The sequence below is a fragment of the uncultured Stenotrophomonas sp. genome (assembly GCF_963519925.1).
In the GTDB taxonomy this organism is placed as follows: Bacteria; Pseudomonadota; Gammaproteobacteria; order Xanthomonadales; family Xanthomonadaceae; genus Stenotrophomonas; species Stenotrophomonas maltophilia_AE.
In genome coordinates this window covers 1-47,049 of record NZ_CAUQPH010000020.1, presented here as the reverse complement: position 1 = coordinate 47,049, position 47,049 = coordinate 1, and the positions used below count along the sequence as shown (strand labels likewise).

The window sequence follows — 47,049 nt, the reverse complement described above, 5'->3', positions numbered from 1 at the left end:
CGATGGCGCTTACCGTGGCTGCGCTGCCCTGCGCGCGCAGGCGCGCCTGCAGTTCGACTACCACCCGGTCGGCCACGGTCGCGCCAGCTAGTGCGTCGGCGGCTGCGGGCGCAGGTGCAAGGGCGAACATCAGCAGCAAGGCGTGCATGTCAGCGGCGCAGGTTGTTGATGGTTTCAAGCACCTGGTCCGCCGCCTGCAGCACGCGCGCGTTGAGCTGGTACGCCCGCTGCGCCATGACCAGGCTGGACATCTCTTCGATCATCTGCACGTTGGCCATTTCCACCTGGCCCTGTTGCAGCTTGCCGCTGCCGGCCTCACCGGGCACCACATAGCTGGGGGTGCCCGCGGCCTGGGTGGCGACGTACCGGTTGTCGCCCACCGACTGCAGCGCGTCGGCGGCGCCGAACACGGCCAGTTCCACCGCGCCCAGTACGGTGCGCTCGGTGTCGCCCGGCATCAGCACCGATATTTCACCGGCGCTGGTCACGCGCACATCGGTGGCCTCCAGCGGAATCTGCGGCGCGTTGGCCAGGCGTGCCCCCTGCATCGTGCGCAGGGTGCCCTCGCCATCCAGGCGGAACTGCCCGTCGCGGGTGTAAGCCACGGTGCCGTTGTCCAGTTCCAGTTCAAACAGGCCGGCACCATCGATGGCCAGGTCGAGCGGATTGCCGGTCGGCTTGAGTTCGCCGGTATCGAAGTCAGCCACGGTGGCACTGATCCGCGTACCGCCGGGCATCGGCTCGGACGTGCGCGCCGGCGCGTCGACAGCGACCGCGGAGGGCACGGCGGTGCCGGCCACGTCGGCGAAGTTGACCCGGGTGCGCTTGAACCCCGGGGTCTGCATGTTGGCGACGTTGTTGGAAATCACGTCGATCTGCTTCTGCTCGCTGCGCAGGCCGCTCGCGGAAATGTAGAGGGCATCGATCATGGGTAGCGCTCCGTGCTCAGTTGTTGCCGAGGTTGTTGATGCCGCGGTCCAGCATCTGGTCGTAGGTGCTGATCGCACGCCGGACCGAATCGATGTGGCGGGTGGTTTCCATCAGGCGCAGCATTTCGTCGGCGGCGTCGACATTCGCGCGCTCCAGCGCGCCCTGCACCACCGAGCCCTGCCACGGCTGCAGTTCGCCGCTGTAGGTATAGGTGCCCGCCCCCATCGGCGTCACGCCGTCGGGCTGGGTCGCGCTGACCAGGCGCAGCTGGTCCACCTCGCGGTCGTCGGCCCAGATCCGGCCGTCGGCGTCCACACGCACCTTGGCCGCGCTGCCGTTGGGGATGACGATCGGGCCGCCCATGCCGAGCACGGCTTCGCCCTGCGCCGTGACAAGCACCCCGTCCGCGTCCACTCGCAGCGCGCCGGAACGGGCCAGCAGCGCCTGGCCGTCGCGATCCACCAGCAGGAAACCCTGCCCACGCAGCGCGATATCCAGCGGCCTGCCGGTCTGGGTCAGGCCGCCGTCGCGCTGGTCGGCCACGGTGCGCAGGCCAGCGGCGTCGGCGAAATCCGGACCGGTGCGCAGGGCGCGGTAGCCCGGCGTATGCGCATTGGCCACGTTCTGGCTGATGGTGCCCAGAGTCCGGACTTCGTTGGCCAGGCTGCGGCTGATCGCTTCCAGGGTGTCGGTCATGCGTGCCTCATTGGGAATGGATCGCGGCAAAGGAGCGCACCGGCAGCGTGGCCGGCACTTCGTTCAGGCCCAGCACCGCCAGGTACGGCATCGAACGGCCCAGCAGGGCGCGCAGCGAGCGCCGCGCCGGCGATGGGCACAGCAGCACCGGCACCAGGCTGCGGCCCATCATCGATTCGGCCTGCGCCGCGAGGTTCTTCATGAAGCCGTCCAGCTGCGCCATGTCGCCGAACAGCGAGCCGCTGCGACCGTCGGCCGGGCGCAGGTTGGCCAGCAACGTGCGCTCCAGTTCCGGCGCCAGGGTCATCACGTGCAGGTCGCCCTGCGCATCGCGCAGGCCCTGGCAGATCGCCGCGCCCAGGCGCTCGCGCACTTTCTCGGCCAGTTCCTCGGGCTGCCTGGTGGTGCGGCCGGCGTCCACCAGCACTTCCAGGATCGCTTCCAGGTGGCGGATGCTGACCTGTTCACGCAGCAGGTGCTGCAGCACCTTCTGGATCTCCGACCAGGTCAGCACGCCCGGCACCAGTTCCTCCACCAGCGAGCCGTGCTGCTCGCGCAGCCGGTTGACCATGCGCTCGGCCTCGGCGCGGGTCAACAGCTCGGCGCCATGGCGCTTGATCAGCTCGCTGAGGTGGGTGATCACTACCGTGTCGGCGTCGACCAGGGTGTAACCGGCGCCGCGTGCGTGCTGGCGGTGCTCCTTGTTGATCCATTGCGCCGGCAGGCCGTAGGCCGGGTCCTTGGTTTCAGGCCCCTCCAGGCGCGGGCGGCTGCCGCCCGGATTGATCGCCAGCACGCGGTCGATGCTGAGTTCGCCCTGCCCGGCACGCGTGCCCTGGAACAGGATCTCGTAGGCATTGCCACGCAGGTCGGCGCGGTGTGCGGTGTGCACCGGCGGCACCAGGAAACCCATGTCCTGCGCGAACTGCCGGCGCACGTGGGAGATGCGGTCCTTCAGGTCGCCCTCGGCACCCAGGAAGGCGTCGGCCAGCTCGGCACCCAGCCGGATCTCCAGCGGCTCGATCCGCATCCAGTCCTGCGGTTCATCGTTGCGCGTTGCCGCAGCGGTGGCAGCCTCCTGCGCGAGTTCTTCAACCTGTTCCACACCCTTGCGCATCGCCGCCCAGGCCAGGCCACCCAGCACCAGCAGCACCGCGAACACCGGCAGCTTCGGGAAGCCCGGCAGCAACAGCACCAGCAGCAGTACGGCGGCTACGATGGCCAGCGCCTTCGGGTTGGCCATTACCTGGCGCGGAATCTCGGTACCCAGCTGCGCGTCCGCGGCGGCCCGGGTGATGATGATGCCGGTGGCCACCGCGATCACCAGCGACGGGATCTGGGTGACGATTCCGTCGCCAATGGTCATCAGCGTGAAGTGCTGTACCGCCTCGCCCCACGGCAGGCCGAGCTGGGCAATGCCGATGGCCAGGCCGCCGACGATGTTGGTGAGGATGATGATGATGCCGGCGATGGCATCGCCCTTGACGAACTTGGTGGCACCGTCCATTGCGCCGTAGAAGTTGGCTTCCTTTTCGATCTGGGCGCGGCGGTGGCGCGCCTCCTTCTCATCGATCAGCCCCATGTTCATGTCGGCGTCGATGCTCATCTGCTTGCCGGGCATGGAGTCCAGGGTGAACCGCGCCGCCACTTCGGCCACGCGCTGCGCACCGGAGGTCACCACCACGTACTGCACCACCACCAGGATCAGGAACACCACGATGCCGACGATGTAGTTGCCGCCAATGACGAACTCACCAATGGCGTTGATCACCCGGCCGGCGTCGCCGCCCTCCAGGATAAGCCGCGTGGCCGAAACGTTCAGCGACAGGCGGAACAGCGTGGACAGCAGCAGGATGGTCGGGAAGGTGGAGAACTTCAGCGGGGTGTCGGTGAAGAAGGTCACCAGCAGGATCAGCATCGCCATGCTGATGTTCACCACCAGCAGGAAGTCCAGCAGCATCGGCGGGATCGGTACGAACAGCACCACCAGCACGCCGATCACCAGCGCCACCAGGGCCAGGTCGCGACGACCGCCCCACATCTGGCTCAACAGCATCTTCATGCCGCCGCCCCCTTGCGCTTCCACAGGGTGCGGTACACCGGCGCCAGCTCGCCATAGAGTGCCTCGGGCACGGTGTGGTCAATATCGCAGTCGCGGTACAGCGCCCGCGCCAGGCTGGGAATGCGCATCACCGGCACGTTGTGGCGCCCGGCCAGCCGCCGGATCATCGCGGCCAGCGTCCCCGCGCCCTTGGCGATCACCACCGGGCCGACCATCTTGCCGGGACGGTAACGCAGGGCCACCGCGTAATGGGTGGGATTGGTCAGCACGACATCGGCTTCGTGCACGCGCGCCAGCGACCGGGTCTTGCGCAGCAACTCGCGAGACTGCTGGCGCCGCTTGGACTTGATGGTCGGGTCGCCATCGCGCCGGCGCACTTCATCGCGCACCTCGCGCCGGCTCATGCGCATCTTCTTCCCGTATTCGCGACGGGTGAACAGCAGGTCCACCACCGCGGCCAGGCCAAGCACCAGCAGCACATACAGCGAAGTCTGCACGAACATGTCACGGAACAGCCCGGCCACGCGATGCGGCAGCACATGCACCACCGATTCGGCCAGCCCGCGCGCCTTCCATGCGAACACCGCGCAGACCGCGCCAAGCAGCACGAATTTGCCGCCCATCTTGCCCAGCTCCCACAGGGTACGCAGCGAGAAGATCCGCCGGAACGCATTCGCCGGATTCATCCGCTCGAAATCCGGCTTCAGCGGCTGGGTGGTGAACATCGGCCCGGTCTGCAACACATTGCCGAGCACGCCGGCGACGACCAGCGCCAGCATCAGGGGCAACAGCGCCTGGCCCAGGGGTGCGTACACCGTGGTAGTCCAGTGCGCGAAGGCACCGTTCAATGCAGGCGTGGAGCCGGCCAGAAGGATCATGCGCCGGGTCGCGTCGGCCAACGCCAGCGCAATGCCGCCAGCGGTCATTGCCAACGCCACCGCGAAGACCACCAGCACCAGGCTGCCGGACACGTCGGCGCTCTTGGCCACTTCGCCGCGTTCGCGCGCCTGCTCCAGGTGATGCTGCGTGGGCTGCTCGGTCTTGTCCTGGTCCTGCTGGCTCATGCGCCCCCCAGCAGCGAGGGGATGCGCTGGAACGCATCGCGGTACATGCGCTCGAACAGCGCCGGCACGAACGGCAACGTGGCCATCATCATCAGCAGCGCCACGATCATCTTCAGCGGCAAGGCCAGGAAGTACACGTTGGCCTGCGGCATCGAGCGCGTCGCGTAGGCGGCGCCGATATCCACCGCCAGCAGCGCCAGCACCACCGGCGCCACTACCACCAGTCCCAGCAGGAAACTGCTGCCCAGCATGCCGAACAGGCCATCCGGATGCAGGCGACCGCCCTGTCCCAGCGGCAGCAGGTGCGCGCTGGCAACCAGCATGCGGTACAGGTCCAGGTGCAGGTCCAGGGTGAAGAACAGCACGGTGCCCACCAGCATCAGCAGCGTGCCCAGCAGCGACTGGGTTTCGCCCTGCGCGGCAGGATTGAACAGCACCGCCGCGCTGGCGCCGGCCTGGATGTCGATCAACCAGCCGCTCATGTTCAGCGCTGCCTGCGGCAGCATGACCGCCAGCCCGAAGGCAAGGCCCAGCATCAGTTCCCCGGCGAGGGCGCTGATCCAGCCGATGGCGCCACCCTGCGGCACCGTGATCTGCGCCGGCTGCGCCTGCACCGTCAGCCAGGCCAACGCCATCGCCAGCACGATCCGCACCATCGGCGGCGCCCAGCGTAGCGGCGTGAGCGAGGTGAGCGCAGTGGCCGGCAGGTAGCGGACCATGGCCAGCAGGAAGCTGCCCGCGAAGGAATGCAATGCGTCCATCGGCTACATCCCCGCCGCCGCGGCGAACATGCGCTTGGCAAGTTCAACCGCAACCGAGAGCATCCAGCCACCCATGGCGACGCATACCACGCCGACCACGATGATCTTGGGCACGAAGGTCAGGGTCATTTCCTGCACCTGGGTGACGACCTGCACGATCGAGATCAGCAGGCCGACCACCAGGGTCGACAGCAGCACCGGTGCCGACATTTTCAGTGCGGCAATCAGGGTGTCGATCAGCAGGCGCATGGCGAAATCAGAATCCATCTGAACGCTCGCCTTGGCTATGGGGGTGAGAGAGTGTGTTGCAGCCGCTGCGCAAACTCGGCCACCGGCACGCCCGGCATGCCGCCGGCCTCCAGCAGTTCCGAGAGCAGCGCTTCGGAGCCAGCCGTGTCGCCCTGCTTCTGCAGCAGCAGGCTGCGGGCATAACGACCGGTGATGCTGTTTCGGTCCAGGCGCAGCGCACGTTCGATGGAGGCTTCCGCTTCCGCGTGCTGGTCGCGCAACACGGCGATCAGGCCGAGTCCGCCATGGGTGTCGGCGAAGTTTCGATCCAGCGCGTAGGCCTGCTGGTAGCTCACGTAGGCAGCATCGCTGTCGCCCTGCAGCAGTTGGGTCCAGGCCAGTGCGTGCCAGGTTCCGATGTGCTCGGGCATGGCCTGTACCGCCTGCTCCAGCACCGCCTGCGCCTGCAGCAGTTCATTGCGCAGCATCAGGCACTGGCCCAGCCCGGACAGGACCCGGCCGGAATTGGGGAAGCGCACCAGTGCGCATTCAAACAGCGCCTGCGCTTCTAGCCACTCGCGGTTCCACAGCGCCAGGGTGCCGGCCACCAGCAGCGCTTCATGCTGCTCACCGTCAAGCTGCAAAGCGGCTACCGACGCCTGCAGCGCGGGTTCCGGTCGGTTGCTGTCGAACAGCGCAAGCGCGGTGACGCCGTGCGCCTGGGCATCAGTTGCATCCAGCGCGAGCGCAGCGCGCAGTTGCGCCAGCGCAGCGTCGTAGTGCTGCTCCTGCAGGTCGATGCGTGCGGCCAGGACATGCAGTGCGGTCGATCCGCCATGTCGTGCAACCGCGTCGTTTACCGTATTGCGGGCGCGCTCCGACTGGCGCAGGCACAGCTGTGCGAACGCTAGGTCGTGAGCCACCGCCGGGGCGTCAACGCCTTGTTGGACAAGGCTTGAAAGCTGCTGCGAAGCATCCGCGTAGCGGCCCGTGGACAACGCCAGACGGGCGCGCCGGAAGCCAACGGCCGCCGTGTTCTGAAGGGTATCGGGCAACCCGGCGAGGACATCCTCCGCCGCTGCAGGCGCGCCTTCGGCGGCAAGCAGATCGGCCAGTTCGCACGCCAGGTCCACGTTGTCTGAATCCGCCGCGAGGTAATCCCGCAGCCGTGCCGCACGCACAGCGTAGCCATCCATCTCTGGAGCTTTCCTTGCCATGACACGTAATGTCCCGGAACACGAACGTGCACCGGCCCCCTGTACGACTTCCCTGCTGTGTTCCGTCGGTCAAACCCCTGACCGTCGGTGCAGAGTGAAATTACGGGGGCGATTGGGTAGTGTCAAGAGCGCGTCAAGGCAAGTTTGCAATATCGTTATTGCGTCACAGATTCACATGAACGGGTGCGCGGGCCGTACTGTGCCCCATCAGCTTTGGTTTGTGACTCGAACGCCTGAGTACCTTCTAGAGGCCAGAGGCACGCTCATCAAGAAAAGCCGAATCCGCAATCGTCCCGAACGCCCAGCTTCTCCCAATGACCTTGATCCGGTCGCCCACCATCCATCCGTCGGACGCTGATTTTGTTGCCCTTAAATTTAGCGTAAGAGCTCGACCTTCTTGATCTGCAAGGCTGAGCCGGTACATCCGCGCACCGCGAGACCCACCCCACCGTTCAACATCGACCACCTGGTATGAGCTTTCATATGGCGTTGACGCAATCAACTTGGTGGCTAGAGCAGGAACAGCGTAGCTGAAGTATGCGAATGCCAAGCAGAAAAAGGGAGCTGCAACGTTCAGGAGCACGATTTGAATTGCCCCCTTGGGACCACCACCCACCGAATGGTAGTAATACCGAATCGCAGATTTATTAGCCTCTGGCACGGGCTTGCAATAGTAGAAGTACAGAAGTGCCGCGTAAAAGCACACAAAGAGAACGCCCGTCCGCAGCATGGCACTCGAGTCAAGTTCGAGATAAGGAAGCTTGCGTCCGAGCGACACCAGCAACAGCCAACAGGCAACCAAACCAAGCGAGAACCACGCTCTTGCACTCAGCCGCCTATGTACTGCACCGCGGGATCCAACGCGATTGCTTGCACTATTTCTGCTCAATTCCCGTAATCCCTTCCTTAACAAAATCCTTCACCTTGCTATCGTATATCCAGTGGCCGAGAGCCCCCCCTGCTGCGGCACCCAGTGGAATGCTCAACCCAAACGTAAACGGCGCCAGCGGTGCGAAGATTGCGCCACCGACCCACGCCCCGCCAGCCGTAGCAATCGCGTCTCCAGACATCGTGCCAAGTGATGCACCTATAGCGTAACCCAACTTTTCCGGGTGCTTCTCATGAACATCAGCCAAATACGCCAGTTCGCCCACTCCAGTCGCCACGTTGCCAATCAGAGGAATCGCTTTTAGCGGCGTAGCATAGCGGCCAGCTGACGCGACGAGCGCTGTTGCAGCTTTTCCGTTAGGACTCTTGAATACCGCAATTGCCTTGTCCATATTCGTCGCACGCTGAACTGCGTTTAACCTGAATTGCTGGAGCGTCCCCGCTCGCGACAATATCTCACGTGCATCTGACTTAGCCACAGTTAGCATTACTGCGTTTGCATAGTAGGTCGCTTGGCCCACGACATCTGCTCCGTCCCCAATCGCGTCATAGTCAAGCCTATAGGTCGGCAGGTCCGTTGATGCGGTGCGCGCAAAGTCCTTGAACGGCATTTCGCGAGCGGGCGCATCCGACGCACCTGTCATCCGCCAGCTGTTGGTGCCAGGACTGCCACCCAAATCGCCCCACGCAGGTGCCTCCATCCAGTCGCGAATAGATTCCGCGTCACTCGCGCTCACCCCACTGTCACTCGGCTCCCTGAACTCAAACTCATCCCGCAATCTATTGGTCTCAGCTTGTACGTATGAAACGTCAAGCCCCTGCGCTTTCATCGCATCGATATCTCTCTGGATGAGCAGGAACTCTTCATCCCGAATCCCTCTCGCCCCCTTCCTCACATTGGCTAGCGGCGCATCGGTGGAGCGAACTTCGGGATCTACGTCACCAAGCTGGCCCCGGGTGTCGCCCAGGTCTGCGGTAGCAAAGGCAAACTTTCCTTCCGGCCTTCCTGCCCATTCGACCGACGTGACGTAGTCACCGTACAGCCAGTCAGCTTGATAGTCACTGCTGAAGGATCGGGTAAATCGCGACGTTTTGAACTCATTTCCAACGGGCTTCTGTCTCCTTGCAAGCGCGTTATCGATCTTGGATGCGAACTCGCTTCCTAACGCATTACCAAATGCATCCGCTGCTATTGCACCATAGTTGATGTCGTCGCCGAGCCCGAATGTGCGTCGCGCGTGTAGGCTCACAACCCCCCCAACCATTGCGCCGAACGTGTCTCTCACGATTCCGCCAGAGACCAACGACTGATTGCCGATACGAAGAGATTGGTTGATCTTGCCACCGATCGCAGAGCTAACGGCTCCGGCGGCGATGGCACGCCAGCTGAAGTGGGTGTCCGGCACTCCCGCGATCTTGGCTCCCGCGTAAGCGCCAGCTGCACTTGCCGCTCCAGCCGCTGCGATCTCGCTGATGCTGCCAGCGTTGCCCACGCCCGCGGTAACCATAGCGCTGATACCCCCCGCAACTGCTTTTCGCAGGCTGAAGCTATCCACTACCCCCATTGCCTTGCCCACCGCTTGACTGGCAATACTTCCCGCCATACCACCGGCGAATGCTGCACCGGCAACCGCTGCACCGGCAGCCAAGGCTCCCATTGCCGCGCCGCTGACCGCTATGCCGCCAGTAAGCACCGCCGCGCCGGTTGCCATGATCCCGCCGGCTGAAGCGAGCGCGGGAGCAATCAGAGTCAGCGCCGCACCGGCGGTAAACACCGCCGCCACAACCGCCACCACCACCATCAACACCATCGCAATGCCGTTGCAATGCTCCTTCGGCGGCGGCTCGATGTAGGGCAGCGACGGCGAGGTGTTGCCGATCGCTTCCTGCGGACTGAACGGCTTGAACGTGCTCGCGTCGTTGGCGGTGACCTTCACTTCCGGCACCACCAGGGTGGTTCCGGCGGTCAGCCCGCTGTCGTCGGCAATCGCGTTGGCTTCGGCCAGCACGTACCAGAGGTTGGCATTGCCGTAGACGCGCTGGGCAATGCCACGCAGCGTTTCCCCTGCCAGCACCGTGGTGCGGCTGCTGCCGGCGGCGTTGTTGCTCTGGTACGCGGTGAGGCGGCCTACCACGTCCACTTCGCCGTTGCGCTTGCCCGAGCCCACCAGCTGGCCATTGACGTAGGCATACAGCTGGTTCTGCGTGGCCTGCAACGCGTCCTGGCTGAATGCACCATTCTTCAATGTGCCTTCGCGACGCTGCAGGATGTTGCCGGTGCCGTCGTAGCTGAAGTAGCGGATACGGTCGTCCAGCGTGCCCAGGTTGCTGGCCAGCGGGGTGTTCTCGCGCACCGCCACGCGGCGTCCCCAGGCGTCGTAGCTGCTATAGGTAGTGGACGCGCGGAAGTTCTGGTTGCTGCTGGTGCCCTGCACCCGCGCTTCAAGGTAGCTGTCGCGGGCCTCGTAGGAGTAGAAGTATGTGTGCCGGTATCCCTTCGGATCACTGGCGCTGGCGCCCACTCCATCCTCGTGCTGCAGGTGCTGATAGCCGTAGCCGAGCAGGCGGCCGGCGGCGTCGTAACCGGTGTAGTTGATCGTGGACAGGTACTGCAGGCTGCGCAGGTCGGTGGTCTGGAACGCGCCACCATCCGATTGTTGGCCAGCCGCCCAGTCCAGCTGTCGACCCTGCACTATCTGCTGCCTGATCCGCCCATCGGCGTCGTAGCTGAAGGTCTCGGCGTGCATCAACCAGCCGGAGATGTTCACCCCGTTGCGGGTGCTGCCATTGTCGAAGTAGGTGCGCTGCTCGATCACCCGTCCAACGGCATCGTAGGTGTAGGCATCCTTCAGCGACATGGGTGCGGTGTCGCCCAATCCCGCCGCCTGGAACACGCGCAGGCGCTGGCCACGCTCGTCGTACTGCGTGGTCTCGGCCACCTCCACAAGGCCGCTCATGAAGCGCCTGCGGGTGGCACGCCCGGCTTCGTCGTAATCCAGCGCGTAGCTGATGTCGCTGCTGCCCAGCACGATCTCGCCGTTTGCCAGCCTGCCGTTGGCCACCGTCACCCGATTGTTGGCGTCGTATTCGTACCAGTACGCCTTCTTGCCGGGCATATTGAACGGCTGGCTCGGATCCGGATCGAAGTAGCCTTCGGTTGAATCCAGCTCGCCTTCGCGCTCGAAATTCCAGCTGAAGTCATCCATCCACAGCGCGTTGCCCCCGGTGCGGCCTGCCACGCCCCCGACCGACATGCTGACGGCACCCTCCGGAACGCGCGCGTTCACATACGCCGAATGCCATTCGCCACCTGACCCGCTGTCGACCGGAACGCCCTGCACATCGGCGATGACGTTGCCCTGCGCGTCGTAGAAGCGAAGGAACACAGCGCCCCAGGCCGTCCCGGCACTGGATGCACCCTGCTGCACGTTGGCCCGTGCGTTGACCATGCTTCCCGGGCGGACGTTCACACTGTTGTAATTGAGCGCGCGTGTCTCGCTGTCCTGGTTGAACTTCAGGGAGCCGTTGTAGTCGCCTGACCAGGTGACCCCCGGCTCAAAGTCCCAGCCAGAGTAGCCGTCGCTGAGATCACCATTGGGAAGCTCGGTACCCCAGCTGAAGTTGTCGATGAACAAGGGGTCGCCGCCCCCCGTGCGGTATGCCCGTACGCCGATCGACATGAAGGCGGCGCCGTAGGGGACCCACTCGGTCAGGCGGGAATCGTAGATGTTCCCGTTGGACGCCGATTCCACCATGTTGCCTTCGGAGATCGACAGCGGGTTGCCTGCCTGGTCGTACCACTGGATGTACACCGCGGCGCCGGCTTCACGCTCGCTGGAGGCACCCTGGTCCACCCGCACGGACGCAGAGATCTTCTCGCCTTGACGCACCCCGACGCGCTGCTTGTTGAGGATGGTGGACTCACCGGTGAAGCTGTACTGGCCACGCAGGGTGCTGTTACCCTCGCCGCCGCTGACGACCGACCATCCCTGCCCCATCACCCAACCCACGTCACCGGCTTCGAAGTCCGGATTGGTGATGCCGGTGATGTCGATGCCGGGGGCCGTGGCGTCGTACGCCGAGGCCGCCAGCACGCGCCGACGGTTGCCGGCGGCGTCATAGTCGTAGCTGAGTTCCAGCAGGTTCCGGCCATCGACCTGGTCACGCTGGGTCACACGGCTGATACGGCCATGCGCGTCATAGGTGACCCGTGTGAGTACATGCAGCAGCTTCCCGTCTGCGTCGTAAGTGAAGGCTTCCTCCAGCGTTCGGTTGCCATTGGCGTCGTACTCGTATTGGAACCAGTTCCTGCCTTCCTTGAGCTCCCTGAGCGCCCCCGAGCGGTAGTAGCTGTACTCCCGCTTCGGATCGTTGAGCACCTCCGGTTCGGGCAGTTCGTACTCGACCAGGTCCGAATCCATTCCATACTGCTTCCAGTCGCGGTCGTACCAGTAGTCCGCCACCGGCGTGGAATAGGATCTGCCCTCCTCGGTCCACTTGCTGTTCTCGCCGCGCAGCTGGCCGGTAATCGGGTCGTAGGTATAGTCGTAGTCGGCACCGCTGAGGTCGTTATGGTCCTGCAGACGGCCGAAGAAGTCGTAGTTCCAGGTCATCTCATCCAGGAACAGGACCTCGCCTTCGCTGTCGGTCACCGTACTGCGGCCGCTCGGCCGGCGCGAGTCCAGCAGCAGGGTCTGCGAGGTTTCGCGGCCGTTGGCGCCCTTCGCCTTGATGATGACTTCCCGTGTCCCGACGCTGGCCAGGCTGCCGGACAGGGTGCCGGTTGCCGGGTCGAAGGCCAGCCCGGAATCGTCCTCGGCCGATCCAACCGCGACCTGGATGCGATCGGTGAAGGTCCGCCGCAGTTCCGGGTCGTAGGTGCTGACCGTCTTGACCACGTATGCCTGGAGGCTGATGCCTTGTCCCGAGGCGGCAATGAACGCGTTGGCCGGAACCTGGTAACTGAACGCCTGTCCGGGCGACACCCGCTGGGTGAACAGACCCAGGTTCGGCCGGGGGGCGTCGCTGTAGAAGTTGTTGTAGGCGGTCTGTCCTACCGAAGACACGTGCGCCGACGTTGTCGAGGTCTTCCCACTGCTGCTGGTCGCGGTGAACACGATCTCGTAGCTGCCGGTCTGGGCGATGACGCCGGTGAGCGTGCCGGTCTGTGCGTCGTAGCTGAATCCGGTGGCCTCCACTGCCGGTTCGTTGCTGGTCGAGTAGAGCACACGGACCGAGATCGCAGGCTGTTCGCCGTCGGAGGTGGTGAAGGCACCCGCCGGAATCGTCACGCTGATCGACTGGCCCACCAACCTGATCTGGTACCCCACGACGCCGCCGTTGAAGACCGGCACGCCGTCGGCGGCCAGGCTGGCGTCTGAGAGCGCGTTGGTCTCACGGATCTTGTTGCCCTGGGCATCGTAGCCATAGGACATCGCCACCCCTGCAGCGGTGAGGCTGCGGATGACCAGCCCACGGCTGTCGTAGTCGTAGGTGTTGACGTAACCGAGGGCGTCGGTAACGCGCAGGCGGTTGCCGTTCTGGTCCAGCGCATAACGCTCGCGCGTAGCCTTGCTGCGGCTCTGGCCATCGGCCTCGGTAAGGAAGTCGCCCTGGGCTACAACGCGCCCGGCCGTGTCGTACTCCAGGAAGGTCACGTAGCCCAGCGGGTCCTGGGTGTACCGCTTCTGGCCGAACACGTCGTAGGCGGTGACGGTGCGGTGGCCCAGCGCATCTTCGCTGTACACCTGGCGGCCACTGGCGTCGAAGCCGTTGCGCTTCCAGTTCCCGTTCGCGTCGCGGGTACCGGTCAGGCGACCCAGCGCGTCGTACTCCCACTGCAGTTCAGGGGCCAGCTCAGCCACGCTGCCGTTGGCGTTCAACACCCGCACGGTGGGCCGGAGCTCACGGGTGACCTGGTTCTGCTGGTTGTACTCGTAGTACGTCATGTTGCCGAGTGCATCGGTCTGCGTGAGCACGTTGCCCCACGCGTCGTAGCTCCATTCGGTCATTGCATAGTCGTTTTCCAGGTCGTTGTTGCCGGCCGCATACTGCCGCAACAGCTTGCCCCGATGGTCGAGCTCCATGCGGGTCTCGACCTCGACCTCGGTACCCGCGCCGTTGCGGACCACGTGCCGCTCGGCGATGACATTCCCGGCCAGGTCATGGCTGTAATAGCGCCAGACGCCGCCCTCGGCGTTGCTGGCGGTCATGCGGCCGTTGTCGTCATAGACGTACTGGGCAGCGAAATCGCTGGTGGAAAGGCCGGCGTCCAGGCGGCTGTCCTTGGCGATGATCTCGCCGAAGGCGTTGTAGCGCACCTGCGAGGTGGCGTCTGTTTCCACCCCGACCACGGCCCCGCCCTGCCCCTGGTGCAGCTGGCGGTAGACGCGACTGGTCAGCTGCCGACCGGTGCGGTCATAGCTGGCTTCATTGGTCACCACCGCCCAGCGCCCGGAGCTTCCGTCCAGCCGGTTGCGGGTGGTCAGCAGTCGGTCGGCAGCGTCATAAGTGCGGTTGAACACCGTGCCGGCACCATCGCGCTCCAGCACGTTGCGGCCCTGCCAGTCATACAGGGTGGTGTGGACCTGGTCGCGGATGGACGCCACCGCGGTCTGCCCCGCCTCCAGGCCATCGGCGTAGCGGCGCACCTGCACCACGTTGCCGAACGCATCGTAGGCCATGGTGCTGTACGGCGAGGCCCGGCGATACAGGGCGGCACTGCCCAGGCCCACGCTGGTGGCGGCCAGCTGCTGGTCGGCATTTCCGTTGACCACGTCGCGCTCGCTTTCCAGTACGGCGGTGACCTGGCCCAGCGCGTTGTAGAAGGTCTCGGTGCGCTGGCCCTGTACGGTGGCGGAAATGGCGCGGCCGCCGGCGTCGTACTCGGTCAGCGTCTCGACGAACTGGCCATCGGCCGGATTGCCGCGGCTCTTCCGCTCACTGACGCGGCGACCGAGTGCATCGTAGCTCCACTCGGTGACCCGGTCCTCTCCGCGGCTGGTGGGCTCCTTCCAGGACTGCGGCGTGCCATCGGTGTCCCAATGCCACACCGCCCAGGCCAGCTGCTCTTCCCTGATGACCTCACCCTTGGCGTTGTAATCCCAGAGGGTGACATACCCCTCGCCATCGATGTGCTTGATTCTGCGTCCAGCGTCATCATAGAAATAGGCGTTCTTGTCCCATCGAACGTAGGAGTTGTAGGTCGTCGGGCTCTGGTACTCGCCGGGGCGGAACACATAGTCGTTCGGATCTTCGAGCAACGTCGCCTCGTAGACCAGATCGCCGTAGATGTTGTACTCAAACTGCTTCGTGGCGCCGTAGTAGTACTCCCAGGTCTCGTCCCAGCGGCCCTGGCGGTAATTGACCTCGACAACCTGGAGCTTCTTGCCCGCGAAGTCATAGAAGGTCGCCAGAATGCGATCACCGCCTACCACGGGCGTCAGCCGACCGTCGATATCCGCCGATTGCAACACGACGCCCGGCGTGGTGGGGATGGCGTTGACGTACCGCCGGAGCTCAATTTCTTCGCCCGCCGCATTGTAGGCATAGCCGGTGACCTGGCCTTCGGCGTCGACTTCAAATTGAAGCTGACCGGCATTGTTGTAGCTCTTGTAGCTGTAATTTCCCAGCACATCCTTCTGCATGACCGCACGGCCGAGCACGTCGTAGGTGACTTCGACCGTGGGGCGAACGCCAGTGGCCACCAGCTGGCCCTGTGCATTCAAAGTGCCGGCATCTGGGAACCGGGTGAGCACCTGGTTGCCACGGCTGTCGTATTCATAGTCGGTGACACGCGCGCCTGGCGTACCGGCATCCTCGATTCGGCGGGTAACCTGGCCGAAGGTGTCGAACTCGCTGCGGGTCACCACCGAGCGAACGGTGGTGGTGATGCTGCCATCGCTGCTGACGCTGGAGATGGCCACCTGCGGACTGGTCTCGGTAATCCGGCGGCCGCTGGCGTCGTACGCGTAGGACCATACCGCGAGGTTCTGGTCGGTGTACTGCAGCAGTTGCCCTGCCGCGTCGTACGCATAGCGCTGCACCCCGCCCAGGGCGTCTACGCTGGCGACCACGCGGCCAGCCGCGTCGAACTCCGTGGTGGTGGTGCGTACGTCCGAGTTGCCCGCCACCTGCGCGGCGAGCTCGGTTTCGGTCCATACCCGGTTCTCAATCGTGTCGCCATAGCTGAGCGTCGCCACCCGCTGGCCCATCGCGTCGTAGCGAAACTCCTGGACGCTTCCGGCGACACCGATCTGGAACCGCTCGCGACCGGCGCTGTCGTAGACGTATCGGGTGACCCGCTGTGGCACTTCATCGATCGGGCGATACTCGCGATCATTCGCGACGATCGCGTCCAGCAGGTCTGTCAGGGTGGCCCAGTACTGCTGGTTTTCGTTTTGCCGTGCGGCGGACGCCATGCGGGTTGGAACATAGCGCTGAGGAGCGACCCCATAGTCGATCGTAGCAATCTTTCGCCCCGCGCCGTCGTACTGGTAGCGCTGCACCCTGGCGCCGTTGACGGCGTCATGTGCCCAGTATTCGCCATCGACCGACTGCGTCCAGGTCAGGGTGGCCACCAGCTGACCGGAAGCGTCGTACAGACGGTCCACGCGGTTGGTGAAATGACGCTCGTACCCCAGGTAGTCGTCGATGTTGCCGAGGGTGATGTCGCCGGCAGCAATGGCTTGGTGCGGTAGCTCCGTAGCTCGCTGCACCAGCACCGCCGTGCCAAGCAAACGGCCCGCCGCGTCGTACCACGTACTATCGACCGCACCAGCGCTGTCGATGTGGAAAACCTCGCGACCGGCACCGTCGTACACGTAGGAATCGATGCGGTCCCGCGCATCGTCGGCACTGATCGCGGCCAGGATGCCGGTGGCGTCCAGTGAGCCGGACGCCAGTTCCGACCGCTGCGCAGGATCCATCGCGAGTCCCTGCACATAGGTGCGCGTCTGCAGGACCTTGCCCTGGGCGTCATACACGAAACGGGTCACCGCGCCAGCTGCGTCAACGCTGACCACGCGCCGACCGTCCGCATCATAGCGATAATGTGCAACGTGGTCGCGCGCGTCGTCGGCCGTGAGACGGCTTCGAATCTCCTGCTCGCCCGTCAACAGGTCCAGTCCCTGCAGATTGACTGCGGTTGCGTAGACCCGGCTGGACAACAGCTGCCCGCCCATGTCGTAGCGGTGTTCAACCGCGCCGCCCGTGGGATCCAGCTCCAGTAGCAGTCGGCCTGCCTCGTCGTAGGCATAGCGCGTCACGCTGCCAGCCGCGTCGGTGCGCGCCACCACGTTGTCGTTGCCATCGTAGGCGTAGCGGGTGACCAGATCGAGGGTTCCGCTTGCGCGGGTTTCGCTGATGCGCCGGCCGAGGCCGTCGTAGGCATAGGTGGTAGTGCGCGCAGCGGCAGTGCCAGCACCTTCGGTGACACTGAGCTGATTGCCCAGACCGTCCCACGCGTACACGGACTTCAACGCCAGTCCCTCGGGATCGACCACACTTTCCAGCAGCCGACCTTCTCGGTCATGGATCATGACCGTGCGCACGCCGGTACCATCGGTCACGCTGGTCTGGCGGCCCAGCGCGTCATACCGGTACTCCCAGCTGGCGGCCACGTCGTGGATGCTGTCGCCGGAATTGTCCTGCTGCAGGCCGTCGTCAACACGGGTCAGCTGACGGCCGCGCGCGTCGTAAGTGTAGTGAGTCGCCGCTCCAGTCAGATCCTGCGTTTGCAGAAGATTGCCGCGCGTGTCGTAGTAGTGCGTCGTTCGCATCTCATACAGACCATCCGCCACCAGGCCATCGCTGAGCAGGCGCCCTTCCCTGTCATATAGGAACTCGCGGACATAACCATCCGGCCGGCGCACCTCCACCTGCTCGCCATGTGCGTTGTAGCGGGTGACCAGCTGCAGCCCCAACGGGGTGGTCAGGGTCATGCTGCGTTCGCTGTCGTCGTAGGCGTACGTGGTCACATGCCCCAGCGCGTCCACCGAGCTGACCGTGCGCCCATAGGCGTCATACAAGGTCTGCTCCGCTTCCAGGCGACCGCCCACGCTGCGCGACACGCCCACCTGGCGTCCGACCCGGTCGTATTGGGCGAAGGTCACCGTGCCTCGGCCGTCCTGGGTAGCAATGACCCTGCCGAAAGCGTCGTACTGCGCGGTCGTCTGCCGCTCCAGCCCACCCACGTCTTCGGTGGTAATGGTGGACAGGCCGCGCTGGTCGTAGCCCTGGGTGGTGACGTTCCAGGACGAGGCCGAGACCTGTTCCTCGCGCCGGGTCACCTGGCCAAAGGCGTTGTAGCCCAGTCGCGTGCGGAAACCTTCACCGTCCACCTGCTCGATCAGGCGGCCCAGGCGGTCGTAGAGGAACTGCCTGCGGTTGTCCACGGCGGCCACGAACTGCAGCACCTGCACGGCTGCTTCGGCCTGCGCACGGCCGAACGGCGGCTGCAGGGCGATTCGCCCGGCGTAGGTGAGCGTCTCCGTCGCCTGCCCAAAGGCCGAGTAGCGGGTTTCCTCGACTTCACCCTCGGCGTTGAGGATGCCGTTGGCATCGGCCATGCCATGGATGGTCTGGATGAGGCGCCCGGCACTGTCGTGGAAGTACCAGGTGCGGTTGCCTTCCGGATCGATGCTTTCGATGCGCAGGCCGATCGCGTTGTATTCGTGCCGCGTTCCGAACTGCGCAAACAGCGCATCCAGCTGGGCGGCATCCATGGCCGGGTCGTACAGCGCGGCCCCTTCGCCGTTCAGCTCGCCGGTGAGGTTGCCGAACGCGTCGTAGCGGCGCACGCCATCGCGCACGTCGGTGCCGGTGGCATCCGAGCGCGTATGCAACAGGCGTCCCTGCGCGTCGTAGCTGAGGCGGGTCACCGCGCCTTCCGGGGACACCTCCACGATGAGCTGGCCCAGCGCGTCGTAATTGCGCAGCGTGGTACGTGCGCTGCCGGTCTTGGAAGCGGCGAGCACGGCGGAGAAGCTGCCGTCGAGCACGCTGCCCTCCAGCTTCGCCGCGTACGCCACCACGGCGCGCTGGTTGCGCGCGTGGTCGTAGACGTACTCGGTGAGATAGCCTTCGGCGTCCAGCTGCCCGACCAGGGTGTTGCGCCCATCGTAGAAGCTGCGGGTGGTGGCGTCAGCAGTGCCGGCCTGCGGTCGCAGGGTAGCCAGATCCCCGGCGGCCCGATCCTGTTCGCGGGTGGCAGTGGCATAGCGGATGACCGACACCTGCCTGCCGCCGGCATCGTACTGGTACTCGGTGAGATAGCCTGCGGCATCCAGCACGCCCACCTCGCGACCGTTGGCATCGTACAGATGCCGCACGCTGCGCACCGACCCGGCGCTGCCGGCCGCGTCCGTGCTGCGCACCTGCAGCAAACGTCCTGCCCCGTCGTAGCTCCAGGTGGTGGTGCCGCCTTCGGCATCCACCTCCTGCAGCTTGCGGCCCAGCGCGTCGAAGCTTGCCGTAGCGATGCGATCCTGGGCACTGGCGGCCGGGCGTATGTCGGCCAGCAGGGTCGGCACCACCGCGTCGTTGCTCAGCCAGGCGGCGGTGCCGACCCGGTCGGCGTAGGCCACGGTGCTGACGATGCGGCCCAGACCGTCACGGATGAATTCCACCACCGCACCGGTGGCGTCCACCTGCGCACTCAGCTGCCCGGCCGTGTCGTAGAAGAAGTACGTGCGGGCGCCGTTGGCGTCCTCGCTGGCACGCAGCTGCCCGGTTGCGTCGTAGTAGTGACGGGTCTGGCGGCTGCTGCCGCTGCCGTCCATCACCGATTCGGTCACCGCCAGCAGTTGCCCTGCGGCATTGCGGATCTCGGTGTGGACCAGGTCGTTGCTGCTGCCATCTCCGGCAATGCCGGCCTCGATGGCGGTGCGCACCGTGCTGCCCGAATCCTGATACAGCCAGGTGGTGGTGCGCAGCTGCTGCGCCTCCTGCGCCTGGCCGTTCAGGGTGACGCGTTCCTGCACCAGTTCGGACAACAGCCGGCCCATGCCGTCGTAGGCGTAGACAGTCGACTGGCGGACGCTGTATCCGGCATCCTCGCGCCCGTCCGGGTATCGGGTGACTGCCTTCTCGCGCAGCAGGCCCTGCGCATCGTAGACATAGTCCGTCGCTTCCGGGTCCGGGCTCACGCCATCGAAGCTGCGCGCTTGGCTCAACCGCCCGCGCAGGTCATAGCTGTACTCCACCCAGCCACTGCTCGCCTGCTGGCTGCCATCGGCCCAGCCCTGCAGCGCCGTCGTCGAGCGCGCGCCAGTGTAGGTGGCGCCCAGGTAACGGCGCTCGCTGGCCAGCTGGCCAATGCCCGTTCCGGCCGCATGGTAGGTGCGCTCGGTGACCTCGCCGGCGGCGTTGATGACGAACCGCACGCGGTCCTGCGCGTCATACAGGAAGGTGGTAGTGGCCCCTCCCTGCGCGCTGGCCGCGGTGCCGGCGCCGTCGGCGTCCAGCCCGCTGTATACGGTTTCAGATGCCAACTGGTTGCTGCCGGTGTAGGTGCGCTGCACAGCACTGGCCAGCGCGGAGCTGCCCGGCTCCAGCGCGGTCCACTGCCAGGTGAGGTTGCCGTTGCCGTCGTACTGGTTGTCTACCTGGGTAAGCAGCTGGCTGCCGCGTCGGGTCTGCACGCCGGTGAGATTGCCGGCCGCGTCGTAGCTGTAGCTGCTGACCGTCCGCTGCCCGTCCACCGCGGGCGACTGGATTTCGGTGAGCTGGCCGGCCGCGTCGTGGAAGTAGGACCAGGTGCGGCCGCCATCGTCGGTGACGTCCGTCTGGCCGCTGGCCACGTTGTAGCTGTAGCTCAGGGTGGCGTGCGCGCCTTGCGGGTCGCCGGTGGTGACGGTAGCAACGCGACCGCTGGCGTCGTAGGTGTAGCTGACCGTGCTGCCGTCGCCCTGCCGCACCTGGCTGATCTTCAGGCTGGTGGCATCGGCATAGGTGTAGACCGTCCGGTACAGGTACCCGTCGTTGGCGGCGGCAGTGCCGTCGTTCCAGCTATCGGTGTCACCGAGGGCATCTGCCGGGGCCAGGTCCACCAGCACGCTGGTCAGACGCCCAACTCCATCGTAGCCATAGCTGACCTGGCCGATCACCGCCCCGTTCTCGCGCGTGGACAGGCTGGCGAGCCGGCCAGCCGCGTCGTAGGTGAACACCAGCGCGTCCGGCGTGGCGCCGGCGCTGGTGTCCTTGCTGCGGATCTGGGTGATGCGGCCGGCGCTGTCATACAGCACGTCCCAACTGGTGGGCGATGCCGCATCACCGATCAGGTCGCGGATGCGGGTCAGGCGCCCCTTGAGGGTGGCGTTTGCGTGATCCGCATAGGTTTCCTCGCGCCGCGAGCTGCCTTCGACATAGGTCCAGGTCTTGCTGCCAGCGGTATAGGTCAGGCTGTCGTGCGCGCCATCGCCGCTGGTGGACTGGTAGCTGTTGCCGCCGGTATGGGTGAAATCCTGGTAGGCCCCATCGCCGGTGTGCAGGCGCATTACACTGCCGACGGCACCGACGGTACCGGAGAGCAGCTCGACGCGGCGCTCGAATCCGGTGATCCAGCCGTCACTGCCCACCTGGCTGGACAGCCCCTGGCTGTTGTAGGTGCGGAACTGGCCCAGGGTCATGCCGCGGAACAGCAGCTGCTCGTCCTGGCTGTGCAGCACCAGGTTGCCGTTGGCGACGTTGACGTACTGCCGGTCGGCGCCCTGCGTACCCAGGCGGGCGTCGCCGCCAAGGCCGAGGCCGTTCTGCAGCGACGTGTTGAACAGCCCCAAGCCGTTACCGGAAATCACAGCAGCCATGCCCTGCCCCTCGAGTGGTGAACGACCGCCACACATGTGCGGTGCCTTCATCCACAATCCCCGGGGGCGGGAACTAGTTTAGGGGCCCTTTACGGGCGGCTTCCGATGGCGATCCGGTCTACAAGGGCGACCACCTGAGCCAAGGCCATCTCCTCCATTCGTGCCGAATGTACGCACTGGCTGCGTTGCCAGAAGGGAGCGTACTCCGAGGGATGCGCGACGCTGTAGAGCCCGACTACTGGAATTCCCAAGGCATCAGCCATATGCAGGCAACCAGTGTCCACGCTGACCACGAGCGAGGCGCGGGTAAGCAGCGCTGGCCACGTGGTGGCGCTATCGCGGCCCCTGAGATCGACTACGCCGGCGGGCCACTCAACCACTTCCAATCCCTTGGATGGCGGTGGGCCGATCAGTGCCACCTCATAGCCTCGTTCCTGCAACGCCCCTGCCAGTGCAGCCCAATGGCGCATCGACCAGCGCTTCCCGGCGTAGTCGGCCCATGGGCTGAGCAGTGCCCAGTTGCCTGCTGGCAGCATCGCCTCAGCCTGCCTCAAGCCGTGCACCGGGATAGGTATCCGCACCGGCTGCACACCCTCGCCCACGGCCTGCAGCCATGCCAAGGTCCGATGCATGCCCGGCTGGAAGCACGGGCGCAGCGTATGCGCTGGCCGTTCGCACGTCTGCCGGAACGCCACTGGCAGGGCGCGCAACGCGGTGAAATGTCGGGGCGGCAGGCCGGAAACTACGACCCTCGCCTGCCGTGCTACCGCACCGATGGCCGGCAGCGCCATCAGCAGGTCGCCGAGGTGGGCGCCGCCCAGGTCGAATTCGATGGGGATCCGATCGACGCTTGGCTTGCCCGGAGTACCGGTTGCACCGTGCTGCTCAATGGCGGCGTCGTCGATTCGCAAGGCTACGCCGTTACGGACTTGATCAGGGCGCTGAACGAGTCGCGATGGATCTCGTTGGCTTCAAGGCTCTCAACCAGGCTGTCCAGCATGGGCTGCCATTGGCTGTACTCGCGCAGCTCCTGACCCAACTCGGCCAGAAGCACGGCACGGATGACGCGCCGCCGAGCAGAGCGCATGGCGACGGGATCATCTACATCCACTCCGCGGAGCATCCCGGCTATTTCGGTCCGCAAGGCGCTGGCTGGGCGCGATGCGGATTGGGCGGCGGGCTTGCTCCCACCGCTCACCTGAGTGCGCGTGCCGCGCTGCGCGAGTTCAGCCCGCGCAGCGGCGATCAGCGGCGATGCGAGCTGCGTGCGATCAATTGTCACGAATCATCATCAACAACTAGTTGGTCCGGCCATAGCCGGTAAGGAACATGGGTGCGGGCGCATCCACGGCCACCACCGGAGCCGGGTTAGCCATAGGGGCCATTGCAGCCAGATTCCTGCGCAGATTCCTCATGTCAGTCGCCAGAGCAGCAATCGACTGCGGAAGAGAGATGCCATGATCGAGCTCGCGAATGGCTTCGTCGATCTTGCCTGCGCTGCTGGCTTGTAGCGCTCGAGCGTACGAGCCAATCTCGTCGGAGCGGTCGAGCAGAGGGCCGATCACCGTCGCAGCTTCGTCAAGGCGCTCTTGGCCCGTCAGAAGCTGCACGTACTGCAGCCTCGCGATAGCCAGGCCAGGCGAAGCCTCAAGGACTTGCCGGAACGCGGCATCTGCACGATCTACCAATCCGAGCTGAGCGTGCTGCGCAGCCAGGAGGTAGGTGGCATTCGTGTTGCCCGGATCCCGCTCAAGAATGGCCTTCAGCAGAACCATCGCTTCCGCATGCCTGTCGGAGCCGCCTGCAGAGATGGCCAATGCGAAGAGCTCTTCCATGTCAAGGGATTCATACTTCATATAAGCCAGTCTCCGTTGGACCGCAAAAGAGAAACAGATCTCGTGGAAATTGCAAACTACCCACGTAGTCTTCAACCATCAGCGTACACGACGAACGTACACTCGTTGACTGGCTCTAATAACGGAAGACAGGATGTCGGCCTTAACGAAATCCCTGGCAGCCACCTTAGAGTCGAAATCTTTGATATGCCAGCCCTCGTTCCAAAGAGCGTCTCTCCAAGAGAAGTCCAAGTCAGAGAAGCTCTCGGAAAGTTGAGTCAATATTCGCTCGCCATAGGATGGAGTGGCCCTCATTGTCTCTTCGAAAAACGCAACGCAACTGGGGCCTTCGGCCATCTCGATCGAGTAGAAGGACTCGACTTCCGACAGAGCAACATCATACTTCCTCATTACAGGGACTCAGGGTAGAGAGTAATCACGTCGAACTTCCGGGCCGGCAGCATTGCAGACGCAAATGCATGCCGTCAGCGGCTATTGAGCCCAAACCTCATAAACCTCGAAGTGTGTCGTTGTAGGCACCACAAGTACAACGCACGACCATTGCGGACGAGCCCACCGAAGAAATCTCGATTACCTCGCCACACGCCTCACATCGGACAGTGGAGACCCCGCCATCCTTCATATACTCACCAATTGCACTCTCTAGAGTATCGAATGAAGAAATCTTTCTATGAGTCATTGTTCACGCCAATTCATTTTAGCAATGACATATCTCAGAGAACGGCCCTCCAACCGGAGACGCTCGACCGCATCCCTCATCGGCAATATCGCTCTACTCGGCTGAACCGAGGCAACCGTCACGCCGTCAGACAGGCTCACGATATCCATAAACACGGCGAGCCGATTTATGTCAGTTTGATCAAGCTAGGGCTTGGGAGCTACGACTATGTAGCTTGCAATTGAACCTGCCTCAGGTCGAAGCACGTACACAAAATCCCCTTCTTCAATCTCACCGACAAGCGCTCTAACACCCTCCGGGCTCATGCCATCATCAAAGGCAAAGGCATGCGGCCCGATCTCCACAGCGCCTGCATCGGCTAGCAAGAGAGCCAACGATTCAGCTCGAACAGAATCGCCCGATGAAATGAATGCGAAAACATTCCTACGCATACCGATCTTATAAAGTTCTGCCGTCATTTCAATCACCAATCCACCTAATTTCGCCATCCATCTGATAGTCGCGCCCAAAACGTATGCTGTAAGTGCCGTCAAAGTTTACGATCACAGAAGATCGCTGACCCAGCGAAGAAAGTGCAGCACGATCGGCACCACTCGGCTGCACTGAAAGTGGCCTAGATCCAGGCTGAGTATGGAGGATCAAACGTGAGTTCTCTGGAATTTCTCCCATCTGAGGTCCCAGCTCACGCAAGTATAATTGGCCTGAAGCTCGATCCCTGAAGTATGCAATCTCATTCCCTCCGTCTGTGGATGCTGCAGCAACTTCTTTCGCAGTCACTTGGCCCCTCTTGACTGAGAGCGTACCACCTGACTCTCGAATTTGGGCGAGAAGCGGATTCGTTGCACCCTTGCCAATCGCAGGCGCCCCTTCAGTCGCATCCTTACGCTGCCTGATGCACGCTTAAATGAGACGACATCTGCGAGGCTAGTTATACCTCTCGGCAATGACACGATCGCCGCCCCGCCCTTTGCCAACCTTTGTTCATCCGTTAGGGAAGCCCAATGCTCCCAGGCGAGTGCCCCTGTAGTCAAAGGATTGGTCGTAACGAGCGTCCCCATCCCGCCGATTAATCTCCTTCGCTCCTCTCCATTGGTAAAGGGTCGCAATGAATCAACGGCTCCGGATACGATCTCATCAGTCACGCTGTTGACGGCATAGACTCCAGAAGCCACCACGGCTTCAGGTGCCGAGCTTGCATTCATCACCGCTTGCCGCGAGCTCTCCCGGATGCTGTTCATACCATTCTTTATGGCAAGCAGTGCGAAATCCTGCGCCGCCATGTTTAGCTCAATCACCGAGCGGATTGGTAAGGTATAACCATCGATAGCCTCGCGGAGGACGTCCCCGACCCCTCGATTCACCGGAGCGGAGAGGGTGTTCGTGTAGACAGGGCGTTGAGGCTCCTGGTAGCGCGGTGCGGGAGCGATGTCTGACGCGCCATCATTGAACGCGCTCACATCAATTTCATTTCCGCGCGCACGATCCTGCGCCGCCACCGCATGACTGGCAAGCGCCCATCGCAGCTGGGCGATCTGGTCCATGGTCAGACCCTCCGCCATCCACTCCGCGTCAGACACGCCCACTTGAACGGCGGGTAGATTGGTGACGTGATCGGTCGACCGAATCTCCGCGCTGCCATCCCCAAGGACTGAACGGTGTTCACCCAACTCAGCGGTCGCGAAGGGATAGCGTTCGGAGAAGCTACGCCCGTCAGCCATGGAGGCGTTGCGTGCTCGCTGCGGCACTGGAATGTACTTGTCGAGTTTCGACGCCAGGGCCGAGCCCAATGCATTGCCAAACGCATCTGCCGCTATCGCGCCATAGTTGATGTCGTCATTGATTCCGAACGTCCGACGCGTATGCAAGCTCACGACGCCGCCCACCATACCGCCGAGCGTGTCGCTGACGATGCCGTCAGATACAAACGGCTGGCTGCTGATGCCAAGGGAATGGTTGATCTTGCCGCCGACCACGGAGCTCACCGCCCCAGCCGCAATCGCGCGCCAGCTGAAGTGCGTATCAGCCACGCCGGCAATCTTACCACCCCCATAACCTGCGGCCGCCGTCGCGGCCCCCATCGCGGCCACTTTCGCGTACCCCATACCACCGGCTTCGATCAGCTGGGCTACCGACTTACCACCGCCGATGGCGCCTGCTATGCCGGCACCTGCCATGGATGTCAGGCCACTTCCAACCGCGCTACGCAGACTGAAGCTGTCCACCACGCCCATGGCCTTGCCCACCGCCTGGCTGGCGATGCTTCCCGCCATGCCGCCCGCGAAAGCCGCACCTGCGACAGCGGCACCAGCCGCAACTGCGCCGATTGCTGCGGTACTCACGGCGATGCCGCCAGTGAGCACTGCCGCGCCCGTTGCCATAACGCCCCCAACCATCAACGAGGGCGCAATGAGTGCGAGCGCAGCACCGGCCGTAAACACCGCCGCCACTACGGCCACTACCACCATCAACACCATGGCAATACCGTTGCAATGCTCCTTCGGCGGCGGCTCGATGTACGGGAGCGAAGGCGAAGTATTTCCAATTGCCTCCTGCGGGCTGAACGGCTTGAACGTAGTCGCGTCGTTGGCGGTGACTTTCACCTCCGGCACCACCAGGGTGGTGCCGGCAGTCAACCCGCTGTCATCGTTGATGGCATTGGCTTCAGCCAGCACGTACCAGAGGTTGGCATTGCCGTACACGCGCTGGGCGATGCCGCGCAGGGTCTCGCCTGCCAGCACCGTGGTGCGGCTGCTGCCGGCGGCGTTGTTGCTCTGGTAGGCGGTGAGGCGTCCGACGACGTCCACTTCACCGGTGCGCTTGCCTGAAGCCACCAGCTGACCACCCACATACGCGTACAGCTGGGTCTGGGTTTTCTGGGCAGCATCCTGGGTGAACAGCCCGTTCTCGAGCGTACCCTCGCGGCGACGCAGGATGTTGCCGGTGGCGTCGTAGCTGAAATAGCGGATACGGTCTTCCAGCGTTCCCAGGTTGCTGGCCAGCGGGGTGTTTTCGCGCACCGCCACGCGCCGACCCCAGGCGTCGTAGGTGCTGAAGGTGCTGGACGCGCGGAAGTTCTGGTTGCTGCTGGCGCCGGTCACGCGGGCTTCCAGGTAGCTGTCGCGCGCTTCGTAGGTGTAGTTGTAGCGGTGGGTGTAGCCCTTCGGGTCGTCCGCCGCCGCGCCGCTGCCTTCCTCGTGCTGGGCATACTGGTAGGTGTAGCCGCGAAGCCTCCCAGCGACGTCGTACCCCATGCCGTAGTTGACGCTTGCCAGGTTCTGCAAGGCGCCCAGATTGGTAACCTGGAACGCTCCACCATCGGTAGGCGCACCGGCGGTCCAGCCGAGCTGGCGACCCAGGATCAACTGCTGCTGGATCCGGCCATCAGCGTCGTAGCTGAAGGTCTCGGCATGTTTCAGCCACCCCGATACGTTCACCCCGTTGCGCACCGAGCCATTGTCGAAATAGGTGCGCTGCTCGATCACCCGGCCGACCGCGTCATAGCGGTAGCTGTCCTTCAGAACCAGCCCGGAGGTGCCGTCCAGCGGTACCGACTGGAAGACGTTCAAGCGCTGGCCGCGCTCGTCGTACTGGGTGGTTTCGGCTACCTGGACATGGCCGCTCAGGTAGCGGCGGCGCACCGCATTGCCAGCTTCGTCGTAATCCAGCGCGTAGCTCACATCGGCGTTGCCGAGCACGATCTGCCCGTCCTTCATCTTGCCGTTGGCGACCGTTACGCGGTTCTGTGCGTCGTACTGATACCAGTAGTCCTTGAACGGCTCGGCCATGTTGTACGGGTGGGACGGATCCGGATCCACGTAGTCACCGACATCCCCCAGCTCGCCGCCGCGCTCGTAGTTCCAGCTGAAGTCGTCCATCCAGACGGCCTTTCCGCCACTGCGGCCGGACACGCCACCAACCGACATGCTGACTGCCCCCTCGGGCACCTGTGCATTGATGTAAGAGGAGTGCCAGGCGCCACCGGAGCCGCTGTCGACGCGATTGCCAACCACGTCCGTGATGACGTTCCCATCGGCATCGTAGAAGCGCAGGAATACCGCGCCCCACGCCGTCCCCGCGCTGGATGCGCCCTGCTGAACATTGCCGCGGGCGTTGACCACGCTGCCCGCGCGGACAGCGATGCGCTCGTTGTTGATGGCCTTGCTTTCTGCGTCGCGCTGGAAGCGGATCGATCCGCCCGACTCGGACGTCCACGACGTGCCCGTGCCGAAGGTCCACCCTGACGAGTTGGCCAGGTTGCCATTGGCCGGCGCCGAGCCCCAGGTGAAGTTGTCGACGTACAGCGCGTCACCGCCGCCGGTTCGGAACGCATGCACCCCGATGGACATGAACACGGCGCCCGGCGGCACCTGCATCGATACCCTTGAATCGTAGATGTTGCCGTTGGACGCAGAGTCCACCATGTTGCCCAACGACAGCTTGATCGCATTACCGGCATAGTCGTACCACTGGATGGCGACAGCGGCGCCGGCCTCGCCCTCGCTGGAGGCGCCTTGGTCGACCCGCACCGAAGCGGTGATGGTCTCGCCCGGTTTCACCTCCACCCGCTGCTTGTTCAGGAGCGTGGAGCTGCCGGTGAAGTCGAACTGGGCCCGCTGGGTGCTGCCCTGCTCGCCACCGCTGACTACGCTCCAGCCCTCGGTCATGGTCCAACCGATATCGCCCCGCTCGAAGTCCGGGTTGGTGATGCCGCTGATGTCCAGGCCGGGCGCGTTGGCGTCGAAGGAGGTCCGTGCCAGCACGCGACGACGGTTGCCCACCGCGTCGTAGTCGTAGTTGAGCTCCAGCTGGGTGTGGTTGGCGACCATGTCCTTCTGGGTCACCTTGGTGATGCGGCCATGGGCGTCGTAGCTGACGCGCGTCAGCACGTGCAGCAGCTGCCCGTCCGCGTCGTAGGTGTACGCCTCCTCGGAGGTACGGTTGCCGGCCGCGTCATAGGTGTACCGGAACCAGTTGTTGCCCTCGCGCAGCTCCTTCAACGCACCGGAGCGGAAGTAGCTGTAGCTGCGCTCGGGGTCGTTGAGCAGCAGCGGCTCGGGCAGGTCCAGGTTGGTCTGGTCGGCGTCCAGGCCGTACTGGGACCAGTCACGGTCGTACCAGTAATCATCGATCGGCGTGGAGTACTGCCGAGCCTGCTCGGTCCACTGGCTGTTCTCGCGCAACAACTGCCCGGTTTCGCTGTCGTACTCGTAGTCGTAGTCGGCGCCGCTCAGGTCGTTATGGTCGATCAGGCGACCGAAGTAGTCGTATACCCAGGTGAGCTCGTCGAGGTTCATGACCTCGCCTTCGTCGTCGCGCTCGTAATCGATGACGGTACGCCGTCCACTTTCGGTCCGGCCCTGGACCTCCATGTTCAGGGAACTGGAACGCCCGTTGGCGCCGGTCGCGGTGATCTGGACTTCATAGCGCTGCACACCCGACAGCGTGCCCGACAGGGTGCCGGTCGCAGGGTCGAAGCTCAGGCCCGAGGTGTCTCCCGGCGAGCCGATGGTTACCCACTCGTCGTAGGTTATCTCCTGCCGCCGTTCGTAGTCGTACTCGCTGATTTTCACCAAGACGGACGCACTGTACGAGATGCCCTGGCCCTGGGTATCGACGAAGGTGCCCGCCGCCATCTGGTAGCTGAAGGGCTGGCCGGCGGTGACCCTCTGGTTGAACAGGCCCATCGCCGGAGCCGGGGCGCCTGCGTAATAGTTGGCGTACGCGGTCGCATTGACCACATGCAGGACGGAGCTGGCCGTGGCAGTCCTGCCACTGGCGCTGGTGGCGGTGTAGGTGATGCGATACTCGCCGTTCTGGGTTCCGGTCCCGCTCAAGGTCCGGGTCTGCGGGTCGTAGCTGAAGCCATCGGCCGTACGGAACGCCCGCGCCGCCGAATCCCAGTATTCCACTCGCACCGAGACCGCGGGTATTTCACCTTCGGCGGTGGTGAACGCCGCAGCTGGCACGCTGAAACTCACCGTCTGCCCAATCGCCGCAAACTGCGTATCGACCACTCCTCCGTTGAACACGGGCACGCCGTCGGCCGCCAGGCTCGGGTCGGACAGCGCATTGGTCTCGCGGATCTTGTTGCCCTGCAGGTCGTAGCCGTACGACATGGCCACGCCCGCCGCCGTCAGGCTTCGGATCACAAGGCCACGGCTGTCGTAGTCATAGGTGTTGACGTAGCCCAGCGCGTCGGTGACGCGCAGGCGGTTGCCGTTCTGGTCGAGCGCATAGCGCTCACGTACGGCCTTGGCGCGGGTCTGTCCATCGCTATCGCGCAGGAAGTCGCCCTGCGCGACGACGCGGCCGGCCGGGTCATACTCGAGGAAGGTCAGGTAACCCAGCGGGTTCTGGGTGTAGCGCTTCTGCCCGAAGGCATCATAGGCGAAGTGGGTCCGGTCGCCGGTGGCGGTTTCGGTGTAGCTCTGGCGGCCACTGGCGTCATACGCCGAGCGCTGCCAGTTGCCATTTGCGTCGCGGGTACCCACCAGGCGGCCGAGGGCGTCATAGTCCCACAGGGTCTCGGGAGCAATGTTGCTCACCGAGCCATCGCTGTTGAGGACACGTACGGTGGGCTTGACCTCGCGCACCACCTGGTTCTGCTGGTTGTACTCATAGAACGTAGTACCGCCACGCTGATCGAGCATCGAAAGCACGTTGCCCCAGGCATCGTAGGTACGCTCGACGGTGCTGACATCACCGGGCTGGTCGGTGTTGCCGGGAAGTATCTGCTTGACCAGATTCCCCCGCAGGTCGTATTCCATGGTCGTTTCGACGGTGACCAGGTTGCCGTTCGAGTCGCGGACGACGTGCGACTCCCTGATCGCCCGGCCAGCGCGGTCGTATTCGTAGTTCCGCTTCACGCCACCTTCGGCGTTGCTGGAGATCACGTTCCCCATCTGGTCATAGTCGTACTGGACCGCAAAATTCCCCGTGTCCAGGTCGAGGATTACGTTGCTGTCCTTGGCGATGATCTCGCCAAAAGCGTTGTAGCGGACCTGCGAGGCGGTATCGACCACGACCTGTAGTACGGCACCGCCCTCGCCCTGGTGCAGCTCGCGGGACACCTTGTTGATGATCTGGCGCCCGACCTTGTCGTAGACCGCTTCATTGACCGCCAGCGACCAACGCCCGGAGTTGCCGTCCAGCCGGGAGCGGGTAGCCAGCAGGTGGTCGGCCGCGTCATACGTGCGGGCATGCAGCGTGCCTGCTGCGTCGCGCTCCAGCACGCCGCGGCCCTGCCAGTCGTACAGGGTGCTGATGACCTGATCGCGGGCGGACGCCACAGCGCCCTGCCCGGCCTCGGCGCCGTCGGCGTAGCGACGCACCTGCACCACGTTGCCGAAGGCGTCGTAGGCCATGGTGCTGTACGGCGAGGCGCGACGGTACAGCGACTGCGACTGCAGGTTCACGCCGGTAGAGCTCAACTGGATGTCGGCGTTCCCGTTAACAACGTCGCGCTCGCTTTCGCGCACCGCGGTGACCCGGCCCAGGGCATCGTAATAGGTCCGGGTCTGCTCGCCCTGCACGGTCGAAGCTGTCGCCCGGCCCGACGCATCGTACTCGGTAAGGCTTTCGACATACGCGCCGTCATCGGGGTTGCCAAGGCTCCTGCGTTCGGCAACCTTGCGCCCCAAGGCGTCGTAGTCCCACTCGGTGACACGATTGTGTCCAACGAACAGCGGATCGAATTCACTCGCCGCCCTCGACTCCGGCCACTCCTCGCCCTCCTCCTCTTCCGGCGGTGCACCGTCGCCTGGGCGCGCGTATTGGGTTTCCCGGATCAGCTCGCCATTTGCGTTGTACTCCCACGCCGTGACGTAGCCGTCGGCGTCGATCCGGTGGGTCCGTCGGCCAGCATCGTCGTAGAAGTAGCGGGTTTCGACCTCGGTATTCCAGAGGTCGACCCCCTCATTCTCGTCAACCCAGATCTGACTGAGCTCCGCGCCTCCCGAGACCTGCTCGGAGACGAGTTCACCATATATGTTGTAGACGTAGTCTGTGACGCGGCCGTAGCCCGGAACGATCTGCCCGTCCCACCTGCTGACGAACGTTACTACCTCAACCACCTGCCATTTGCGGCCCGCCACGTCATAAGCAATGCGCAGCTGGCGATCCCGTTCAGGGGAAGGCGTGATCAGAGCTGCAATGTCCTGCGACCCCGGTGGCGATGTGCCTTCCAGCTCGATAGGCTCTGCGTAGCGGGTGAGCCGACTCTGCTGCCCCAATGCATTGTATCCGTACTCGGTTACCTGCCCTTCCGCATCGATGTCGTACTGAACTCGTCCGGCAGCGTCGTACGTTTTAAAGCTGTAATAGCCGAGCACGTCCTTCTGGGCGACGGCGCGCCCGAGGGCATCGTAGGTCACTTCAACGGTCGGTCGGATGCCGGTGGCATGGATCTGGCCGTCAGGTCCCATGACCCCGGCATCGGGGAAACGGGTGAGGACCTGCAGACCACGACTATCGTAGACATACTCGGTTGCTCGAGCCGTGGGCGAGCCGGCGTCTTCGATGCGCCGCGTCACGTTGCCGAATGCGTCGTACTCGATCAGGGTCGTGACCGAGCGTGTGGACGTGCTCAGATTGCCTGCCGGATCAGCGACCGAAACTGCGACCTGGGGACTCGTCTCCACGGTCCGGTTGCCGGCGGCGTCGTACTGATAGGTCCAGGTAGCCTGATTCTTGTCGGTGAAGCTGGTGAGCTGACCAATGCCGTCGTAGGTGAATCGCTCCACGGCCTGCAGCGCGTCGTAGCGCGCCACCACGTTACCTGCTGCGTCGTAATCCTGTCGGGTAACCCGTACGTTCTCCACTCCGGACAGGTGGGCGGCCAGTTCGGTTTCGTCCCAGTCACGCACTTCGACCCGATTCCCGAAGGTCCGGGTCTCGATCAGCTGACCGAGGGCGTCGTACAGATACTCCTGCGCCAATCCATCCGGCCCAACACTGAAGTGCTGGCGCCCTGCCGAATCCATCAGATAGCGGGTCCTGCGCTGCGGAACCTCGTCGATCGGCATCCCCGCCGCGTCTTCCAGCCACCCGATCACCCCTTGGACGGCGGCACTCTGCTGGTCGGACGTGCTTGCCAGCGCCATCCGGGAGGGGAAGTAGATCTGCGGCGACACGCCGTAGGCAATCTCGCCGGATATACGGCCAGCCGCATCGTAGACGATGCGCGTGATCTGTACCGAGTTCGCACCCTGGGTGCTCCACTCGTATGCGGTGCTCTGAACGTAAAGCAGCTTGAAGGCGAGCCGGCCTCCGTCGTCATAGACATATTCGGTGAGCGGGTCGCGCCGCTCAACCTCGCTGAAATAATACTCGGGCGGCATGGCGCCGCTGACCATGCCGGCCGCGATGTCGGCGTGAACGGTGACATCGATGGCGGTGCCGCCGAGCTGTTCCGAGACAACCCGGCCCGACTCGTCATACTGGGTTTGCGTGTAGTAGCCCTTACCGTCAACATGGCCTACGACACGCCCTATCGAATCGTACAGGTACGAGTCGATCCGATCCCGTGAATCATCGGTGTTGAACAGGGTTCGCAGCTGCGAGTCCGACACCTGGCCGTCAGTCAGCTGCTGCCTGAGAGAGCCATCCAGCGTAATCGAGGTCGCGAGCGTACGCACCTGGATGGCGTTGCCCCCGCATCCAGGGTCCGGAGCGTGATCACGCCGACGCCGTCGATGGCGAGCGTCTGCCTGCCGTCCTTGTCATGGATCAGGTAGCTCTGGCGGTCCCGGGTATCGTCCGCCACCAACTGTGCCCGGACCTGCACCTCTGAAACCTGGACAGGTAGTGCGGGCAGTGAAACCGGGTTTGCATACATTCGCGACGAGGTGCGCTGTCCTGCAGCGTCGTACCTATACTCGGTGACGCTGCCACGGGCGTCGACACTCAGCGTGAGTCGGTTGGCCTGGTCATAGACGAAACGGGTGGCCTGCTGCAACGCGTCGACGGTAGCCACTACATTGTCGTTGGCGTCGTAGAGATACCGGGTCGTCAGGTCAAGCGTGCCGACTGCTGCCACTTCGCTGGTGCGGCGGCCCAGTCCGTCGTAGGCGTACGCGGTGATCGTTGCCTGCGCCGTTCCCGCCCCTTTGGTGACGGTAAGCTGCTGGCCGAGGCCATCCCAGCTGTAAACGGTGCGCAGTGCCACCCCCTCAGGGTCGGTTATCGACTCCAGCATCCGCCCATCAAGGTCGTAACGCAGGGCGGTCTGGACGCCGGTGGCGTCGGTAATCAGCAGTTGGCGCCCGAGGCCGTCGTACTGGTACGTGGTCCCGGGGTGGACGTTGCGCACGTAGGTCCTTGTATCTTCAAAGCCGTCACCATCGGTGTCGACCCAGGATTCGACCCAGCCAGCCTCGGACCTCGACAGAACGCGACCACGCGCGTCATACGTGTAGACGGTTTCGTATCCGCCCACTCCCTCGGCCAGCAGCAGGCCACGACGGTCGTACTCAAAGGTCTCCCTGTAGTCGACGCGACTTTCCCACTCGCTTTCGGTGCTGCTCGTCTCGGCGACCAGTCGCCCCTCCGCGTCATACTCGAATGCGCGTGTACTGCCATCCTGCCGCCGTATCTCCACCTGCTGACCATGCAGGTTGTACTGGGTCACCACCACCAACCCTTCCGGGGTGGTCATGGTCATGGTGCGGTTTTCGTTGTCGTGCACGAAGGTGGTCGCGCGACCCAGTGCATCCACCTGGCTGACCACGCGGCCCCAGGCGTCGTACGCGAGCTCGGTGCGTTCCTGGCGCCCGGAAACGCTCTGCTGCACCGCCACCTGGCGGCCCATCCGGTCGAAGCTGTAGAAGGTGGCCGTACCGCGTCCGTCGCTGGTCTGGACGGTGCGCCCGAACGCGTCGTACTGGGCGGTGGTGATCCGCGCCAGCCCCTGCGCGTCTTCGGTCAGCGACAGACGCTGGCCGCGCTGGTCGTAGCTGCTTTCGGTCACGCGCCAGCTGGTGGCGGTGATCTGGTCGTCCTGACGGACCAGTTCGCCGAACGCGTTGTAGCCCATCAAAGAGCGGTAGCCCTCGGCGCTGGTGCGTTCGGTGAGCAGGCCGCGGCGGTCGTACTTGAACTGCTGGCGGCTGTCGTAGGTGGCAATGTACTGCAGCACCTGGATCGCAGCGGCCGCTTCGTCGCGGCCGAACGGCGGGCTCAACAGCACCCGGCCGGTGTAGCGGATCGTGTCGCGTGCCTGGCCGAACGCGTCGTAACGGATCTCCTCCACCTCGGCTTCGGCGTTGCTCATTCCCTCCGCATCGGAGTACATGCCGTACACCGTGTGGGTGAGGCGACCCACCGCGTCGTGGAAGTACCAGGTCCGATTGCCTTCCGCATCGATGCTCTCGATACGACGGCCCAGCGCGTCATAGCTGTGCCGAGTGCCATACTCGGCGAACAGGAGCTCCAGGCTGGCGGCACTCATGCTTTCGTCGTACAGCGCCGAGCCGGCGCCGTTCAGCTCGCCGATCAGATTGCCGAACGCGTCGTAGCGCACCATCGCATGGCGGGTTTCACTGGATTCCGCCCCGGATTCAGTGTGGATCAGGCGCCCCTGGCTGTCGTAGCTGAAACGGGTGACCAGGCTTTCCGGGGACACCTCCACGCTCAACTGACCGAGCGCGTTGTAACTGCGCAGCGTGGTGCGCACCTGGCCGTCGGCGCTGGCCTGCTGGCGCAGCGAGGAGAAGCTGGCCGCCGGGTCGGCGTCGGCGAGTTGGAGTCCATACGAGAGCACGCCACGCTGGTTGCGGGCCTGGTCGTACACGTATTCGGTGAAGTAGCCCTCGGCATCCAACTGGCCGATCAGGTTGCCGCGCCCGTCATGGAAGCTGCGGGTGACCGCATCGGTTGCGCTGGCCTGGGGCCGGAGATCGTCCAGCGTGCCGGCGGCCCGCTCGGCCGGGGCCGTGGCGGTGGCATAGGCCACGCTGCGCACCAGGCGCCCGCCGGCGTCGTACTGGAATTCGGTCAGATAGCCGGCCGCATCCAGGCGGGCGACCTCGCGACCATTGAGGTCATGGAAGTAGCGCAGCACGCGGGCACTGTCCGCGCTGCCAGCGGCGTCGGTGGCGCGCGCTTCGAGCAGGCGGCCGGCGCCGTCGTACCGGTAGGTGGTGATGCCACCCTCGCCGTCGATCTCGCTCAGGGTGCGGCCGAGGGCGTCGTACTGCAGCCGTGAGGTCCGGTCCTGCGCGGTGGCCTGCGGCAGCAGGCTGGATAGCGCCGTCGGCACCACCCTGCCATCGGCCAGCCAGCCCGCGGTGGGCACCTGGGTGGCGTAGGTGGTGGTATTGATTACGCGCCCGAGCGCATCGCGCAGGTACGCGGTGACCGTACCGGTGGCGTCAACCTGCCCCGCCAACTGGCCTTCTCCGTCATAGAAGAAGTACGTGCGCCCGCCATTGGCGTCCTCGCTGGCACGCAGCTGGCCCGTGCTGTCGTAGAAGTGCCGGGTGGTGCGGGTTGGCGTGCTGCCGTCCAGCACCGATTCGGTCACCGCAATCAGCTGGCCAGCGGCGTTGCGGACCTCGGTGCGCAGCAGGTCGTTGTCGGTGCCATCGCCGGCCAAGCCGCCTTCGATGCTGGCGCGCAGGGTGCTGCCGGAATCCTGGTAGGTCCAGGTGCTGGTGCGCAGGGTCGATGCCTGCTCAAGCACGCCGCCGACCTGGCGACGCTGCTGGACGGTCTCGGCCAGCAGTCGTCCGAGTCCATCATAGGCATAGCTGACCACTTCCGCGACCGTGTCGCCGGTCGCTTCGCGCCCGGACGGGTAACGCACCACGATCTTCTCACGCAGCAGGCCCTGGGCGTCGTAGACGAATTCCACGATGTCGGTGCTGTCGTTCAGCACTCCAGCCCCGCTGGCATCGACCTGGTCGAAGCTGCGGGTCTGGTTGAGGCGGCCACGCAGGTCGTAGCCATACTCGACAAGGCCGCTGGCGGCGCGGCGCTCGACGCCTGCCCAGGCTTCAAGGTCGCTGGTGGTGAAGGCGCCGCTGTAGGTGTCGACCAGGTAGCGGCGTACCGACGCGATCTGGCCGATGCCGGTGCCGGCGGTGGCGTAGGTGGTCTCGGTCACCTCGCCGCTGGCGCTCACTGTGAACCGGAGCCGGCCCTGCGCATCGCGCAGGAAGTGGCCGGTGGCGCCGCCCTGTGGCGTGGCGGCGCTGCCGGCGCCGTCGGTATCCAGGCCGCTGTAGATCGTTTCGGAGGCAAGCTGGTGGTTGGCGTCGTAGCTGCGCTGGATGGCGGTGGCACTGGCGCCGCTGGATGGATCCACCGTGTTCCACTGCCACAACAGGTTTCCGCTGCCGTCGTACTGATAGTCGCTCTGGCCCAGCACCACGCCTCCACGCAGGGTGCGCGCCTGGAGCAGATTGCCGTCGGCGTCGTAGCTGTACTGGCTGGTGTCGCGCTGGCCGTCCACGACCGGTGCCTGTACCTCGGTCAGGCGGCCGGCGGTATCGTAGCCGTACGACCAGGTGCGCCCGCTGGAATCGCTGACGTCGGTGCGGCGGTTGGCAGCGTCGTAGCTGTAGGTCAGGGTCTGGCCGATACCGTCGGCATCGTTGACGTTGTCGTCGCCCTGGGTCACCGAAATGATGCGGCCTTCGGTGTCGTAGCCATAGCTCACCAGGCTGCCGTCGCCTTGCCGTACCTGGCTGATGCGCAGGCTGGTGGCGTCGGCGTAGGTGTACACCGTGCGGTACAGGTAGCCGTCGTTGGCGGCGGCATCGGTCGCGTTCCAGGTGTCCTGGTCGTCGATGCCGTCGCGCGGGGTCAGATCGACCAGTACCGAGGTCAGCCTGCCGATGCTGTCGTAGCCATAGTTGACCTGTCCGAGCAGCACGCCGTTCTCGCGGGTGGACAGGGACGCAAGACGGCCAGCAGTGTCGTAGGTGAAGACCAGGGCGTCCGGGGTAGCGCCCGCGCTGGTGTCCTTGCTGCGGACCTGGGTGATCCGGCCAGCACCGTCGTACAGCACGTCCCAGCTGGTCGGCGCGGTGGCATCGCCCAACAGGTCGCGAATGCGGGTAAGGCGGCCCTTGAGCGTGGCGTTGGCGTGGTCGGCGTAGGTTTCCTCGCGCCGCGAGCTGCCTTCGATGTAGGTCCAGGTCTTGCTGCCGGCGGTGTAGGTCAGGCTGTCATGTGCGCCGTCGCCGCTGGTGGACTGGTAGGTAGTGCCCGCGGTATGGGTGAAATCCTGGTAGGCGCCGTCACCGGTGTGCAGGCGCATCACGCTGCCGGCGGCACCCACGGTACCGGAGAGCAGCTCGACGCGGCGCTCGAATCCGGTGACCCAGCCGTCGCTGCCGACCTGGCTGGACAGCCCCTGGCTGTTGTAGGTGCGGAACTGCCCCAGGGTCATGCCCCGGAACAGCAGCTGCTCGTCCTGGCTGTGCAGGATCAGGTTGCCGTTGCTGATGTTGACGTACTGGCGGTCGTTTCCCTGGACCCCCAGCCGTGCGCCGCTTCCCAACCCCAGGCCGGCCTGGAGCGAAGAATTGAACAGACCCAGACCATTCCCTGCAATTACTGCGGCCATTACGCGCCCCTAGGTTGGAGAAAGGCCGCACTTCCTGCGGCTTATCTCCCTCTATCCCGAGGGGCGCGAAAAGGTTTAGGGGGTCAGATGGCCACGTGCGCCAGCCGGAACTGCCCGAGCCCGCTGTCGTCCAGCGATACCAAGGGAGCTGCGCCGGACCCGGCACCCGGCACCGCCATCGCCGCCACCAGCACGTTAAGTTCGGTGGTGCCCTCGCTGCCAGCCGTCGGCAGTGCCCCGATGATGCTGTAGGCGTCCCAGATGGTGCCGTCGGCAAACCAGACCTCGTCGAAGGCGGTGGGCCAGTCGCCTTCCACCTCGGGCAGGAAGTCGACCAGGGTCAGGCTGTCGTCGGTGCCGGTGAGGCTGAGCACCACGTCACGGCCGTCCCGGCTCAGGGTCACCTGCTCGGCGGCGATGCCCTCGCCCAGCTGCACGACGTCCCAGAAGATGCCGTCCGGGTCCTGGCTGGTCGCGCGGTCCTGGCCGGAACCCCGCGAGAACACGAACATGTCGTTGCCGTCGCCGCCTTCCAGGCTGTCGTTGCCGACGCCGCCGTCCAGCACGTCGTCGCCTTCCCCGCCGTCCAGGGTGTCGGCGCCGCCTCGCCCGTACAGCAGGTCGTTACCGCCGAGGCCCTGGATCAGGTCCGAGCGCGAGGTGCCCTGCTGGTACTGGTCGGTTTCATCGCCGAGCAGCTGCAGGTCCAGCAGATCGTCGAGATTCCAGGTGGTGCCATCGGCGAAGCGCACCTCCTGGATGGAATGGGGATCGGTGAACACCCCCTCCAGCGTGATCGAGTCGCCGTTGGCGTGCTGCAGCAGCAGGTCCGACGCTCCGCTCACCACGCGCAGATCGCTGCCCACCACGCCCGCGCCGAACTCCAGCACGTCGACGTCGTCCCCGCTCGCCTCCGCGCCGCTGCCGGCCACCACATCCCTGCCCCAGCCCAGCTGGAACCGGTAGGTATCGCTGCCGCTGCCGCCGTCCAGGCGGTCATTGCCGGCGCCGCCGTCAAGGATGTCATCGCCCGCGTAGCCGAACACCGTATCATTGCCGCCGCCGGCGTCGATCGTGTCGTCCACGCTGCGACCGTGAATGTACTGGGCTGCGCCCGTTCCCTGCTGCTGGCCGAGGATCAGGTCGTCGACGCTCCAGACGGTTCCGTCGACGAATCGAACCTCGTCGACGGCCCGGTCGCCGTCCTGCCCGATGTGCGAGAAGAAGCCGCCTACGGTGATGCGGTCGCCCGTGGTGGCATGGGTCAGGATCAGGTCGGACGCCGTGCTCGCTACGGTCAGATCCACAGCCGAGATGCTATTGACGAAATAGATCCGGTCCAGCCCGATCCCATCTTCTGCAGGATTCAGGGTGCGGATCGTGTCCTTGCCCCAGCCGCTCGCGAAGTAGTACGTGTCGTTGCCCAGGCCGCCGATGAGGATGTCATCGCCCGCGCCGCCCTCGAGCAGGTCGTCGCCCTCCAGCCCGCGCAGGGTGTCCTTGCCGCCCTGGCCGATCAGGTAATCGCCGAACTCATCACCAGTGAGGGTAGTGCCGGTGACATCCGCTGTCTGCGTCCACAGCGTTGCCGCCTGCAGCTGGGCGGAATCCAGTTCCGTACCGTCGGCAAAGCGCAGTGACAGGCTGGGCTGCCACCATCGGAAATCGAGGAACGCGATGCCGCCGCCGTCGCCGAGCGTCCGGAAGCTCAGGTCAATGCCGTCGTTGATCACAACAACGTCCGCCGCGCTCAGGCCGGGACCGAACAGGACCTCATCGTTACCGGACACAGTGTAGGCGTAAACAGTATCCAGTCCGTTGCCGCGCTGATAGTAGTAAGTGTCGTCGCCGCTGCCGCCGTCCAGTTCGTCGTCACCCTGGCCGCCGTCCAGAAAGTCGTCGCCTTCCTCTCCTGCCAGATAATCCGCGTCATCGCCGCCGAAGAGTGAGTCGTTACCTACATCGCCGTAAAGCCGGTCATTGCCCGTTCCGCCGAACAACACGTCATCGCCTGCCCCGGCGTACATGTAATCGTCACCGCCGCCGCCATCGAGCGTGTCATTCAATGTCGTGCCGTGGATCTCCCGGCCCTCATCGGTGGGCGGATTGCCGATACGATTCAGTTCGGCGTGATCGATCACCGTGCCGTCGGCGAATCGTATTCCATCAATGTGGTAACTGTAGTCACCCAGCGGCTGGTAGAAGTCGAGCACCCGGATGACGTCGTCAAGGTAGCCATCCAGGCGCAATTCCATCGTATCGCCGACCCGGCTCACCCGCAGGCTGGAAGCGGAGATGCCCGCTTCGAACTCAATGAAGTCACTGGTAGCCGCTCCGTACTTGTAGCGCGTGTTCTGTATTACATCCGAACCAAAACCCAGCCCGAAGCGATACACGTCGTTTCCATCGCCCCCTTCAAGCAGATCGTTGCCGGTACCGCCGATGAGAATATCGTTGCCAGCCTCTCCGTAAAGCGTGTCGTTCCCGCCGCCGCCGTCGATCACGTCATCGCCGCTCGAGCCTCGCATCACCTGATCGGAATCGGTGGGCAACAAGGTCATCTGCCTCAACTGTGCGGGACCCCAGGTGACCCCGTCGGCAAAGCGGACCTCATCGATAGCCGCATCCGGGTAGTTCTCGTAATACCTGATGGTGAGCTGGTTGGTCCCATCGGTCAGCACCAGGTGCCCGTCAACCATTGAGGCGGTAAAGAGCGTGGACACCAGGTCGCCCGTGAACTCCACCGTACCGCGGCTGTCCGAATACCAGTGGTAGTTGTCGATGGTGTCGATGCCGAAGCCCGGGCCGAACCGATAGGTGTCGTTGCCTTCTCCCCCGCTCAGGTAGTCATTACCCGCACCGCCCACCAGCACGTCATCGCCAGAATCGCCATAGAGCTCGTCGTCGCCGTCTCCCCCCATCAGGAGATCGTCCCCGTCATTGCCATACAGCCGGTCGTTTCCTTCGCCGCCATCCAGGCTGTCGTTCCCCTGCTCCCCCGTCAGATAATCGTCACCGGTCCCGCCGGACAGGACGTCGTCCCCGCCGCGGCCATAGAGCGAGTCATTGCCGCCGCCACCCTCGATGACGTCTACGGCGTCGGTGCCGACCAGAGACTGGTTCTCATCGGTTGGCCGGTTGAGCTGTCTTATGACCTCCATGGAATCCCAGACGGTCCCGTCCGCAAAGCGGATACCGCCGATCTGCCCCGGGTAGCCCCAGTAGAAATAGTTCGACACTCTCACCGAGTCATCGGGCCTTCCTATAAATGTGAACTTCAGTCCCCATGGGCTTCCCAGGTCGTCTTCCACCCGCACATCCGCGACGTTGATGGAGCCATCGAATTCAATGAAGTCGTCAGAGACGCTGTTTTGCATGTTATCAATGGAATCATGCCCGTCACCAGCGCTGAAACGATAGACGTTCGCGCCCTCCCCGCCGAACAGGACATCATCACCGCGCCCACCGATCAGTACGTCGTTGCCAGCTTCGCCGTAGAGTTGGTCATTGCCCTCCTCACCGTAAAGAATGTCATCACCGGCGAGGCCCCAGAGGTGGTCCCAGCCCTTACCTCCATAAATGATGTCCACGCCATTGGTTCCGGACAACGATTCCGAGGTGTCGTTGCCAGTGATGATGTTCGGGTCGGGCATGAGGCGGGTCCTTGAGAGGTGCGGAGAGTGCAGAGCAGGCGACCGCGATCCAGGTGTACGCCGCCTCTTATGGTGAAACATCCCCGATTCGGACAGATGGTTTAGCCCTTTCGCGCCTCCGGCTGCCGGAAACGCCCACTCCCGCTCTTCGCCTCGCTGCTATAGTCCCTTCATCGTGACGGGCACCCCGCCCGTCCTTGGATCTCAGGGAGCGGGCCATGGGTCTCATTCAGGCAGTGAAGGGTGCAGTCGGCGGCGTGCTGGCCGACCAGTGGAAGGACTTCTACACCGTTCCGGCAGGCCTGCCGGCCACGGCGGCGCTGTTCGCGGCGGTGCCCCAGGGCACCAACGCCGGGCGCGGGTCCAACACCAGCGGCTCGTCCAACATCATCACCAATGGCTCGAAGATCGTGGTGCCCGAGGGCTATGGCCTGCTGCTGTTCCAGGACGGGGCCATCACCGGCTTCGTCGCCGAACCGGGTGGCTACGAGTGGCGTTCGGATGACCTCAACTCGCAGTCGATCTTTGCCGGCGACGGCATCGTCACCCCGTTGATCAAGCAGAGCTGGGAGCGCTTCAAGTTCGGCGGCCAGCCCGGCGGCCAGCAGGCCGCGTTCTTCGTCTCGCTCAAGGAGCTGCCGGACAACCGCTTCGGCACCCAGTCCGAGATTTACTGGGACGACGGCTTCCTCAACACCCAGGTCGGCGCGATCACGCGCGGCTCGTACACGCTGAAGATCGTCGACCCCATCCTGTTCGTGAAGAACTTCGTGCCGGCCAGCTACCTGCAGCCGGGCAAGGTGTTCGACTTCACCGACCTGGACAACGCGGCCGCCAGCCAGCTCTTCAATGAGGTAGTGGGTTCGCTGGCGCCCGCCTTCAGCCTGTATACCAACGATCCGGGCAAGGGCAACCGCATCACCAAGCTGCAGCAGGATTCGCTCGGCTTCGCGCAGAGCCTGTCCGCTGCCGTTGAGCAGGGTTACCAGTGGAAGTCCGACCGTGGCCTGGCCATCGTCAAGACCGCCATCGTCTCGATCGAGTACGACGCCAATACCCGCGAGCTGCTCAAGACCGTGCAGCGCGCCGATGCCTTGACCGGCGGCCGTGGCAACTCCAACCTGCAGGCCAGCGTGGCCCAAGGCATCCAGTCGGCCGGTGAGAACGGCGGCGCGGCCGGGCTGGTCGGCGTCGGCATGGCGACCGGCATGTTCGGGGCCGGCGCGATGCAGCAGCCGGTCGCCCCGGCAGCGCCGGCGGCCGATGACCCGGTGGCCAAGCTGAAGAAGGCCAAGGAGATGCTGGACCTCGGCCTGATCACCCAGGACGACTACGACGCGCTCAAGGCCAAGGCACTGGGTCTGTAAGGCGGGCGCACGATAACCATGTCCGATCCAAGAACACCGCCCCCGCTGCCCGGGGGCCCGCCGCCGTTGCCCGAGTCCGTCACCGGACCCGGTTCGCCACGCGACGTGCCGCCGCTGTCCGGCAGCTTCCCGCTGGACCCGGCCACCCTGCCCGACCCGATCCGCGCCGAAATCGAGGCGCCCGATCCGGTCGCGCTCGATACCCGGGCCGAGGAGCTGAAGGACGGTCTCAACCGTTGCCCGAAGTGTGGCTCGACCGACGTGCGCCTCAAGCTGGGCACCGACGTGCTGGTGTGCCAGTTCTGTCGCCACGAATGGCACGGCGCGCTGGTGGAGCAGGAATTCGGGCTGGGCGAAGGGCTCGACCAGCTGCGGGGCACGGTCATCGCCTCCGGTGCCCGCGACATCCAGGCCGGGACCGCCAGCCTGATGAGCTTCAAGTGCACCGGCTGCGGCGCCGAAGTGACCATCAACACCGAAACCACCATGACCGCACGCTGCCATTGGTGCCGCCATGTGTTCGGGGTCAACGAACAGGTCGCCAACGGCGCGGTGCCCGATGCGGTGCTGCCGTTCCGGATCACGAAAGACGACGCGGTCGCGCGCATCCGCCAGTTCGTGGACAAGCGCCGGCTGTTCGCACTGAAAGCGTTCAAGGAGCAGTTCACTCCGGAGAACGTGGTCGGCGTGTACATGCCGTACATGATCGTGGACAGCAATGTCAGCGCCCGCGTGACTGGCAAGGGTGAGATCAAGACCCGGCAGTACACCCGCGGCGAAGGCGACAAGAAAAAAACGTATTACGACGCGGACGTCTACCAGGTGGACCGCCAGGTGGATTTCACCGTGGACGACCTGCCGCTGGAATCCTCGGCCGAGCGCGGCAACCTGGATACCAAGGTCAACACCAACAACATCATCAACGCGATCCTGCCGTTCGACACCAAGAACGCGTTGAAGTGGAATGCATCGTATCTGCTGGGCTTTACCTCGGAAAAGCGCAACCTGGACGTGGAGAAGATGAAACCGCGGCTGGAAGACCAGCTGCTGTCCATCGCCCGTTCCGAGGTCGAGGGCTCGGTGCGCCGCTACGACCGCGGCGTGCGCTGGGAAACCGAGCAGGTGGACGTGCACGGTTCACGCTGGGTGTCGATGTACCTGCCGGTGTGGCTGTATTCGTACCACCAGCCCGGCAGGAACGGCGGCATGCTGCACTACATCGCGGTCAACGGGCGCACCGGTGAAACCATGGGCAGCGTGCCGGTGCAGCAGTGGAAGCTGCTGCTGGCCGCGCTCACCACCGGCACGGTCGTTGAAGCCATCACCCTCTGGTTCCTGGTAGCTGCCTCATGAGCGACGATAGTGGACTCTGGTTGCTGTTGGCTGGCCCTGCCAGCGCAACAGCCCTGTACTGGGGCCTGTACCGGTACTACCGCAACACCGACAAATCGCACGCGTTCGAGCGCGAGACCACGGTGGAGGCCAAGCCGGTGACCGGCTCGGACCAGCAGGTGGGCACCAACAATGGCACCCAGGAGACGCGGATACGCGGCGACAACGTGCGCGAGTATCGGAAGCGGGTGGTGCGCGGGGGAGGATGAACGCGGTCCATCAACGCCCGTCTTCGCGCTACGTGCATCCACCATGCACTCTGACTAGACAAGACATGGCACACCGTGGGGTAGATCGCCCCAGCCGGAACTGCCATGAGCGAGTACGACCGCCCCGACCCGCGTCCGCGCGAGCTTTACCCCGTGACGCTCACCGTCAACGGTGCGCTGCACACCCTGCAGCTCGAATCCACGGTCAGCCTGCTCGACCTCCTACGTGAACGGCTTCAGCTGACCGGCACCAAGAAGGGCTGCGACCACGGGCAGTGCGGCGCCTGCACGGTGCTGGTGGATGGGCGGCGCATCAACAGCTGCCTCACCCTGGCGGTGATGCAGGACGGGGCCGAGGTGCAGACCATCGAAGGCTTTGCCGAGGGCGACGTGCTGCACCCGCTGCAGGCGGCGTTCGTGGCCTGCGATGCCCTGCAGTGCGGGTATTGCACCCCCGGGCAGATCTGCTCGGCACAGGGCCTGGTCAACGAAGGCAAGGCCTGCAGCCGCGACCAGGTGCGCGAGCTGATGAGTGGCAACATCTGCCGCTGCGGCGCCTATCCGCAGATCACCGATGCGGTGATGTCGGTGCTGGACGGCGACGACGAGGGCGCCAGGCCAACCCCGAAAGACTGGGTGCCCGGGACGGTGCCGGCATGATTCCCCCGACCTACCAACGCGCAGAATCGGTCCAGCAGGCGCTGCAGGCCCTCGCCGATTCCGAAGGCGCCAACACTACCCGCTTCATCGCCGGCGGCACCAACCTGCTCGACCTGATGAAGCTGCAGTTGATGACTCCAGCTGCCCTGGTGGACGTGAACCGGCTGCCGCTGGATACCATCGAGCAGCGCGAAGACGGCGGGCTGCGCCTGGGCGCCACCGCGCGGAACGCCGATACCGCCTGGCATCCGCTGGTGGAACGCAACTATCCCCTGTTGTCGGCTGCGATGCTCGCGGCTGCCTCGCCGCAGCTGCGCAACATGGCGAGCAATGGCGGCAACCTGCTGCAGCGTACACGCTGCACGTATTTCTATGACCGGGCCACGCCGTGCAACAAGCGCGAACCCGGCACCGGCTGCTCGGCACTGGGCGGGCTGACCCGCCATCACGCGATCCTCGGGGCCAGCGAACACTGCATTGCCACCCACCCGTCGGACATGTGCGTGGCGCTTGCGGCGCTCGAGGCCACGGTGCATGTGGCCAGCGTGCGGGGCGAACGGACCATCCCGTTCGCCGGGTTCCACCGCCTGCCGGGGGATGCCCCGCATATCGACAGCACGCTGCAGCCGGACGAACTGATCCTGCGCATCGAACTGCCACCGGCGCCGGAATACGCCGCGCACAGCGCCTACCTGAAGTTGCGCGAACGGTTGTCCTACGCCTTCGCTCTGGTGTCCGTGGCGGCGGCACTGGATATTGCCGACGACGGCAGCATCCGCGGCGCGCGCCTGGCGCTGGGCAGCGTTGCGCACAAGCCGTGGCGCGACCCGGCGGCAGAAGCCCTTCTGGTCGGCCAGCGGCCAAGCACCGAGGCGTTCGCGGCGGCGGCCGACCGGCTGCTGGGCGGCGCCGGCCCCCCAGGCCCGAACGCCATCAAAATACCCCGTGCCCACCCCGCCCACAAACCCGCGCTCACCCCCCCCCCGAACCGCACCGTCCCCCCCCCCGGCCGG

The 47,049-nt window shown here is 64.7% G+C and carries 20 protein-coding genes and 1 pseudogene; 5 read left to right on the top strand and 16 right to left on the bottom strand.

Annotated elements, in window-relative coordinates; translation table 11 throughout:
* Positions 1-149 precede the first annotated feature (149 nt).
* From RWO33_RS06185 to RWO33_RS06110, 16 genes are all read right to left on the bottom strand, one after another.
* Positions 150-929: a flagellar hook-basal body complex protein gene (locus RWO33_RS06185; protein ID WP_314103273.1), complete on the bottom strand. Its 780-nt coding sequence runs from the start codon at positions 927-929 to the stop codon at positions 150-152.
* A 16-nt stretch (positions 930-945) separates the two neighbouring features.
* Positions 946-1,626, bottom strand: a complete 681-nt coding sequence (locus RWO33_RS06180; protein ID WP_314103271.1) for a flagellar hook basal-body protein — start codon at positions 1,624-1,626, stop codon at positions 946-948.
* Positions 1,627-1,633: 7 nt separating this feature from the next.
* Positions 1,634-3,688 carry a flagellar biosynthesis protein FlhA gene (gene flhA, locus RWO33_RS06175; RefSeq protein ID WP_314103268.1) on the bottom strand — a complete coding sequence of 685 codons (2,055 nt, stop codon included), beginning with the start codon at positions 3,686-3,688 and terminating at the stop codon, positions 1,634-1,636.
* A complete protein-coding gene (locus RWO33_RS06170; RefSeq protein WP_314103266.1) occupies positions 3,685-4,752 on the bottom strand; it encodes an EscU/YscU/HrcU family type III secretion system export apparatus switch protein in 1,068 nt (355 codons plus the stop codon). Before RWO33_RS06170 ends, flhA begins: the two co-directional genes overlap by 4 nt.
* Entirely contained in the window at positions 4,749-5,513 is a 765-nt protein-coding gene (locus tag RWO33_RS06165) for a flagellar biosynthetic protein FliR (protein ID WP_314103263.1), read from the bottom strand. The genes RWO33_RS06170 and RWO33_RS06165 overlap by 4 nt, the downstream gene beginning before the upstream one ends.
* 3 nt (positions 5,514-5,516) lie before the next feature.
* Entirely contained in the window at positions 5,517-5,780 is a 264-nt protein-coding gene (locus tag RWO33_RS06160) for a flagellar biosynthetic protein FliQ (protein ID WP_314103260.1), read from the bottom strand.
* Between the two features lie 17 nt (positions 5,781-5,797).
* Positions 5,798-6,937: a tetratricopeptide repeat protein gene (locus RWO33_RS06155; protein WP_314103258.1), complete on the bottom strand. Its 1,140-nt coding sequence runs from the start codon at positions 6,935-6,937 to the stop codon at positions 5,798-5,800.
* Between the two features lie 265 nt (positions 6,938-7,202).
* On the bottom strand, positions 7,203-7,742 hold the full coding sequence (locus RWO33_RS06150; protein ID WP_314103256.1) for a hypothetical protein: 540 nt from the start codon (positions 7,740-7,742) through the stop codon (positions 7,203-7,205).
* A gap of 91 nt (positions 7,743-7,833) precedes the next feature.
* Positions 7,834-21,651 (bottom strand): hypothetical protein, encoded by a 13,818-nt coding sequence (locus tag RWO33_RS06145; protein WP_314103254.1) that lies wholly within the window; start codon positions 21,649-21,651, stop codon positions 7,834-7,836.
* Positions 21,652-21,740: 89 nt separating this feature from the next.
* Positions 21,741-22,562, bottom strand: a complete 822-nt coding sequence (locus RWO33_RS06140) for a glycosyltransferase family 9 protein (RefSeq protein WP_314103251.1) — start codon at positions 22,560-22,562, stop codon at positions 21,741-21,743.
* A gap of 2 nt (positions 22,563-22,564) precedes the next feature.
* The gene (locus RWO33_RS06135; RefSeq protein ID WP_314103249.1) at positions 22,565-22,933 is read right to left on the bottom strand and encodes a hypothetical protein; all 369 of its coding nucleotides are present in this window, start codon (positions 22,931-22,933) and stop codon (positions 22,565-22,567) included.
* A gap of 16 nt (positions 22,934-22,949) precedes the next feature.
* Positions 22,950-23,507 carry a tetratricopeptide repeat protein gene (locus RWO33_RS06130; protein WP_314103246.1) on the bottom strand — a complete coding sequence of 186 codons (558 nt, stop codon included), beginning with the start codon at positions 23,505-23,507 and terminating at the stop codon, positions 22,950-22,952.
* An 864-nt stretch (positions 23,508-24,371) separates the two neighbouring features.
* The gene (locus tag RWO33_RS06125; protein WP_314103242.1) at positions 24,372-24,653 is read right to left on the bottom strand and encodes a hypothetical protein; all 282 of its coding nucleotides are present in this window, start codon (positions 24,651-24,653) and stop codon (positions 24,372-24,374) included.
* Between the two features lie 306 nt (positions 24,654-24,959).
* Complete coding sequence (locus RWO33_RS06120) at positions 24,960-33,821, bottom strand: putative Ig domain-containing protein (RefSeq protein WP_314103240.1); 8,862 nt, start codon at positions 33,819-33,821, stop codon at positions 24,960-24,962.
* The gene (locus RWO33_RS06115; RefSeq protein ID WP_314103238.1) at positions 33,767-38,755 is read right to left on the bottom strand and encodes a hypothetical protein; all 4,989 of its coding nucleotides are present in this window, start codon (positions 38,753-38,755) and stop codon (positions 33,767-33,769) included. The genes RWO33_RS06120 and RWO33_RS06115 overlap by 55 nt, the downstream gene beginning before the upstream one ends.
* A gap of 83 nt (positions 38,756-38,838) precedes the next feature.
* A complete protein-coding gene (locus RWO33_RS06110) occupies positions 38,839-42,408 on the bottom strand; it encodes a calcium-binding protein (protein ID WP_314103236.1) in 3,570 nt (1,189 codons plus the stop codon).
* Positions 42,409-42,626: 218 nt separating this feature from the next.
* Between RWO33_RS06110 and RWO33_RS06105 the strand changes: the two genes are divergently transcribed.
* From RWO33_RS06105 to RWO33_RS06085, 5 genes and pseudogenes are all read left to right on the top strand, one after another.
* Positions 42,627-43,775, top strand: coding sequence for an SPFH domain-containing protein (locus tag RWO33_RS06105; RefSeq protein ID WP_314103234.1), 1,149 nt, complete (start codon positions 42,627-42,629; stop codon positions 43,773-43,775).
* 18 nt (positions 43,776-43,793) lie between these two features.
* A complete protein-coding gene (locus RWO33_RS06100) occupies positions 43,794-45,128 on the top strand; it encodes a TFIIB-type zinc ribbon-containing protein (protein WP_314103231.1) in 1,335 nt (444 codons plus the stop codon).
* Positions 45,125-45,376, top strand: coding sequence for a hypothetical protein (locus tag RWO33_RS06095; RefSeq protein ID WP_145477515.1), 252 nt, complete (start codon positions 45,125-45,127; stop codon positions 45,374-45,376). Before RWO33_RS06100 ends, RWO33_RS06095 begins: the two co-directional genes overlap by 4 nt.
* Positions 45,377-45,523: 147 nt before the next feature.
* Positions 45,524-46,036, top strand: a pseudogene (locus RWO33_RS06090) (2Fe-2S iron-sulfur cluster-binding protein); the annotation flags it as partial.
* The coding region (locus RWO33_RS06085) for a xanthine dehydrogenase family protein subunit M (protein ID WP_314103276.1) at positions 46,009-47,049 on the top strand (1,041 nt) is incomplete at its 3' end. The pseudogene RWO33_RS06090 and the gene RWO33_RS06085, both read left to right, overlap by 28 nt.

What these genes read in the sequence shown, in the direction of transcription:
- RWO33_RS06105 (WP_314103234.1), top strand. Translation starts at nt 42,627, where the DNA reads ATGGGTCTCATTCAGGCAGTGAAGGGTGCAGTCGGCGGCGTGCTGGCC.
- RWO33_RS06145 (WP_314103254.1), bottom strand. Translation starts at nt 21,651, where the DNA reads ATGGCTGCTGTGATTTCCGGTAACGGCTTGGGGCTGTTCAACACGTCG.
- RWO33_RS06100 (WP_314103231.1), top strand. Translation starts at nt 43,794, where the DNA reads ATGTCCGATCCAAGAACACCGCCCCCGCTGCCCGGGGGCCCGCCGCCG.
- RWO33_RS06170 (WP_314103266.1), bottom strand. Translation starts at nt 4,752, where the DNA reads ATGAGCCAGCAGGACCAGGACAAGACCGAGCAGCCCACGCAGCATCAC.
- RWO33_RS06095 (WP_145477515.1), top strand. Translation starts at nt 45,125, where the DNA reads ATGAGCGACGATAGTGGACTCTGGTTGCTGTTGGCTGGCCCTGCCAGC.
- RWO33_RS06185 (WP_314103273.1), bottom strand. Translation starts at nt 929, where the DNA reads ATGATCGATGCCCTCTACATTTCCGCGAGCGGCCTGCGCAGCGAGCAG.
- RWO33_RS06155 (WP_314103258.1), bottom strand. Translation starts at nt 6,937, where the DNA reads ATGGATGGCTACGCTGTGCGTGCGGCACGGCTGCGGGATTACCTCGCG.
- RWO33_RS06130 (WP_314103246.1), bottom strand. Translation starts at nt 23,507, where the DNA reads ATGAAGTATGAATCCCTTGACATGGAAGAGCTCTTCGCATTGGCCATC.
- RWO33_RS06180 (WP_314103271.1), bottom strand. Translation starts at nt 1,626, where the DNA reads ATGACCGACACCCTGGAAGCGATCAGCCGCAGCCTGGCCAACGAAGTC.
- RWO33_RS06110 (WP_314103236.1), bottom strand. Translation starts at nt 42,408, where the DNA reads ATGCCCGACCCGAACATCATCACTGGCAACGACACCTCGGAATCGTTG.
- flhA (WP_314103268.1), bottom strand. Translation starts at nt 3,688, where the DNA reads ATGAAGATGCTGTTGAGCCAGATGTGGGGCGGTCGTCGCGACCTGGCC.
- RWO33_RS06115 (WP_314103238.1), bottom strand. Translation starts at nt 38,755, where the DNA reads ATGGCCGCAGTAATTGCAGGGAATGGTCTGGGTCTGTTCAATTCTTCG.
- RWO33_RS06165 (WP_314103263.1), bottom strand. Translation starts at nt 5,513, where the DNA reads ATGGACGCATTGCATTCCTTCGCGGGCAGCTTCCTGCTGGCCATGGTC.
- RWO33_RS06160 (WP_314103260.1), bottom strand. Translation starts at nt 5,780, where the DNA reads ATGGATTCTGATTTCGCCATGCGCCTGCTGATCGACACCCTGATTGCC.